The 42,547-nt window shown below is 64.1% G+C and carries 42 protein-coding genes and 2 tRNA genes; 12 read left to right on the plus strand and 32 right to left on the minus strand.

Going from position 1 to position 42,547, the window contains the following annotated elements; genetic code table 11:
* Both EBS11_RS21500 and EBS11_RS21505 read right to left on the minus strand, forming a co-directional pair.
* The coding region (locus EBS11_RS21500; protein ID WP_365955925.1) for an SHOCT domain-containing protein at nucleotides 1–151 on the minus strand (151 nt) is incomplete at its 3' end.
* Between the two features lie 21 nt (nucleotides 152–172).
* Nucleotides 173–2,488, minus strand: a complete 2,316-nt coding sequence (locus tag EBS11_RS21505; RefSeq protein ID WP_290606233.1) for a hypothetical protein — start codon at nucleotides 2,486–2,488, stop codon at nucleotides 173–175.
* 334 nt (nucleotides 2,489–2,822) lie between these two features.
* Here EBS11_RS21505 and EBS11_RS21510 point away from each other — a divergent pair, with 334 nt between their 5' ends.
* The 3 genes from EBS11_RS21510 to EBS11_RS21520 all read left to right on the plus strand — a co-directional run bounded on the left by EBS11_RS21510 (nucleotide 2,823) and on the right by EBS11_RS21520 (nucleotide 5,082).
* Complete coding sequence (locus EBS11_RS21510) at nucleotides 2,823–3,059, plus strand: hypothetical protein (protein WP_290606235.1); 237 nt, start codon at nucleotides 2,823–2,825, stop codon at nucleotides 3,057–3,059.
* A 189-nt stretch (nucleotides 3,060–3,248) separates the two neighbouring features.
* The gene (locus EBS11_RS21515) at nucleotides 3,249–3,944 is read left to right on the plus strand and encodes a YXWGXW repeat-containing protein (RefSeq protein ID WP_290606237.1); all 696 of its coding nucleotides are present in this window, start codon (nucleotides 3,249–3,251) and stop codon (nucleotides 3,942–3,944) included.
* A gap of 109 nt (nucleotides 3,945–4,053) precedes the next feature.
* Entirely contained in the window at nucleotides 4,054–5,082 is a 1,029-nt protein-coding gene (locus EBS11_RS21520) for a transporter (protein WP_290606239.1), read from the plus strand.
* A gap of 54 nt (nucleotides 5,083–5,136) precedes the next feature.
* Here EBS11_RS21520 and rnk read toward each other — a convergent pair whose 3' ends face one another.
* Nucleotides 5,137–5,544 carry a nucleoside diphosphate kinase regulator gene (gene rnk / locus EBS11_RS21525; protein WP_162835757.1) on the minus strand — a complete coding sequence of 136 codons (408 nt, stop codon included), beginning with the start codon at nucleotides 5,542–5,544 and terminating at the stop codon, nucleotides 5,137–5,139.
* 155 nt (nucleotides 5,545–5,699) lie between these two features.
* The gene (locus EBS11_RS21530) at nucleotides 5,700–6,071 is read right to left on the minus strand and encodes a hypothetical protein (RefSeq protein WP_290606244.1); all 372 of its coding nucleotides are present in this window, start codon (nucleotides 6,069–6,071) and stop codon (nucleotides 5,700–5,702) included.
* An 80-nt stretch (nucleotides 6,072–6,151) separates the two neighbouring features.
* Between EBS11_RS21530 and EBS11_RS21535 the strand changes: the two genes are divergently transcribed.
* The gene (locus EBS11_RS21535; RefSeq protein ID WP_290606245.1) at nucleotides 6,152–8,044 is read left to right on the plus strand and encodes an EAL domain-containing protein; all 1,893 of its coding nucleotides are present in this window, start codon (nucleotides 6,152–6,154) and stop codon (nucleotides 8,042–8,044) included.
* Nucleotides 8,045–8,097: 53 nt separating this feature from the next.
* On the opposite strand, the gene EBS11_RS21540 is transcribed toward EBS11_RS21535, so the two are convergent.
* Complete coding sequence (locus EBS11_RS21540) at nucleotides 8,098–9,774, minus strand: peptide chain release factor 3 (protein WP_290606302.1); 1,677 nt, start codon at nucleotides 9,772–9,774, stop codon at nucleotides 8,098–8,100.
* Between the two features lie 185 nt (nucleotides 9,775–9,959).
* Here EBS11_RS21540 and EBS11_RS21545 point away from each other — a divergent pair, with 185 nt between their 5' ends.
* Together EBS11_RS21545 and EBS11_RS21550 are read left to right on the plus strand one after the other, a co-directional pair.
* Entirely contained in the window at nucleotides 9,960–12,014 is a 2,055-nt protein-coding gene (locus EBS11_RS21545; protein ID WP_290606247.1) for a methyl-accepting chemotaxis protein, read from the plus strand.
* Between the two features lie 238 nt (nucleotides 12,015–12,252).
* A complete protein-coding gene (locus EBS11_RS21550; protein WP_290606249.1) occupies nucleotides 12,253–13,062 on the plus strand; it encodes a Crp/Fnr family transcriptional regulator in 810 nt (269 codons plus the stop codon).
* Between the two features lie 81 nt (nucleotides 13,063–13,143).
* On the opposite strand, the gene EBS11_RS21555 is transcribed toward EBS11_RS21550, so the two are convergent.
* The 12 genes from EBS11_RS21555 to EBS11_RS21610 form a co-directional block, all read right to left on the minus strand.
* A complete protein-coding gene (locus EBS11_RS21555) occupies nucleotides 13,144–14,559 on the minus strand; it encodes a CHASE3 domain-containing protein (protein WP_290606251.1) in 1,416 nt (471 codons plus the stop codon).
* A gap of 151 nt (nucleotides 14,560–14,710) precedes the next feature.
* Complete coding sequence (locus EBS11_RS21560; protein WP_176384676.1) at nucleotides 14,711–15,343, minus strand: response regulator transcription factor; 633 nt, start codon at nucleotides 15,341–15,343, stop codon at nucleotides 14,711–14,713.
* Between the two features lie 190 nt (nucleotides 15,344–15,533).
* Nucleotides 15,534–15,938, minus strand: coding sequence for a MerR family transcriptional regulator (locus EBS11_RS21565; RefSeq protein ID WP_290606256.1), 405 nt, complete (start codon nucleotides 15,936–15,938; stop codon nucleotides 15,534–15,536).
* Between the two features lie 10 nt (nucleotides 15,939–15,948).
* On the minus strand, nucleotides 15,949–16,296 hold the full coding sequence (locus tag EBS11_RS21570; protein ID WP_010399205.1) for an integration host factor subunit alpha: 348 nt from the start codon (nucleotides 16,294–16,296) through the stop codon (nucleotides 15,949–15,951).
* A gap of 170 nt (nucleotides 16,297–16,466) precedes the next feature.
* Complete coding sequence (gene pheT / locus EBS11_RS21575) at nucleotides 16,467–18,893, minus strand: phenylalanine--tRNA ligase subunit beta (RefSeq protein ID WP_290606263.1); 2,427 nt, start codon at nucleotides 18,891–18,893, stop codon at nucleotides 16,467–16,469.
* A gap of 78 nt (nucleotides 18,894–18,971) precedes the next feature.
* Nucleotides 18,972–19,988, minus strand: coding sequence for a phenylalanine--tRNA ligase subunit alpha (gene pheS, locus EBS11_RS21580; protein ID WP_092794222.1), 1,017 nt, complete (start codon nucleotides 19,986–19,988; stop codon nucleotides 18,972–18,974).
* 145 nt (nucleotides 19,989–20,133) lie between these two features.
* Nucleotides 20,134–20,493, minus strand: coding sequence for a 50S ribosomal protein L20 (gene rplT / locus EBS11_RS21585; RefSeq protein ID WP_010399214.1), 360 nt, complete (start codon nucleotides 20,491–20,493; stop codon nucleotides 20,134–20,136).
* A gap of 26 nt (nucleotides 20,494–20,519) precedes the next feature.
* A complete protein-coding gene (rpmI, locus tag EBS11_RS21590; RefSeq protein ID WP_038493025.1) occupies nucleotides 20,520–20,717 on the minus strand; it encodes a 50S ribosomal protein L35 in 198 nt (65 codons plus the stop codon).
* A 227-nt stretch (nucleotides 20,718–20,944) separates the two neighbouring features.
* The gene (infC, locus tag EBS11_RS21595; protein ID WP_071650129.1) at nucleotides 20,945–21,466 is read right to left on the minus strand and encodes a translation initiation factor IF-3; all 522 of its coding nucleotides are present in this window, start codon (nucleotides 21,464–21,466) and stop codon (nucleotides 20,945–20,947) included.
* A 51-nt stretch (nucleotides 21,467–21,517) separates the two neighbouring features.
* A complete protein-coding gene (gene thrS, locus EBS11_RS21600; RefSeq protein ID WP_131373107.1) occupies nucleotides 21,518–23,425 on the minus strand; it encodes a threonine--tRNA ligase in 1,908 nt (635 codons plus the stop codon).
* Between the two features lie 215 nt (nucleotides 23,426–23,640).
* Nucleotides 23,641–23,717, minus strand: a tRNA-Val gene (locus EBS11_RS21605).
* Between the two features lie 81 nt (nucleotides 23,718–23,798).
* A tRNA-Val gene (locus EBS11_RS21610) sits at nucleotides 23,799–23,875 on the minus strand.
* Nucleotides 23,876–24,012: 137 nt separating this feature from the next.
* Between EBS11_RS21610 and EBS11_RS21615 the strand changes: the two genes are divergently transcribed.
* A complete protein-coding gene (locus tag EBS11_RS21615; RefSeq protein ID WP_290606274.1) occupies nucleotides 24,013–24,477 on the plus strand; it encodes a hypothetical protein in 465 nt (154 codons plus the stop codon).
* A 3-nt stretch (nucleotides 24,478–24,480) separates the two neighbouring features.
* Here EBS11_RS21615 and EBS11_RS21620 read toward each other — a convergent pair whose 3' ends face one another.
* Nucleotides 24,481–25,593, minus strand: a complete 1,113-nt coding sequence (locus EBS11_RS21620; protein ID WP_290606276.1) for an acyltransferase — start codon at nucleotides 25,591–25,593, stop codon at nucleotides 24,481–24,483.
* Nucleotides 25,594–25,741: 148 nt separating this feature from the next.
* On the opposite strand from EBS11_RS21620, the gene EBS11_RS21625 reads away from it, so the two are divergent.
* Nucleotides 25,742–26,695 carry a succinylglutamate desuccinylase/aspartoacylase family protein gene (locus EBS11_RS21625; RefSeq protein ID WP_290606278.1) on the plus strand — a complete coding sequence of 318 codons (954 nt, stop codon included), beginning with the start codon at nucleotides 25,742–25,744 and terminating at the stop codon, nucleotides 26,693–26,695.
* On the opposite strand, the gene EBS11_RS21630 is transcribed toward EBS11_RS21625, so the two are convergent.
* Entirely contained in the window at nucleotides 26,696–27,025 is a 330-nt protein-coding gene (locus EBS11_RS21630; protein ID WP_290606305.1) for an SMR family transporter, read from the minus strand.
* Nucleotides 27,026–27,134: 109 nt separating this feature from the next.
* Nucleotides 27,135–27,455 (minus strand): quaternary ammonium compound efflux SMR transporter SugE, encoded by a 321-nt coding sequence (sugE, locus tag EBS11_RS21635; RefSeq protein ID WP_046684095.1) that lies wholly within the window; start codon nucleotides 27,453–27,455, stop codon nucleotides 27,135–27,137.
* Nucleotides 27,456–27,667: 212 nt separating this feature from the next.
* Here sugE and EBS11_RS21640 point away from each other — a divergent pair, with 212 nt between their 5' ends.
* The 3 genes from EBS11_RS21640 (at nucleotide 27,668) to EBS11_RS21650 (ending at nucleotide 29,601) form a co-directional block, all read left to right on the plus strand.
* Nucleotides 27,668–28,027, plus strand: a complete 360-nt coding sequence (locus tag EBS11_RS21640; RefSeq protein ID WP_290606279.1) for a DUF1304 domain-containing protein — start codon at nucleotides 27,668–27,670, stop codon at nucleotides 28,025–28,027.
* Nucleotides 28,028–28,186: 159 nt separating this feature from the next.
* Nucleotides 28,187–28,483, plus strand: coding sequence for a helix-turn-helix transcriptional regulator (locus tag EBS11_RS21645; protein WP_290606280.1), 297 nt, complete (start codon nucleotides 28,187–28,189; stop codon nucleotides 28,481–28,483).
* Between the two features lie 56 nt (nucleotides 28,484–28,539).
* On the plus strand, nucleotides 28,540–29,601 hold the full coding sequence (locus EBS11_RS21650) for an alkene reductase (protein ID WP_290606281.1): 1,062 nt from the start codon (nucleotides 28,540–28,542) through the stop codon (nucleotides 29,599–29,601).
* A 197-nt stretch (nucleotides 29,602–29,798) separates the two neighbouring features.
* On the opposite strand, the gene EBS11_RS21655 is transcribed toward EBS11_RS21650, so the two are convergent.
* Nucleotides 29,799–30,044, minus strand: a complete 246-nt coding sequence (locus tag EBS11_RS21655) for a hypothetical protein (protein ID WP_290606282.1) — start codon at nucleotides 30,042–30,044, stop codon at nucleotides 29,799–29,801.
* Nucleotides 30,045–30,302: 258 nt separating this feature from the next.
* On the opposite strand from EBS11_RS21655, the gene EBS11_RS21660 reads away from it, so the two are divergent.
* The gene (locus tag EBS11_RS21660; protein WP_290606283.1) at nucleotides 30,303–30,911 is read left to right on the plus strand and encodes a 1-acyl-sn-glycerol-3-phosphate acyltransferase; all 609 of its coding nucleotides are present in this window, start codon (nucleotides 30,303–30,305) and stop codon (nucleotides 30,909–30,911) included.
* Here the strand turns inward: EBS11_RS21660 and EBS11_RS21665 are convergent.
* From EBS11_RS21665 to EBS11_RS21715, 11 genes are all read right to left on the minus strand, one after another.
* Nucleotides 30,908–31,453 carry a HupE/UreJ family protein gene (locus EBS11_RS21665; RefSeq protein WP_290606284.1) on the minus strand — a complete coding sequence of 182 codons (546 nt, stop codon included), beginning with the start codon at nucleotides 31,451–31,453 and terminating at the stop codon, nucleotides 30,908–30,910. The genes EBS11_RS21660 and EBS11_RS21665 overlap by 4 nt on opposite strands.
* Before the next feature lie 11 nt (nucleotides 31,454–31,464).
* The gene (gene ureG / locus EBS11_RS21670; protein ID WP_290606285.1) at nucleotides 31,465–32,103 is read right to left on the minus strand and encodes an urease accessory protein UreG; all 639 of its coding nucleotides are present in this window, start codon (nucleotides 32,101–32,103) and stop codon (nucleotides 31,465–31,467) included.
* 22 nt (nucleotides 32,104–32,125) lie between these two features.
* The gene (locus EBS11_RS21675) at nucleotides 32,126–32,806 is read right to left on the minus strand and encodes an urease accessory protein UreF (protein ID WP_290606307.1); all 681 of its coding nucleotides are present in this window, start codon (nucleotides 32,804–32,806) and stop codon (nucleotides 32,126–32,128) included.
* A complete protein-coding gene (gene ureE, locus EBS11_RS21680; protein WP_290606286.1) occupies nucleotides 32,806–33,330 on the minus strand; it encodes an urease accessory protein UreE in 525 nt (174 codons plus the stop codon). The genes EBS11_RS21675 and ureE overlap by 1 nt, the downstream gene beginning before the upstream one ends.
* A 12-nt stretch (nucleotides 33,331–33,342) precedes the next feature.
* Complete coding sequence (gene ureC, locus EBS11_RS21685) at nucleotides 33,343–35,043, minus strand: urease subunit alpha (RefSeq protein ID WP_290606287.1); 1,701 nt, start codon at nucleotides 35,041–35,043, stop codon at nucleotides 33,343–33,345.
* A gap of 1 nt (nucleotide 35,044) precedes the next feature.
* Nucleotides 35,045–35,374: an urease subunit beta gene (locus EBS11_RS21690; RefSeq protein WP_290606288.1), complete on the minus strand. Its 330-nt coding sequence runs from the start codon at nucleotides 35,372–35,374 to the stop codon at nucleotides 35,045–35,047.
* 94 nt (nucleotides 35,375–35,468) lie between these two features.
* A complete protein-coding gene (locus tag EBS11_RS21695; protein WP_290606290.1) occupies nucleotides 35,469–35,771 on the minus strand; it encodes an urease subunit gamma in 303 nt (100 codons plus the stop codon).
* A 25-nt stretch (nucleotides 35,772–35,796) separates the two neighbouring features.
* Nucleotides 35,797–36,663 (minus strand): urease accessory protein UreD, encoded by an 867-nt coding sequence (locus tag EBS11_RS21700; protein ID WP_290606292.1) that lies wholly within the window; start codon nucleotides 36,661–36,663, stop codon nucleotides 35,797–35,799.
* A gap of 203 nt (nucleotides 36,664–36,866) precedes the next feature.
* A complete protein-coding gene (locus tag EBS11_RS21705) occupies nucleotides 36,867–38,612 on the minus strand; it encodes a DUF885 family protein (RefSeq protein ID WP_290606294.1) in 1,746 nt (581 codons plus the stop codon).
* A gap of 39 nt (nucleotides 38,613–38,651) precedes the next feature.
* Nucleotides 38,652–40,856, minus strand: a complete 2,205-nt coding sequence (locus EBS11_RS21710; protein WP_290606296.1) for an EAL domain-containing protein — start codon at nucleotides 40,854–40,856, stop codon at nucleotides 38,652–38,654.
* A gap of 174 nt (nucleotides 40,857–41,030) precedes the next feature.
* Nucleotides 41,031–42,547: ATP-binding protein (locus EBS11_RS21715; protein ID WP_290606298.1), on the minus strand; the 1,517-nt coding region annotated here is incomplete at its 5' end.

The following is a 42,547-nucleotide window of genomic DNA, read 5'->3' on the forward strand; positions in this document are numbered from 1 at the left end:
GCACGGGCAGCGGCGCGGGCGCGGCGCCGGGCGGCGCATACTCGGCGTCGAGGATGGCGTTCTTGCGGCGTTCGAATTCCTGCTCGCTGAGCAGCCCGTCGTCATGCAGGGCGCGCAGTTCACGCAGCTTGTCTCGTGCTTTTTGCATCATCTAAGGCGAAACGCTTCCCAATCAAGGCTGCAGGGGGACGCCGCAAGCAGCGCAGAATTTGTCTTCCGGATGGCCGGCGCGCAGCGCATGGCCGTTCTTGCAGCGCGCCGGCGCGGCGCTGGCCAATGCCGGCTGCAGCGCCTGCGCCACGGCCACGCCCACCTGCGCCTGCGCCGACAGGCCATGCGCATGCGCCGCGTTCTGCAGGTTGATCAGGTCCAGCTGCTGGCGCCGTTCGCGCTCCACCTGGCCTTCCAGGTAGCTGCGCTCCTGCGCCACGCTGTCCTGCGCCATGCGCATGGCCTCCAGCGGCGCGACGCTGTTCTCGGCCGCCGCCAGGGCGGCCAGGGCGTGGATCTGTTCGGCGCTCATGCCCGCCTGCAGCTGCACCTTGAGCACCTGCGCCAGCGCGGCCGCATTCGGTCCCTGCGCCATGGCCACCTTGCCGGTGTCGCTCAGGGTGCCGATCTTCTCGATGCGGTCGATGTCGATGCGCGCCAGTTCGGCCGCATGCGCCTGCTGCGCCAGCAAAGCTTCGTACTCGCCTTTCCAGCGCGCGTAATCGCTTTCGCGCTGCTGCGCCATGGCCAGCAGGTCGCGCTGCCACTGCGCTTCCTGTTCCAGCTGACGCAGCTGCTGGCGCTGTTCCTCGATGGCCAGCGCGTCGAGCTGCGCCAGGTGCGCCTGCTGCTGCAGCTGACGCGCATGCACGCCGTCGGCCTCGATGGTGCGCAGCAGCTTTTCCTGCTGCGCGACGGCGTCTTCGCGCACGCCGCCGCGGCGCAGCGCCGCGACCTTTTCGGCGATTTCCGCCGCCTGCACCTGCGCCGCTTCATCCTTGTGCGCCTCGGCGCGCAGCAGTTCGCGCTGGCGCGCCAGCTGCATCTGGTCTTCCCACTCCTGCACCCGCTCCGCCTCGCGCTTGCGCGCCGCATTCGCCAGCATCAGGCCCTGCCAGGCGGCCTTGTGCTGCTCCGCTTCCAGCTGCGCCTCGCGCTGCGCCGCCTCCATCTCGGCCTGGCGCAGGCGCGCCAGCTGGGCGCGGCGGCCCGCCTCGTCGTCGATCAGCAGCGCGCTCTCGATCTGCTGCGCGATGGACTGCAAATGTACCTGGTGCGTGAAGCGCTGCTGCGCCATCTGGATCTGTTCGCGCCCGTTCAGCTGCGACAGTTCCAGCTCGCTGCGCATCTTGATGGCGGCCAGCGCGCGCACGTGCTCCCAGTTCGCAGCCTCGTCGGCCCGCTGCGCGCCCTTCTGCGCCAGTTCCTGTTCCAGCTCGCCCAGCGCCAGCGCGGCGCCGTGGTCCAGCGCCTGGCGCCGCGACTTCGCTTCCAGGATGCGGCCATACAGGTCGATCTGGCGCCCGCGCAGCGCCTGCAGGCGCTCCGCTTCCTGGTGGCCCAGCTCGGCCTTCCCGACCGTGGCGTCCTGCTGCAGCTCGGCGCGCCGCTGCGCGTGGCGCGCCGCCATTTCCTCGCGGCGGATGCGCTGCCACTCTTCCTCGTCATACAGCTGGTCGAGCTGCTGCATGCGCTCCAGGCTGTGCCGTTCCAGTTCCTGCGTCGGCACGCCGCCCAGCCACAGGGTGCCGATGCTCTCTGCCGCACCGCTTGCGCGCTTGTCGTGGCGCAGGCTGAGGGTCTCCACGCGCGCCACGGCCAGGCCGGACGGCGCCAGGCGCTGCGTCAGCGCCGACTGCAGGCGTTCGTTCAATTCGGGACGCAGGTCGGCATGCGCCTCCATCTCGCGCAGCGCGCGGCTGCCGATGAATTCCAGCGCGATCTGGCGCACGGAGGGCAGCAGCAAGGCGTGCAAATGGGCGCGCGTGACGGCGCCCGGCGCGCGCATGAACTGGCGCGCAAACGCATCGGGCTGGCCCAGGGCGACGTCGACGCGCAGGGCAGCGGCGACGCCGAGCAGTTCCGTGCTGGCCAGGTCGGGCAAGTCGAATTCGAGGCCCAGCGCATCGGCGCGGGCGATCAGCACTTCGGCCGGACGCGCCGGCAGCAGGCCAGGCAGGCGGGCAAAGAAGGCGGCGCTGTCGTAGTCGCCCGGGGGTATCAAGGTGAAAGCGTCCGTCTGCACGATCCAGGCGCGCGATTCGGCGGGCACCTGCAGGCGGCGCGCGGCGCTGCCGAACAGGGAAGACAGTTCGCGCACGCCAAAGAACAGGGCCAGCTGCTCGTCGGCCAGGCGCCATTGGTTGGCATGCAGCACCGCATCGCTGTCGGGCGCGCCCAGCGACAGGCCGCACTGCGCGCAGTAGCCGGCGGCGGCGCCATTCCTGTGCTCGCAACGGGGACAGCGGGCGCCGCCAAAACCAAACAATTGGAACATGTGTGACTCCTGATGAGAATGATTGTGCACGCGACGGTGCCGCCATGCCGATTCTAGCAGGACAGCTGACGCAGCACTGGCCGCGCACAGCATGGGCACTGCATGGTGCAGCGTCAAATAATGCCATGCGGCAATTACATTCATATGCCCGGATACAGGGCTATTTAGGCCTCAATTCAAGCGGTCGGCTCGCCGGATCGGGCCAACGGCATTTCAGTGCCGTTTTTTTGCAGGCCGTCCCGCCAAAACCACGGCTGGTCGCATCCGCATGGCGCGCCGGCATGCGCATGGCTACAGTACACACATCCCCACCCGCCACCCGAAAGGAACGATCATGAAAGCCTTGAAAAACATGGAAGCCATCTTCACCGTCGCCGTCGCCATCGCCTGCGGTGCCAGCTACGCCAGCTTCATGCAGCCATCGACCGCCAAGGCCGCCGATGTGGCGCAGGCGAACGCCATCCCCGTCGTGGTGGTCAGCGCCAAGCGCATGACGGAACAGGAAAAGAAAATCTCGCTGATCCAGGAGCGGCAAGCCTTGCTGGGCAATGCCGGCACCAGCACCCTGTGAGCCATCCATGCCGACAGCACGCCGCCTGGCGCCCGCTTGAAGACTGCCGCGCCAGGCCGCCATTTGTATCGGCCACGGATACACGGACACACAGCATTGTGTCAATTGTAATAAGTTGAATCAAAGGCGAAAACGCCGCCAGCAAGCCGCTATAGTCCATTTCACGCAATTACCGAAATGGAGACGGAAATGAAACCCATCACACTCTACGCAGCAGCCATGCTTGCCATCAGCACCGCGGCCTTCCTGCCCGCGCAAGCCATGGCACAAGGCCAGGTCGGCGTCAGCATTGTCGTCGGCAACGCCCCGCCCCCGCCACGGTTCGAAAGCGTGCCCGCACCGCGCGCCGGCTATGTCTGGGCACCGGGCTACTGGAACTGGGACGGCCAGCGCCACGTCTGGACAGGCGGCGAATGGCTGCGCGAACGGAACGGCAACCAGTACCGCCGCGCCGCCTGGATACAGGAAAACAACCGCTGGCGCCTGGACCGCGGCGGCTGGGTCGCGGCGCAGGTACAGCCCGTGCGCTATGACGACATCCGCATCGCCCCGCCGCCGCCGCGCCGCGAAGCCATCCCCCGCGCCCGCCACGGCTACGTCTGGGCACCGGGCCACTGGGAATGGCGCAGCCAGCGCTACGCCTGGACTCCCGGCGTGTGGATCGCCGAACGCCCCGGCTACGTGTATGCACCGCCCGCCTGGAACCAGCGCGATGGCCGCTGGCAGATGGAACAGGGCCGCTGGTCGCGCGGACCGAACGGCGACCGCGACCACGACGGCATCCCCAACCGCTATGACCGCGACAATGGCAACCGCCATGACCGCGACGGCGACGGCATCCCGAACCGCGACGACCGCCGCCCCGACAATCCGCGCCGCAGCTGATCCGCATGAACACCAGGGCCACCGCGCGCGGTGGCCTTGTCATTTTCCCGACACATCCGTGTATTAGAATCGCGCGACGATCAATCACACTGCGCGAGAAAGATTCACGATGGCGATGGACAATGCCGGCTTTACCTACGGTTCGGACACCTCGGGCCTCGTCTGGGGCTTCCTGTTTGGCCGCGAAGCCCAGCCGCTGGCGCTGGATTCCTCTGCCGCCCTGGCCTGGCTGGCCGCCGGCGCGGCCCACCCGGCGCACGAATTCGCCTGGCTGCATTTCAACCTGTCGCATGCGGCCAGCGAAAAATGGCTGCAGGCGCATACGCAGCTGGCCGGCGAATTCTATGAAACCCTGCACCAGGGCTCCCGCTCCACGCGCATCGAACAGGCGGAAAACACCCTGATCGCCGTGGTCAACGATGTGGTGCACAATTTTTCGTTCGAAGCGTCCGACATTTCCACCATGTGGGCCAGCGTGGCGCAAAACCTCGTCATCACGGCGCGGCGCGCGCCGCTGCAGTCGATCGAGCGCCTGCGCCAGGCCGTCCTCAAGAACCATGAGCCGATCCGCTCGTCGGTGGAACTGCTGATCCATCTGCTGCGCGACCAGGCCGACGTGCTGGTCAACATCGTGCGCGACGCCGTGGCGCGGGTCGACGATATCGAGGATCATTTGCTGGCCGGGCGCCTGGTGCCGAAGCGCGAGGACCTGGGCGCCATGCGCCGCGTGCTGGTACGGCTGCAGCGCCTGCTGGCACCGGAACCGGCGGCCCTGTTCCGCCTGCTGCAGCGCCCGCCTTCCTGGGTATCGGAGCTCGACAGCCTGGAACTGCGCCAGTCGACGGAGGAATTTTCGGTGGTGCTCAGCGACATGTCGTCCCTGCAGGAACGCATCAAGCTGCTGCAGGAAGAGATCGCCGCCAGGGTCAACGAGGAAAACAGCCGCAGCCTGTTCGTGCTGACTATCGTCACCGTGCTGGCCTTGCCGATCAATATCATCGCCGGCATGCTGGGCATGAACGTGGGGGGGATTCCGCTGGCCCAGCATCCGCAGGGCTTCTGGATCATCGTCGCCATCATCGTCACGTTTACGGTCGTGGCCGGATGGCTGGTGGTGCGCGTGCAACGCAATAGTTGAGTATTGGCAACACGGCCTGGCGGGCGAACGGCAGGCGCCGTCCGCCATCACTGCTTAGCGGTGGTATTCACCGGCCCGTTCAGGCTGATAGACGATTTCCTCGATCTTCACTTTCACCACGCCGCCTGGCATGGGCCAGGCGATGCTGTCGCCCACGGACAGGCCCAGCAGCGCGCTGCCCACGGGGGCCAGCACGGAAATGCGGTCGGCCTGGCCTTCCACGTCCTTCGGATACACGAGCGTCAGGCAAAACTCTTCCTTGTTTTCCACCGTGAAGCGCACGGTGGAATTCATCGTCACGACGGTCGGGGGAATCTCCTGCGGTTCCAGCACCTCGGCACGGCCCAGCTCATCGAGCAAGGCGGCCTTGTCCGGCGACAGATTATTTCCCAAGGCATACAACAACGCTTCCAGTCGTTCCAGGTCTTGTGACGACAAAATAATTTTTGGTTTTTTTTCCAAGATATCCTCACTATTTATCATTAGGGCGGCGTCCGGTTTTGCTGGCGGCAGCGGACTTGGCCGCAACAGACAAAACAAACAGCATCAGGACGTCCATCATCAGCGGATTATGGACGAACTCGCGGAGCAAGGCCATAGCGTTTGTACATTCCCCATTAAAATTTATAAAAATCAATGACTTGCAATGTAATATTTATCTTCGTCAAAAAAATGCGGCAGTGCCCGCACATTCCCGCAGGGCTAGGCGAGATATTCCATACGGCATTGTATTTACGGTGGAGCATATTTTTGAGGGGGAAAAACATGCTGCCGAAAAAAGGATTAAAATCAGGATAAATTATTATTAGAAAGACACGTCCGTACCGCAGGCTGGCGCCGCCGTTTTTCCCGGCAACCGCGGTTGCGTTGCCGGCCGTCCGGACGCCGTGGCACGTGCATGGCTGCATCCCCTGTACTTTCACGCTGCAAAATGACAATATGTCGGCCTTAACAACACGTTGAGAGTTCCGGCTCACATCGGTTTTCATCAGACTGGAACGTAAAGTATGGCAGGGCAAGGCGGGATGACACGGGGCGGCGGCAGGCGGGGCCGGCAAGGAAGGGCGCCATGATGGCTCCGTTGATGCTGCCCTCGGCGCAGTTGCGCGGGGACAAGGTAGCCAGGCTGAACCTGCTGGCCGCGGCGGCCATGCTGGCGGCCGCCAGCCTGCTGCTGGTGCTGTTCCAATGGTTTTTCTTGCAAGCATCGCTGCAGCGCAACCTGCAGATACAGGCCGGCATGCTGGCCCCGGCCGCCACCTTGGCCTTGCGCCAGGACAATCGCCTTGCCGCAGAGCAAACGCTGGCCGCCCTTGCCGCCGCCCCCCACATTGAGCAGGCCCTGCTGTACCAGCCGGGAGGCCAGCCATTTGCCCGCTATGCGCGCAGCGCTGCCGGTGCCGCGCCCGCCGCAGCGCGCGCGGGCATGCAGGTAGATTTTCTGACCGGCAACGCTACTTTCGTCCAGTCCCTGCCTGGCGGGGGCGCGCTGCTCCTGCGCACCAGCCTGGCGCAGCAATACCGCAGCCTGGCGCACTTCGCCGCCTTCACCCTGCTCGTCAGCCTGTGCGCCTTCGGCCTGACGGCCCTGCTGGTGCGCCGCACGCGCCTCGCCGCCCAGCAGGCGGAAAACCACCTGCACTACCTGGCCCACGTCGATCCCGTCACGCAGTTGCCAAACCGGCATGAGTTCAACGATGCGCTGGCCTACGCGCTGGCGCGCGCCGACCGCCAGGACAGCAGCGTGGGCCTGCTGCTGCTGGACCTGGACAATTTCAAGGTGGTCAACGACACGCTGGGCCACCACTGCGGCGACCAGCTGCTGAAACTGGTGTCCGAACGCCTGGTGGCCATCCTGCGCACCACCGACATCATCTGCCGCATCGGCGGCGACGAATTCGTCGTCATCGTCGAACCGGCCGACGACGCCTCGGAAATGGCCAGCGTGGCGCGCAAGATCCTCGCCGTGCTGGCCGAGCCGTTCGCCCTTGAAGGCCACCAGCTGTACGTCAGCGCCAGCATCGGCGTGAGCCTGTACCCGTTCGACGCGCACGACGTGGCCACCCTCACGCGCAATGCCGATACGGCCATGTACCACGCCAAGCACCAGGGCAAGAACCGCTACGCCGTGTTCCAGTCCGAGATGGAGCTGCGCGCCCAGCGCCGCCTGCGCATGGAGGCCAATTTGCGCCGCGCGCTGCAGAACGAAGAGCTGTATCTGCACTACCAGCCGCAGATCGACCTGCGCAGCGGCCGCATCGTCGGCGTGGAAGCGCTGGTGCGCTGGACCTGCCGCGAGATGGGGCAGCTGAGCCCCGCCGAATTCATCCCCGTGGCCGAGGAAAGCGGCATCATCGTCGACCTGGGGCGCTGGGTGCTGCAAAGCGCCTGCCGCCAGGCGGCCAGCTGGTGCAAGGCGGGCCTGCTCGACTCGCTGGAGCACGTGGCCGTCAACCTGTCGGCCTGCCAGGCGCGCGACCCGGGCCTGATGGACGACATCCACGCCATCCTGCACGAAACGCAGCTGCCGCATGGCTTGCTGGAGCTGGAAATCACGGAAGGGGTCCTGATGGATAATGTCCACGCCAACGTGGAACTGATGCGGCGCCTGCAGGACACGGGCATCCACCTGTCCATCGACGATTTCGGCACCGGCTATTCCTCGATGTCCTACCTGAAGCGCCTGCCCATCGACCAGCTGAAGATCGACCGCAGCTTCGTGCACGACCTGCCCGGCGAGGGCGAAGCCATCGTCACGGCCATCATCGCCATGGCGCACAGCCTGCACCTGAAAGTGGTGGCCGAAGGCGTGGAAACGCTGCAGCAGGTGGAATTCTTGCGCAAGGCGGGCTGCGACAACGTGCAGGGCTTCTTCTTCGCCCGCCCCATGACGGCGGCGCAGCTGACGGCGCTGCTGCTGGAGCGGCGCGACTGGAGCACGCGCACGATCTTGCCGGTGTAAAAAAAAGGGCAGAACCGCCGGTTCTGCCCTTTCTGACACCTACTGCAGGTTCATCAGGCCAGTTTCGCCGAATGTTCGCGCGTGGCGTGGAACTTCAGCTTCGGCCAGCGCTCTTCCGTCAGGCGCAGGTTGACGCCGGACGTGGCCAGGTAGGCCATGTTGCCGGCCGCATCGTAGGCCACGTTGTGGCCCAGCGCGTTCTCGAAGTCCTGCAGGACGCGCTTGTCGTCGCAGCTGACCCAGCGCGCGCTGCTGATGCTGGTGCCTTCGAAGACGGCATCGACGCCGTATTCGTTGAGCAGGCGGCTGGCGACCACCTCGAACTGCAGCACGCCGACGGCGCCCAGTACCAGTTCGCCGCCCTGCACCGGCTTGAAGACCTGTACCGCGCCCTCTTCGCCCAGCTGCTGCAAGCCCTTGTGCAACTGCTTGATTTTCAAGGGATTACGGATGCGCACCGAGCGGAAGAAGTCCGGCGCGAAGTACGGGATGCCCGTAAACGTCAGCATCTCGCCTTCGGAAAAACTGTCGCCGATCTGCATGTTGCCATGGTTCGGCAAGCCGATGATGTCGCCGGCGTACGCCTCTTCCACCTGTTCGCGCGACGACGCCATGAACGTCACCACGTTCGACACCTTGATCTCGCGCCCCAGGCGCAGGTGCTTGACCTTCATGCCGCGCTCGAAACGTCCCGAGCACACGCGCAGGAAGGCGATGCGGTCGCGGTGCGCCGGGTCCATGTTCGCCTGGATCTTGAAGACGAAGCCCGTGAATGGCTGCTCGGTCGGATCGACGGAACGCACGGTGGCATCGCGCTCGCGCGGCGCCGGCGCCCAGTCGACCAGCGCGGAGAGGATCTCGCGCACGCCGAAGTTGTTGATGGCCGAACCGAAGAACACGGGCGTCTGCACGCCGGAGAGGAATTCCTCCAGGTTGAACGGATGCGAGGCGCCGTGCACCAGTTCCACTTCCATGCGCAATTGATCCATCTCAAGCGGGAACATCTCCTGCAGGCGCGGATTGTCGATGCCCTTGATGATTTCGAAGGCGCCGTCGGCCTTTTCCTCGCCGGCCTTGAACAGCATGATCTCGTCGTTCAGCAGGTGATACACGCCGCGGAAGTTCTTGCCCATGCCGATCGGCCAGGTGACGGGCGCGCACTGGATCTTCAGCACCGATTCCAGTTCGTCGAGCAGTTCCAGCGGATCGCGCGTCTCGCGGTCCATCTTGTTCATGAAGGTGACGATGGGCGTATTGCGCATGCGGCAGACGGCCAGCAGCTTGATCGTCTGCGCTTCCACGCCCTTGGCCGCATCGATCACCATCAGCGCCGAGTCGACGGCCGTCAGCACGCGGTAGGTATCTTCCGAGAAGTCCTGGTGGCCCGGGGTGTCGAGCAGGTTGACGACGTGGTCGCGGAATTCGAACTGCATCACCGAGGAGGCGACGGAAATGCCGCGCTGCTTCTCGATCTCCATCCAGTCCGACGTCGCGTGGCGGCCCGATTTGCGGGCCTTGACGGTACCGGCCATCTGGATCGCGCCCGAGAACAGCAGCAGTTTTTCCGTCAAGGTGGTTTTACCCGCATCCGGGTGGGAAATGATGCCGAAGGTGCGGCGGCGCTGCACTTCGCGCGCGATCACGGCCGGCGCCTTGCTGCTGACGGATGCCGCGGCGCTGTCCGCGCTGTCGGTGGAATCGGGGGTGTTGCTGTCGTTCTCGTTGGCCATATTGGTGACCATAATATGGCCCTCGCAAAAAACCCTCGATTTTACAGAAGGATCGGCCTTCCGTGTGAACTGCTTCACTCTGGCGGACGGCAAAATCGCCTTCTCTGGGCGCACTTCATCAAGGGGTCACAATCCGCAGGCAACATTGCGCTGCAGAAATGTTGCCACCCTACCCTGGAAATCCGATGAAAATCCTCCTCACCCCCGCCATCCGCCTCATGCAGCGCCTGCGCCTGCTGCCCAAGTTCATGCTCGTCTGCCTCGTCTTCCTGCTGCCGCTGGCGCTGGCGACCACCCTGCTGATCTCGGAACTGGGCAAGTCGCTGGCCCAGGCGCAGGATGCACAGCGGGGCGTGGCCTATGTGCGCCAGTTGCAGGAGGCCACGCGGCTGCTGCAGCAGCGACGCGGCCTGGAACACTTGCGCCTGAGCGGCAAGGCCGGCATGGACAACGCGGCCCTGGCGCCGCGCATCACGGCCGCGCTGGCGGCCCTGGCGCGCCTGCCGGCCGGCGCGGGCCTGCCGCAGGCGGCCGAACTGAACAAGCAGTGGCAAGCCTTGCTGGGCCGCCAGGCGGGCCTCGCGGCGCGCGACAGCTACGCGGCGCACACGGCGCTGCTGCGCCAGGCGGGCAAGCTGGGCCAGCTGGTGGCCGACCGCTCGCACCTGAGCCTGGACCCGGACGCGGGCGCCAACCACCTGAGCGCCGTCTTCACGGCCACCCTGCCCGACCTGGCCGAGAGCCTGGCCGACATCGGCGGGCGCGGCGCCGCCTATATCGACACGGGCCTGTTCGAGGCCAATGAAGACCAGCTGGTCAACGCCACGGCGCTGATCGCGCGCCACGAACTGGAACGCCTGCCGGCCCGCTATGCGGAAATCATCGCCGCCAAGCCGGCGCTGGCCGCCAGCCTGCAGCCGGCCCTGAAAGCCGTGCCGGCCGCGCTGGCCTTCCTAGAACGCACGAAGAATGAAGTGACGAACTCCTACGACCAGACGTCGGGCGCGCAATTCCACGCGGCCGGCATGCAGGCCATCGATGCCCTGCACGCCCTCGCCGGCGCCTCGGCCAACGCCCTGGACGGCTTGCTGCTGGAGCGCATCGCGCGCGACGAGGCGCGCCGCGCCCTGATCCTGGCCGCCATGCTGCTGGTGCTGCTGGCCGCCGCCTACCTGTGCGCCGGCTTCTATGCCGCCTTTGCGCGCGATGTAGGACAGCTGCGCACGGCCGTGGCTGCCGCGGCGGCGGGCGACCTGTCGCAGCGCATCACCTCGCAGGCGCACGACGAGATCGGCGACCTGGTGCGCGACTTTGGCGCCATGACGCATGGCCTGGCCACTCTGGTGCAGGAAATCCGCGGCGGCGCGGCCGTCATCGCGGCGGCCGGCGCCGATATCGCGCAGGGCAACGCGGCCCTGTCCGGCCATACGGCCACGCAGTCGGAGGCCCTGGGCGCCACCGTGGACTCCATGCGCGAGCTGACGGCCACCGTGGGCCGCAACGAAGCGCACGTAGGACAGGGACGCACCCTGGTGGCGTCGGCCGCCGAAGTGGCCCTGCGCGGCGGCGAAACCGTCAGCGCCGTGGTCGAGACCATGGCCTCGATCAAGGCCAGCTCGCACAAGATCGTCGACATCATCGGCGTCATCAACGGCATCGCCTTCCAGACGAATATCCTGGCCTTGAACGCGGCCGTGGAAGCGGCGCGCGCGGGCGAACAGGGGCGCGGCTTTGCCGTCGTGGCGGCCGAAGTGCGCAGCCTGGCGCAGCGCTCCAGCGAGGCGGCGCAGCAGATCAAGCGCCTGATCGGCGATTCCGTGGCCACCGTGGACGCCGGCGGCGACCTGGTCAATGCAGCGGGCAGCACCATGCGGCAAGTCGTCGACGCGGTGCAGCAGGTGGCCGTAGTCATCGGGCGCATCAGCAGCGCCGGCGCCGAGCAGAATGGCGAGATTGCGCAGATCAACGTGGCGCTGGCGCAGATCGACGACATGACACGCCAGAACGCGGGTCTCGTCGACGAAGCCCGCGCCGGCTCGCTGCGCCTGCACGAGGAAGGCGAGGCGCTGACGCAGGCCGTCAGCCGCTTCCGCCTGGGCGACAATGGGGCCGCCGCCATGCGCCAGGCAGCGGCGCCGGCGGCGCGCGACAGCCTGCCCAGCGTGCGTCCGGCAGGCCTGTGGAGCGCCAATAAACCGCGCGTAATATCACAAAATCGCGGGGAACGGCGCAAGGCTTGACAGGCAAACGTGCGCATGTAGGACAAGGACTACAATTTCACCTCAAAAGAGACTACAAAGTGGCGACTGCTAATCTTATGTTCGCCACTTACATAAGCTTTTAAAGTAGCTACATCGCGATCTGTACTGCGCGGCCGGAAAAAACGCTGTTGCCTCCCTTCACCGATGGAGAGGGCGGCACCTCCGGCCAGCAACGCAGCAGTCGCACTCCGATGTAAAAAAGCCTGCGAGGAATACTATGAACCATACTCAACTTAGCACCCCGGTCCAGAAGAACCAGTTGCTGCCACGCGCCATGCCGGCGGCGGGCCGGGAGATCAAGCTTGCGTCCCGGGTCAGCCTCAGTAGTGCTCAACAGAATGAATTGCTGGGCGCCTTGCCGCGCGCCGCGCTCGAATCGCTGTTCCAGGACCTGGAACTGGTGGAACTGCCCTTCGGCAAGGAACTGTATGCCTACGGTAACAACCTGGAATACAGCTACTTCCCCACCACCGCCATCATTTCACTGCTGTACGTCATGGAAGACGGCGCCACGACGGAAATCGCCGTCGTCGGCCATGAAGGCGTGGCCGGTGCCTCGCTGCTGGCAGGCGAACGGGCCATGTGCACGGCCGTCGTGCAAAGCGCCGGCTACGGCTACCGCCTGAAGACGCAAAGCCTGCGCGATGCCTTCAATCAAGGCGGCGCCCTGCCCCAGCTGCTGATGCGCTACACGAATGCCCTGTTCGCGCAGATGGCGCAGAACGCCGTCGGCGGCCGCCACAGCTCGATCGAGCAAAAACTGTGCCGCTGGCTGCTGGACCGCCTGGACCGTTCGCCTTCGAACGAATTGAAAGTGACGCAGGAGCTGATCTCCATCATGCTGGGCGTGCGCCGCGAAAGCATCACGGCCGCCGCCGGCAAGCTGCAGGAAGAAGGCTTGATCCATTATCGCCGCGGCAACATCACGGTGCTGGACCGCGCCGGGCTCGAGTGCTACGCGGGCGAGTGCTACAAGGTCGCCAAGACGGAATACGACCGCTTGCTGCGCGACGTGTCGCGCTGCTGATGCGGGACCGCCCCTGACCGGGCGGCGTGGATAAAAAAATGGCCGGGCTGCATGCCCGGCCATTTTTTTGCCCGTCACGACTCAAACGCTGGCGTCTTCGTCGAGTTCTTCCGGCTCCGGCGTCAGCGGCAAGGGAATCACGGCTTCCACGCACGTACCCTTGCCTTCCGGTCCCTGGCGCACGGTCAGCGTGCCGCCCAGCAGCAGGGCCCGCTCGCGCATGCCCAGCAAGCCGTGCGACATGGGCTTTTGCAGCGCCTCTTCCGTGATGCCGATGCCGTCGTCGATGACGCGCAGCACGAGGCCGTGCTCGTTGCGCTTCAGGGTCACGCTGACCATGCCGGCGCGCGCATATTTCAGGATATTGGTCAGCGACTCCTGCACGATGCGGAACAGGGCGATCGTCAGGGTCGCTTCGCGGTTGTCGATATTGATGGCCACGTCCGTATCGCAGCGCACCGAACTCATGCGCGCAAAATCCTCGCAATAGCTTTCGATGGCGGCGCACAGGCCCAGGTTGTCCAGCAGGCTGGGGCGCAGGTCCTCGACGATGCGGCGCTTCAGCTCCACCGTTTCCAGCAGGGTCGCCTTGGCGCGGCGCAATTGCGCGGCCAGTTCCGGCTGCGCGTGTGCCAGCTGCTGCGTGACGGCGCCCAAGTCCATGCTGATGGACGTCAGGTTGGCGCCCAGCTCGTCGTGCAACTCGCGCGCCAGGCGCGCCTTCTCCACTTCATTGACGCTGATCAAATGCCGCGACAGCACGGAGAGCTGCTCCGTGCGCTTGGTTACCGTCGATTCCAGGGTATCGTTGGCATTTTGCAAAGCATACTCGACGGCGGCCCGGTTCTGGAAGCTGCGCCGCACGAGCTGGTAAAACATGATCAGCACGAGGATGGCCAGCGCATTGATGCCTATGCCCAGCAGCACGGCCTTCTGGTACTCGTGGTAAAAGGCGGCGCTGCCGGACGACAGCGCTTCATTCTGTTCGCGCGTCATGATCACCACCTGCAAGCGGATCTCGTCCATGGTGGCGCGGTCATCGGTGACGCGCGAGATATTGACGATCTCGGCCAGCCCGCCCTGCTTGTAGACCTCGATCGACTGTTGCAGCATCGACATCTTGCGGCGAATCAAGGTTTTCAGCTGGGTCAGGTTCTTCAGCTGCGTGGGGCTGCCTGCCAGCAAGGTCTGCAGCTCATTGAATTCATTTTCGATTTCCGTGGTCGCCGTTTTCGACGGTCCCAGGTAGGTTTCCGAGCCGGAAATGAAATAGCCGCGCAAGCTGCTTTCCGCATCGAGCACGAGCACGTTCAGATATTGCAGGCGGTCGGCCACGCGGGCGCTCTGGCTGAGCAAGGCATTCGTGCCCTTCAGCGACTGCAGATTATGGAAGAGACTGAAACCATTGAGTACAAGCAGCAAGGCGCAAACAACGCACAGTATCGTCTTGTACAGGGGCAGGCGGTGATTCGGGGCCGGTTCAACGGTGAAATACATCCTGATGTGCATCCTTAGCAAGGTTCGGCGCGGGAGAGAGGGCCGGCGCCGGCCAATTATAATCCTCGCCACAAACTGCTGCACTGCACAACATCAAGTTGTGCCTGGCTGGCATGCCGGGCGATCATGAGTCCATGATCGCACCGCCGCGCTAGTCAAGCAAATTGTTTTTCATTGCGTAATAGGTCAAGTCGCTGTTGGATTGCAAGCCCATTTTTTCCATGATGCGCGTACGGTAGGTACTCACCGTCTTGATGCTCAGCGACAAGGCGACGCCGATATCGGACACGGTGGCGCCACGCGCCAGGCGCAGGAAGACCTGGAACTCGCGGTCCGACAATTCCGTATGCAGCGCGGCATTCGTATCGCGGTCGAAGGACTGGGCCAGCAACTCGCCCACGGTGGAGCTGACATAGCGGCGGCCCTGGAACACGGTGCGCACGGCCGTCATCAGCTCGTCCGCCTCACATTCCTTGTTCAGGTAGCCATTGGCGCCCATCTTGAACAGGTTCAGCGCATATTGCTGCGCAGGATAGCCGCTGAGGATCAGCACGGGCAATTCCGGCTGGCCCTGGCGGATCGTGCGCAAGGTATCGATGCCGCTCTGGTCGGGCATGGCGATATCGAGCAACAGCACGTCGCATATCTCGCGGCGGGCGATATCGAGCGCCTCGCGCCCCGTGCCGGCTTCCGCCACGACACTGAAATCGCCTGACGACGAAAAAATCTGTTTGAATCCAGCTCGTACTATTTGGTGATCATCACAAATGGCAACGCGTATCATTGTTTCCCCTTAAATTTTCCTGGCCTGGGAAAGACTACCGGAACCTGAACGCTGCTCCGGTTCAGCGTTACTAACAAAAACGCAACATTAACATTATATTCAAAATGCGGCGCGCCGTACGTGAGCGGCGCTGCAAGCACCCAGTATAATCTGCCGGTATCGCACAACCCGGCCTATATTGGTACAAATCTTATTTTAGCAAGTTCAAAATCGCAATTAATTCATTGCGTATCCACCCGCGGTCCAGCGGCGCCTCCTGTGGCGGCACTGGCACGGCAGGCAACAGCGGCAAATCGTCGATGACGGCATGCCCCGCCCCACGGCTGTCGAGCTTGTTGCGCGCGCCGCTGATGGTGAAGCCCTGTTCATACAGCAGTTCGCGGATGCGCCGTATCAGCAGCACTTCGTGGTGCTGGTAGTAACGGCGGTTGCCGCGCCGCTTGACCGGCTTGAGCTGGGAAAACTCCTGCTCCCAGTAACGCAGCACATGAGGCTTGACGCCGCACAGCTCGCTCACCTCGCCGATCGTGAAATAGCGTTTCGCCGGAATGGGCGGCAAGGCGATCAACTCCGTTTTACTGATGCGCTCGTTCATCGCCACTCACTCAGGCAGCACGGGCCAGCGGACTGGTCTCTTCGACCATGCTCTTCAGCTTCTGGCTGGCATGAAAGGTCACGACACGGCGTGCCGTGATGGGAATCTCTTCGCCCGTCTTCGGGTTGCGGCCCGGCCGCTGCGGCTTGTCGCGCAGCTGGAAATTGCCGAATCCGGACAATTTCACGGCTTCGCCCCGCTCGAGCGCATTGCGGATCTCGTCGAAAAAGGTCTCGACCATATCTTTTGCTTCGCGCTTGTTCAGGCCCACCTGTTCGAACAACAGTTCGGCCAGTTCCGCCTTGGTCAAGGTGGGTAGATCTTTTTCCGCTTCCTGGCGCACTTTGGCAACCAGCATGGCCCGATGCAGATCGGCGGCCAGTGCGGATTGCAGTACGGCGGAATCAACGTCGCTATTATTAATTTTCCTGCCCTGCCTTTTCTGTGCGCCCGAACCCGCCAAATGGCAGGCCCGTCTACGGTTGACGACGGAAAGGCCGTCACCCAAGGCGACGGCCAGTCCGGTAATTACGAACGCAGTTTCGCGTCGTGGCCCTGCTTGGCCGCATCGATCAGGACAGCCATCAGGCCATCGACGACATCGTCTTGCAGGGTGTTTTGAGTATCTTGCAAGCTAATCCGGAAAGCAAGGCTTTTTTCATCCGCTTCCAGCCCTTTTCCACGATATTCATCAAATAAAACAATGGCTTGCACGATACGTGCTGCCGCGCTGGCCTTGGCGGCCGCGTGGAAGCTGTCGAGCACATCCTGCACGGCCACGGATTGCTTGACGACCACGGCCAGGTCGCGGCTGGCTCCAGGGAATTTCGAGATTTCCTGGTACACGGGCACCTTGCGCTGCGTCAGGGCCGCGGCATCGACTTCGAACAGCACGGGCGCCAGCGGCAGGTCATACTTCTGCATCCAGCGCGGGTGCAATTCGCCGATGAAACCGATGACCTTGCCATCGAGTTCCACGTTGGCCGAACGGCCCGGGTGCAGGGCCGGATGCTCCGCCTTGGTGAAACGCAGGACCAGCGGCGCGAACAGCGCTTCCAGGTCCGCCTTCACGTCGAAGAAGTCGACCGTGCGCGAGGCCTGGCCCCACTGCTCGTCCGCCACGGCACCGTAGGCCATGGCCGCCACGCGTTTCGGCTGGGCATAGCCGGCCACCGACAGGGGGCCGTTTTCCACGCTGTCGTCGCGCTGGTAGATGGCGCCCACTTCGAAGATGCGCACGCGGTTCGTCTTGCGGTTCAGGTTGTAGCGCACGTTGGCGATCAGGCTGCCAATCAGCGAGGAGCGCATCACGCTCATCTGGCTGGCGATCGGATTCTGCAATTTGATCGGCTGCGTGTTGCCCGAGAAATCGCGCTCCCATGCCGTATCGACAAAGCTCATGTTAACCACTTCCTGGAATCCCAGGTCGGCCAGCACATGACGTACCGCAAACAAGGAGCGGGTATTTTCTGGTGCAATCTGCATCACGTTCGCTGCCACGGGCGGCAGGGTCGGGATGTTTTCAAAGCCGTACACGCGCGCCACTTCCTCGATCAGGTCTTCCTCGATCTCGATGTCGAAACGGTAGCTGGGCGACGTCACGGAAAACACGCCGTCCGCCAAGGTGAACGGCAGCGCCAGGCGCGTGAAGATGTCGGCGATCAGCTCATCGCTGAGGGGCACGCCGATGACTTTTTGCGCGCGTGCCGTGCGCATCGTCACAGGCTGGCGCTGCGGCAGGTTCACCACGTGGTCGTCGACGGGGCCGACGGTGGTGGCCGGCGTGCCGCAGATTTCCACGATCAGGGCCGTGATGCGCTCGATATGCTCGACGGTGGTGGCGAAGTCGACGCCGCGCTCGAAGCGGTGCGCCGCATCGGTCGAGAAATTCAAACGGCGCGCGCGGCCCTGGATCGCATTTGGCCACCAGAAAGCCGCTTCCAGGTAGATGCTGTCCGTATCGTCCGACACGGAACTGGCGTCGCCGCCCATGATGCCGGCCAGGGATTCGATTTCCTGCTCATCGGCGATGACGCCGATCCACTCGTCGACGGCGACGGTATTGCCGTTCAACAGCTTGACGGATTCGCCCGCCTTGCCCCAACGCACGTCGAGGCTGCCGTGGATCTTCGCCAGGTCGAACACGTGGCTGGGACGGCCCAGTTCCAGCATGACATAGTTGGAAATGTCGACCAGGGCCGACAGCGGACGCTGGCCGCTGCGCTCGAGGCGCTGCTTCATCCAGTCCGGCGTGGCGGCACGGGCGTTCAGGCCGCGGATGACGCGGCCCGTGAAACGGCCGCACAGGTCAGGCGCGCTCACTTTGACGGGCAGGATCTCATCGCTGGTGACGGGCACGGTGCCAAATTGCGGCGCATTCAGGGGCACGCCCGTCAAGGCCGACACTTCGCGCGCCACGCCCAGCACGGACAGGCAGTCCGCCTTGTTCGGCGTCAGCTTGATGGTGAATTTCAAGTCGTTCAAGGCAAAGTAATCGCGGAAATTCTGGCCGATGGGCGCATCGTCCGGCAATTCCAGCAAGCCGGCGTTTTCTTCCGACAATTTCAGTTCGCGCGCGGAGCACAGCATGCCTTGCGACTCGACGCCGCGCAGCTGGCCCACCTTGATTTCAAACGGCTTGCCATCGGCGCCCGGCGGCAGCACGGCGCCGGCCATGGCGCACACGACTTTCAGGCCCGGGCGCACGTTCGGCGCGCCGCACACGATGTTGAGCATGGTGCCCGTGCCGACGTCGACCTGGCACACGTTCAGGCGGTCCGCGTTCGGATGTTTCTCCATCTCCAGGACCAGGCCCACCACCACGTTCGAGAACGGGGGCGCGACAGGATCGACGTCCTCGACTTCGAGACCGGACATGGTCAGCAGATGGGCCAGTTCGTCCGAAGTCATCTTCGGATCGACCATGGTACGGAGCCAGTTTTCGGAAAATTGCATAATCAAGCCTTCAAAGGGTCAAAGCTCACAGCGCGAGCGCACAGGCGCTCCAGCGCCATGAATCAAACGGAACAATGCTTAGTTGAACTGCTTCAGGAAACGCAAGTCGCCTTCATAGAACAGGCGCAGGTCGTTGATGCCATAACGCAGCATCGTCAAGCGTTCCAGGCCGGAGCCGAAAGCAAAACCGATGAATTTCTCGGGATCGAGGCCGAAGTTCTTCACCACGGTCGGATGCACCTGGCCGGCGCCCGACACTTCCAGCCAGCGGCCCTTCAAGGGACCGGAGCCGAAGGCGATGTCGATCTCGGCGGACGGTTCCGTGAACGGGAAGTACGACGGACGGAAGCGCACCTGCAGGTCGTCCGTCTCGAAGAAGGCCTTGACGAAGTTCAGGTAGATGCCCTTCAGGTCGGCAAAGCTGATGTCTTCGGCGATCCACAGGCCTTCGACCTGGTGGAACATGGGCGAATGGGTGGCATCGCTGTCGACGCGGTAGGTGCGGCCCGGCGCGATGACCTTGATCGGCGGCGTATGCGTGCGCGCATAGCGCACCTGCATGGGGCTCGTGTGCGTGCGCAGCAGCAAAGGCTTGCCATCGGTGTCGTTGCCATCGATGTAGAACGTGTCCTGCATGGAACGGGCCGGGTGGTTTTCCGGGCTGTTGAGCGCCGTGAAGTTGGTCCAGTCGTTCTCGATTTCGGGGCCGTCGGCCACGTCGAAACCGATGGAGCGGAAGATTTCCTCGACGCGCTCCCACGTGCGCATCACGGGATGGATGCCGCCGGGCATGCGGCCACGGCCGGGCAGGGTCACGTCGATCGCTTCGGCGTTCAGACGGCCTTGCATCTGGGCATCGGCCAGTGCGTCACGGCGCGCCGTCAGCGCGTCCTCGATCTGCACTTTGACGGCGTTGATCAGGGCGCCCTGCGCCTTGCGCGCGTCCGGGTCCAGCTTGCCCAGGCCCTTCATCATTTCAGTAATCTGGCCAGTCTTGCCCAGGTAGCGGGCTTTGGCGTTTTCAAGTGCGGCAGCGTCTGCGGCGGCGATAAAGTCAGCCTGGGCCGAGACGACGAGTTCTTCTAGGGAGTTCATGCGGCATTTCCTGTTTTGGACATCAATTCTGGACTTGCTTATCAAAAGTCCAACAATCAAAAACGGAAACGGGGCATAAGGTTCACACCCCTGCCCCGCTCTTTATGACGTCACCCTGAGGATGACGATGTGCAATGACCGATGCTTACGCAGCGATTTTTGCTTTAACTGCGTTGACAATCGCAGCGAATGCTGGCTTGTCCATCACAGCCATATCGGCCAGGACTTTACGGTCCAGTTCGATATTTGCTTTTTTCAAGCCGTTCATGAATACGCTGTACGTTACGCCATGCTCACGGGAAGCAGCGTTGATACGGGCGATCCACAGGCGGCGGAAAACGCGCTTCTTGTTGCGGCGATCGCGGTAAGCGTATTGGCCAGCGCGCATAACTGCTTGCTTGGCAACACGGTATACACGGCTGCGGCGACCACGGTAGCCTTTAGCTTGAACAAGAATCTTCTTATGACGGGCACGAGCTGTAACCCCACGTTTTACTCTAGGCATAGTAACTCCTTAAATTGAGTGTGAGATTAAGCAGTCGGCATCATGCGCATGACGGATGTGACATCCGATGCGTTGATGTTACGGGTACCGCGCAACTGACGTTTGTTTTTGGTGGTTTTCTTGGTCAGGATGTGGCGTTTGAACGCGTGACCCGACTTGACTGTTCCACCTGGACGCACGCGAAAACGTTTTTTCGCGGAGCTTTTGGTCTTCATTTTAGGCATAGCAATCTGTCCTCTTACGGACAGCTCCATTTATAACAGGATTGCAGGTGGCAACACGACGCTGCGCTTAGATGCCTGCTTTCACATGTTGTGCAGCGGATGCGAGTCCACTACAGTTCACGCGGCCCGGGCATTGCTGACCGGGCCGCGCAAATTCTGCCTGGAATCTGGTGTCGCGCCAATGCTGGCACAAACCACGTCGATCCACAGTAAAACGCTATTGTAGCTTACTTCTTCTTCTTAGGCGAAAGAACCATGATCATTTGGCGGCCTTCCATCTTCGGGAACTGCTCGACCTGGCCATACGGCTCCAGATCGGCCTTCAGACGTTCCAGCATGCGGAAGCCAATATCCTGATGCGCCATCTCACGGCCGCGGAAACGCAGCGTGATTTTGGTTTTATCGCCATCCTCGAGGAACTTGATGAGATTACGCAACTTGATATTGTAGTCACCATCATCAGTCCCCGGACGGAATTTGACTTCCTTCACGAGGATGATCTTTTGCTTCAATTTGGCTTCGTGAGCTTTCTTTTGCTCCGAATACTTAAATTTGCCGTAGTCCATCAAACGGCACACCGGTGGCTGCGCGGTAGGCGCAATTTCCACCAGGTCGACGTTTGCCTCTTCCGCCAGGCGGAAGGCTTCGGCCAAACTTACGATACCGAGTGGCTCGTTATCGACCCCGCTTAAACGCATTTCAGGGGCAGTGATTTCGCCATTGATGCGATGTGACTTGTCAGTAGCTATTGTAATTTCCTTTAAAAATCTTGTAGAACGGTCGTGCAGCGAGTTTCCTCGTCAGGCCTTGGTGTCGACTTCATGTTTGAGTCGCTCTATCAGGGCATCGACGGACATCACGCCCAGATCGACATTGCCCCGCGCCCGCACGGCCACCGTATTGGCATCCCGTTCTTTGTCGCCAATTACTAAGATGTAAGGCAATTTTTGTACGGAATGTTCACGTATTTTATAGGTAATCTTCTCGTTACGCAAATCAGCCTGTACGCGCAGCCCCGCTTTGCGCAGTTTTGTTGTTACTTCTTGTACATAATCAGCTTGAGCGTCGGAAATATTCAACACCGACACTTGTACTGGCGACAACCACAACGGCATGGCGCCCGCGTAGTGTTCGATCAGGATGCCGATGAAACGTTCCAGCGAACCGACGATCGCGCGGTGCAGCATGATGGGCACCTGGCGCGTGTTGTCCACGGCCACGTATTCCGCACCCAGACGGCCCGGCATCGATGGATCGATCTGCACGGTGCCCACTTGCCATGCGCGGCCCAGGCTGTCCTTCAAGTGATATTCGATCTTCGGACCGTAGAACGCACCCTCGCCCGGCAATTCCGTCCACTCCACGCCACAGGCGCGCAGGGCCGAACGCAGCGATTCTTCCGCCTTGTCCCACGATTCTTCCGTACCGATGCGGCTATCCGGACGCAAGGCCAGCTTCACGTCGATATTGGTAAAACCGAAGGCCGTGTAGACGTCCATCGCCTGCTGGTGGAAAGCCGTCACTTCGGCGGCGATCTGCTCTTCCGTACAGAAGATGTGGCCGTCATCCTGCGTGAAGCCGCGCACGCGCATCATGCCGTGCAAGGCGCCCGACGGCTCGTTGCGGTGGCATTGGCCGAACTCGCCGTAGCGCAATGGCAAGTCGCGGTAGCTGCGCATGCCGTTGTTAAAAATCTGCACGTGACCAGGGCAATTCATCGGCTTCAGGGCGTAGGCGCGGTTTTCCGATTCCGTGATGAACATGTTTTCACGGTAATTGTCCCAGTGACCCGTTTTTTCCCACAGGCCACGGTCGAGGATTTGCGGCGCCTTGACTTCCTGATAACCATTGACCTGGTAGACATTGCGCATGTATTGCTCGACCTGTTGCCAGATCGACCAGCCTTTCGGATGCCAGAAGATCAGGCCCGGCGCTTCTTCCTGGAAATGGAAGAAGTCCAGCTGCTTGCCCAGCTTGCGGTGATCGCGTTTTTCCGCCTCTTCCAGGTTGTGCAGGTACAGTTCCTGGTCTTCCTTCTTGGCCCAGGCCGTGCCGTAGATACGCTGCAGCATCTCGTTCTTCGAGTCGCCGCGCCAGTAGGCGCCGGCCAGCTTCATCAGCTTGAACACTTTCAGCTTGCCCGTCGATGGCACGTGGGGGCCGCGGCACAAGTCCGTGAACTTGCCTTCGGAATACAGCGACACTTCCTGGTCGGCCGGGATCGAGCCGATCAATTCCGCCTTGTACGCTTCGCCGATGCCCTTGAAGTATTCGATGGCTTCATCGCGCGCGACGACCTTGCGCGTGACTTGCTCATCCTTCTTGGCCAGCTCCGCCATTTTCTTTTCGATCGCCACCAGGTCTTCCGGCGTGAACGGGCGCTTGTAGGCGAAGTCATAGTAGAAGCCGTTGTCGATCACGGGACCGATGGTCACTTGCGCTTCCGGGAACAATTCCTTGACGGCGTACGCCAGCAAGTGGGCCGTGGAGTGACGGATCACTTCCAGGCCGTCGGCATCCTTGTCCGTGACAATCGCCAGCTCGGCGTCTTGCTCGATCAGATAGGAAGTATCGACCAGCTTGCCATCGACCTTGCCCGCCAGGGCAGCCTTGGCCAGGCCGGTACCAATATTGGCCGCAACCTGGGCCACGGTGACCGGGCCGTCAAATTGACGGGCGGAACCATCGGGAAGTCGGATTGTAAGCATATTGATCTCCATATCGGCGCTGGCGCCAGGTAAAACTGCAATGAATGGTGTGGACTGAAAAACTGAAAGGAAAACGCAGACGCAAAAAAACGCGGACTAGCCGCGTTTTTCACTTTTTTGAGACAAAGGAAACCCGTTCGACTAGCGTCACTCCCAAAGCTTGGTAGTAGTTCGCGGTGTCATAACCGGTTTTACCTTTCTCTCTAACTGCATTCTGGTGGGCGGTGAGGAATTCGAATCCCCGACCCCTTGGATGTCGACCAAGTATTCTAACCAGCTGAACTAACCGCCCGTAAAACTTTTGTTGATCATTGTATTTCAAATGACCGCTTGCGGCTTGCGCCAGCTTAAAAAACCATCTACTGCAAAATTCTGGTGGGCGGTGAGGAATTCGAATCCCCGACCCCTTGGATGTCGACCAAGTATTCTAACCAGCTGAACTAACCGCCCCGAAGACCAGCATTATAGAGAGGCTTTCCCAGAATGACAAGGGCTCTTTTACAGGAAACTTTAATCATTTTCCCGGGCGTCAGCCTCCTTTATATAGAGTAGGCCCGGGGCACCTGGAATGCCGCTAGAATCGGGGCATGAACTCCACCTTATTAACCTGGCTGAAAACCCTGAGCCGCATCTGCGGTTTTGAAACGGCCGACTCCTTCCCGCCCGGCCACCCGTATGCGCGCACGCGCTGGGAAGCCGCGTATTTCGATATCGCTTCCGACGTGAAGCCGGACGAGATGGAGCGGCGCATCTGCACGGCCATCGCCAACACGCCGAGCGTCTTCGCCTACATCACCAATCCCACGCCGCGCATGCAGCGCGCGCTGCTGGGCGTGATCCACGACCGCCTGCGGCGCCAGCCCGGCGCCGGCGCCACGGACCTGGTCTTGTTATTGATCAATGCCTACGCCAGCGAGCACATCGCAGAAGCCGTGCCCGGCCTGCGCACCCTGATCTACAACACGCAGCAGGAAGATACGAACCTGCGCGTGCATGCCATCCTGGAATTGCTGGTGGGTACGCCACGCGGACTCGATGTGATCGACATATAGCCGTCAGGCATGATTGGCGGGCACGTAGCGCGCCCGCAGGCGCATGAACGGCGTTTCCACCACTCTATATAGGAGCCAGCCCGTGGCGATGCTGACAGCAATGCTGACCAGTATCGCCGGCGCACCATCCGGCCCATGGCCCAGGTCCTGCAACATCGGCCGCAGCACGATGCACACCTGCTTGTGCAGCAAATAGATCGCATACGACCACAGGGCCAGGCTGGCCGCGCCCGGCACGCGCACCTGGTACAGCACGCTGCCCGGACTCAGCGCCGCGATCAGCAGCATGCTGAAACTGACGGCCAGCCCCGGATAGCCGAACACCGTCACCCAGTAGCCGTAGTGATCGCTCAGAAATACGTAGAACAGCAGGGCCGTGCCGGCGATTCCGGCCAGCAAGGTACGGTTGCCGAATGCCGTCAGGCGCGCCCAGGCGGCCGGATGCCAGTTCTTCAGCAAGGCCAGCGCCACGCCCGCCACCAGCTCGTCGAAGCGGCACCACGAGGCATAGTAGATGTACTTGTAATAGCCGAGGCCGCTGCGCGGCACGTGCACATATTCCTCCCACAGATAAGCGCGCACCAGCATGCCCGCGATCAAGCTGGCGCCCACGGCCACCCACGCCCACAGCAGGGACTTGCGGCAGGCGGCGATCGCCAGCGCCACGGCCGGCAGCAGCACGTAGAACTGCTCTTCCACGCACAAGGACCAGGCATGCGAAAACGCCGTGCCCGGCGTCAGGTTGATGTTTTGCGTGAAGGTCAGGAATTTCCACAGCGGCAGCAGCGCGCTGTCGCCGCGAAACGCGGGCCACAAGTAATACAGGGCCAGCACGACATAGAAATTGGGCAAGGTGCGCAGGAAGCGGCGCGCATAGAAGCGGGACAAGGAAAAACCGTGTTCGCTGCGCAGGGCCGCGAAAATCTGGTTGCCGATCAGATAGCCGCTGAGGGCAAAGAACAGGTCCACGCCCGCCCAGCCGATCTCTCCCCAGAAACCAAAGGCGCCACCGTCGCTGACGAACAGCAAATAATGGTTCATGAACACGAGCACGATGGCCAGCGCGCGCAGGGTATCGAGGCCGTACAGGCGGGAAGAATGGGACGAACTGGACATGGAATCGGCAAGGAAAAACAACGGTGGCGCCGATCATGCCATGGCGCACCCTGCCATGGCCACATTTTTACGGGTGCGCCCCGGGAATCCCGCTAAAATATGCCGACCCCGCTTTCCCTTCCCTGATACAGCATAGGATATGTCCAGCATGAGCAGCGCACTTCACTTCAAGTCCATCAACTACACGGGCCAGGGCAGCGGCCCGCGCCTGATCGTCACGGGCGCCGTGCACGGCAATGAAACCTGCGGCACCAAGGGCATCCACCGCGTGATGGCTGAACTCGACAGCGGCGCCCTCGCCATCGTGGCCGGCAGCGTCACCTTCGTGCCCATCACCAACCCGCTGGCCTATGCCAAGGGCGTGCGCAGCGGCGACCGCAACCTGAACCGCAACCTGTTCCCGAACGACAATCCGCAGGATTTCGAAGACCGCATCGCCAACTGGCTGTGTCCGCTGCTGGGCCAGCACGACGTGCTGCTGGATTTGCACTCGTTCAATGCCGACAGCCAGCCTTTCGTCATGGTCGGACCGCGCAACAACGACGGCCCGCTGCAACCTTTTCAACATGAAGAGAAGGAACGCGCGCTGGCGCGCCGCCTGGGCGTGCGCCGCTTCGTCGACGGCTGGCTGCATGCCTACGGCCAGGGCGTGCAGCGCCGCCTGGGCAATAGCGACCAGGTGGGCCTCGTCCTGCGCTATGGCGTGGGCACGACGGAATACATGCGTTCGACGGGCGGCTATGCGCTGACCCTGGAATGCGGCCAGCATGCGGACCCGGCCGCACCGGACGTCGCTTACCGCGCCATCATGAACACCCTCGCCTTCCTGGGTTTCATTGACGCGCCGCAACCGGAGCCCATCGCGGACGCCGACATGGAAGCGCTGAACATGGTCGTCGTGCACGACAAGCTGCACGCGGACGACCGCTTCATCAAGACCTGGTCCAGCTTTGACAAGGTCAAACAGGGCGAGCAGATCGGCGTGCGCGCGGACGGCACGCCCGTGACGGCCGAGTTCGATGCCTACATCCTCTTCCCGGACGTCAACGCGCAAGCCAATGCGGAGTGGTACTACCTGGCGCGCGTGGCCAGCAGCTTCTGATCAATGCCCGACGGACTTGGAGAACAGGTTAATCACCAGCACGCCGGCAATGATCAGCCCCAGGCCGATCAAGGCCGGCGCGTCCAGGCTCTGCTTGAACCAGAACCAGCCGACGGCGGAAATGAGGACGATGCCCACGCCGGACCAGATCGCATACACGATGCCGGTGGGAATGACCTTCAGGGTCAGCGACAGGCACCAGAAAGCGATGGCATAGCCGATCACGGTGATGACGCTGGGCCACAAGCGGCTGAAGCCCTCGGACGCCTTCAGGGCGCTGGTGGCGATGACTTCGGCGATGATGGCGATAGCCAGGTAGCAATACGTCATGGCAAGGCTCATGCGGCCATCCTTTCAAGGCAGGAAAACAAGCAGGCCCTGCCCGTCCGCCGCCAGATCATGCTGGCGACACGGCGGCGCAGGGCGCGTCAAAAAAGCGTTACTGAGGGCTGAGCAGTTTCAAGCCCAGGATACCGGACACGATCAGGGCGATGCAGGCGATGCGCGCGGCGCTGGCCGGCTCGCCCAGCACCATGATGCCGAAGATGGCCGTACCCACGGTGCCGATGCCCGTCCAGATGGCGTACGCCGTGCCCAGCGGTAAGGTGCGCAGGGCCAGGCCCAGCATCACCACGCTGCCCACCATGGAAACAGCCGTCAGCACGGAAGGCACGAGGCGGGTAAAGCCGGCGCTGTACTTGAGGCCGATGGCCCAGCCGATTTCCAGCAAGCCCGCCAATACCAGAATGATCCACGCCATCACTTTTCTCCCGAGGCGGCAGGGTCGTCCCCGCCATGCAGCCCCGTCATCGAGCGGGGTCGTCCCCGCTGGAGCAAAGGCAAAAGTATACCATCGGGTGAAAAGTCTTGCCGCAAGCACACTATCGCTAGTGCGGCCGCTCTAATCAAAAGTTGCCGGCAAACATGCTCGTGGCAGCATAATTGCTATACCACTCACTTTCAGGAACGACGATGCTGCTACTGGCCCAGATCCTCACCGCCCTCATCCTGCTGCTGCACGTGTACATCGTGCTGCTGGAAACCGTCCTGTTCGAGTCGCGCGGCCGCAAGGTCTTCGGCCTGAGCAAGGAAAAAGCGGACATCGTGCGCCCCGCCATGTCCAACCAGGGCTGCTACAACGGCTTTCTCGTCGCCGCGCTGGCACTGGGCTTTTTCCATCCCGACGCCGCCATCGCCCATGCCTTCACCGTGTTCGGCCTGGCGTGCATCGCCGTGGCGGGCCTGTGGGGCGCGGCCACCGTCATGACGCGCATCCTCTATTTGCAGACCGTGCCTGCCGTCCTCGCCCTGCTGTTGTTCCACTTTTCTTGATCCTGCCGGGGCGGCCCTGGCGGCCGCCCGGCGCCCGCCTTCCCTGAAAAATCCACGCGCCGGCACGTTTTCCACTTATATCGTAATATACCGATATTGAAATTCAAAAAAGACGATACATATATCGCCTACAGACGAACATCGATCAGGAGAAACACCATGGATATCGACGCCATCCACAAGGCGCTGGCCAATCCCGTGCGGCGGCAGATCCTGCAATGGCTGAAGGAACCGGAGCAGCATTTCGCCCAGCAAGACCATCCGCTCGACTTTGGCGTCTGTGCGGGATTGATCGACCGCAAGCTGGACCTGTCGCAATCGACGGTCTCGGCCCACCTGGCCACCTTGCAGAAGGCCGGCTTGATTTCCGCCAGAAAAGTTGGCCAATGGAGTTTCTTCAAGCGCAATGAAGACACCATTCAGGCGTTTCTGGAGCACATGCAGCAAGGTTTGTAACAGCAGCCCCATCCATATCGCCGTTCGCGGCACTCTCGACAGGAAAGATAACAATCATGACAACCTTATTCGACCCCATCACCATTGGCAGCCTGCAACTGAAAAACCGCATCATCATGGCGCCGCTGACCCGTTCGCGTGCCGGCAATCCGGGCCGCGTGCCCAACGCCCTGATGGCCGAGTACTACGCGCAGCGCACCTCGGCCGGCATGATCATTTCGGAAGCGACGGCCGTCACGCCGCAGGGCGTGGGCTATGCCGACACGCCGGGCATCTGGTCCGACGAGCAGGTGGAAGGCTGGAAACATATCACCAAGGCCGTGCATGACGCGGGCGGCCTGATCGTGCTGCAACTGTGGCACGTGGGCCGCATTTCCGCGCCCGTGTTCCTCGACGGCGACTTGCCCGTGGCACCGAGCGCCGTCAAGCCGGCCGGCCACGTGAGCCTGGTGCGTCCGAAACAGGAATTCGTCACGCCGCGCGCGCTGGACACGGAAGAGATTCCCGGCATCGTGGCGGCGTACCGCCTGGGCGCCGAAAATGCGAAAAAAGCGGGCTTCGACGGCGTGGAAATCCACGGCGCCAACGGCTACCTGCTCGACCAGTTCCTGCAAGACAGCACGAACTTGCGCACCGACAACTACGGCGGCTCCATTGAAAACCGTGCCCGCCTGATGCTGGAAGTGACGGACGCATGCATCGAAGTCTGGGGCGCGGACAAGGTGGGCATGCACCTGGCGCCGCGCCGCGATGCGCACGACATGGGCGATTCCAATCCGCGCGCCACCTTCGGCTACGTGGCCCGCGAACTGGGCAAGCGCGGCATCGCCTTCATCTGCGCGCGCGAAGCGCTGGGCGAAGACCGCCTGGGGCCTTACCTGAAACAGGAATTCGGCGGCGTCTACATCGCCAACGAGAAAATGGACAAGGCGGCGGCCGAAGCCCTGCTGGCCAAGGGCGAAGCCGATGCCGTGGCCTTTGGCCTATGGTTCATCGCCAACCCGGACCTGCCGGTGCGCCTGCGCAGCGACGCGCCCTTGAACCCGCTGAACCCGGATACCCTGTACGCGCCCGATGCAAGCGGCTACACGGACTATCCCGCCCTCGCGCAGGCTTGAGCGTTGCCTGAGCTGGGCCTGAGCTGGGCCTGAGCTGGGCCTGAGCGGGAACTGAGCGGGAACTGAGCGGCACCCGGGCAGCACCGGGCCGGGCCGCTCCTGCCTCCCTGACGGCGGGCGCAACGATGCAATCGCAGCTGGCTGCGTGACCATCGCGGCGCCCGCCGTTTTTGCTTGCCGACGGCTGGCCGCCAGGCTTAACGCCAGCGCCGCCGCGCCGGACGGGCCGGCCGGCGCGCCTGCGCGCTGCTGAAGACGCGGTGTATCACCTCGGCCGGCACGGCGTGTTCGCGCAGGTAGGCCGTCGCGACTGTCCTGCCCAGGGCGTGATGGAAAGCAACGCCGCGCTCGACGAGCTCGGCCATCACCTTGTCCATCCTGACATTGTCCCCACTATCATCCCCGTCCTTGTCCCCACTTGCTGCATCGATGCGGTTTTTCATGCTATGGCTCCATATCCAGCGGGTTAGCACTGCATCCCATTTTGACCACACGGCGCGCATTTAGTGCCCCGCATTGTGAGCAAGCATGGTTAAAATGGCAGCATCACTAGCCCCGGCACCGCATAAATAGCGGCCTCGGCTGCTTGTCGCCACCGTCAGCCCCGTATAGAATGCCTGCGCAGAATTTTTGCCGCAAAGAAAATGGCCACCAGCGCCATCATATAAAAACAGAGACACGCACATCACTAAAGGGTATCCATGGACGATTTATTTGTACAAGCGGGCGATTTGCCGACCTGGCACCAGCGCTGCGCGCTGCGGGTGCTGCACCTGTTCGGCTGGCGCATGCGCTTTCGCCCCCTGCCCGGTCCGCGCGGCATCGCCGTCGTCTACCCGCACACGTCGAACTGGGATTTCATGGTGGGCCTGTTCGGCAAATGGGCGCTGGCCCTGCCATTCCGCTGGCTGGCCAAGGATTCGCTGTTCCGCGGTCCGCTGGGCAAGGTGCTGCGCTACCTGGGCGGCGAGCCCGTCGACCGCAGCACCACCAGCGGCACCATCCAGCGCCAGGCCGAACGCATGCAGGCGGCCGACTGGTACTGGCTGGCCATCACGCCCGAGGCGACGCGCAGCTACCGCCCCAACTGGAAGAGCGGCTTTTACCACCTGGCGCTGGCCGCCAAGGTCCCGCTGCTGCTCGTCTACATCGACTACCCGAACAAGGTGCTGGGCGTCGTCGACCATTTGTACCTGACGGGCGACAAGGAGGCCGACATGGCCGCCATTGCCGCCGTGTATGCGGGCCACCAGGGCTTGCACCCGGAAAACGCGGCGCCCATCGTGCTGTCCGAACGCAAGCCCGGTTAATTCATTCCCATCAGCACGACCCCGGCGGCGGCCAGGGCCACGCCGGCCAGGCGCAGCACGCGCTCTGCCAGCACCTGACCGATGAAGCGGCCCGCAAACAGCAGGATGGCCGAGGCCAGCATGAAGCCCAAGGCGGCAGCGGCAGCCGGCAATTCCTGACCATGCGCATTCCCATGCGCCAGCGCAAAGATCCCCACCAGGCCCACGGCCAGCCAGTTCGGCACGGCCAGCGCCAGCGCGATGGCCAGTCCCACCAGCACCACCGTGGCGGCGATGCCTGTTTCCAGCCCCGGCACCGTCAAGCCCGCCATGCCGGCCAGCGCACCAAACAGCATCATGCCGAGAAAGGTGGCGGGCTGGGCCAGGCCGCGGCGCTGCTGGCCGCCCCAGATGCCCACGCCCAGCATGGCCAGCAAATGGTCGATGCCCGTGAACGGGTGGGCCAGGCCGGCCAGGAAGCCGGCGCCGTCGCCATGGCCGGGATGGGCCATGGCCGGCAAGGCCAGCAGGCACAGCGCCGCCACGGCGGCTGTCTGTTGCATCAGTCTTGCGCTCATTGCAGCTCCTTGCCGGGTTGGTCGAGCAAACCTTGCTCGCGGATAAAATCGATCACCACCTGCACGCCATCGCCGCTGCGCAGGTTGGTAAACACGAAGGGGCGCTCGCCACGCATGCGTTTGGCGTCCTGCCCCATCACATCCAGGTTGGCGCCCACATACGGTGCCAGGTCCGTCTTGTTGATAATAAGCAAATCGGAACGCGTAATGCCGGGGCCGCCCTTGCGCGGGATTTTTTCGCCGCCGGCCACGTCGATCACGTAAATCGTCAGGTCCGACAGTTCCGGGCTGAAGGTGGCAGCCAGATTGTCCCCGCCCGATTCGACCAGGATCAAATCGAGGTCGGGAAAGTCCGCCTGCATGCGGGCGATGGCTTCCAGGTTGATGGACGCGTCTTCGCGGATGGCCGTGTGCGGGCAGCCGCCCGTCTCCACGCCCATCAGGCGCTCGGCCGGCAAGGCATCGGCGCGCAGCAGGATTTCCATGTCTTCCTTGGTGTAGATGTCGTTCGTGATGACGGCCATGTCGTAGCGTTCGCGCATGCCCTTGCACAGCATTTCGCACAGGGCCGTCTTGCCCGAGCCGACGGGGCCGCCGATGCCCACGCGCAGGGGATTGGAGGTAATTGAAGTCATATATGGTCTCTCATTGTCAGGTTCAGGAACGGTACAGGCGGCTGTACTGCACTTCGTGCCGCATCGACAGCAAGGACAGGCCGGGCGCCCAGTTGCCCATTTCGTCGTCGTGCAAGGTTTGCGCCGTCAGCGCCGCCGCTTCCAGATCAGGGCGCAGCGACAGCAGCAGGCGCTGGCCCGCCACCTGCCCCAGCGGCACGGATTTCACGCACACGAGCACCTGGTTTTCCGCCCAGGCGAACAGCATGGCCAGCAGCGCCTCTTCGCGCGGGATGGCCAGCGCCGCCACGGCGCAGGCATACGCGGTGGGCAAGGCCACCTCCGGCTGGCCCTGCAGCATGTCAATCAGGACACCGTCGGCCACGCCCAGTTCGGCCAGCAATTTGGTCAGCGAATAGCCCATCTGGATGGTCTCGGCGCGAAATTCCGCCGTGTCGCGCGAAGCGATCAAGCGCTCGCTCCAGCGCTGCACGGCGCACAGGTCCTGGTCTTCGAACGCCTGCATCAAACGCCAGCACAGGGGCGCCTCCCAGCGCGCCACCACCTGCGCCAGATGCCCGGCGATCCACGCGCGCGCCGTGGCCGCGTCATGTACCAGGCCGGATTCGAGCGCCGCCTCCAGTCCCTGCGAATAGCTGTAGGCGCCGATCGGCAAGGCCGGGCTGGCGAACTGCAGCAGATGCAGCAGGGCCGACGCCTGCATCATGCGGCGCCCGGCGTATCACCGGGGCGGTGGATTTTCTGCCGCAGCGGCACGGGCGCCAGCAAGTGCTGGCCATGGCCGTCGTGGTGGCCGTGGCCGCCGCCATAGGCGCCCGCCTCGGGCTCGAACGGCGCGCTTTCTTCCGTCACCAATGCCTGCAAGCCTTCCAGCATCTCCTTCAATACCGGGTCCTTGCGGATGCGCAGAAAGCCGTCGCCCACCTGCGCCTGCGTATGGCGGTTCCCCAAATGAAAAGCGCAGCGCAGCAGGGTGTGGGCGTCCGCGCAGCGCACCAGGTAGGTGGGTTCGCGCGCGGCGACGATCTGCACCACCGCGCCTTCCGGGCCCGTCATGCGCTCGCCGTCGCGCAGCACCGTGCCGCGCACGGTAAACACGGCCACCTCCTCGCCATTCGACAGCACGGCGCGCAGCCGGCATTTTTCGCGCTGGTCATAGGGCAGCACGAGTTGTGCGACGGGCGGGCGGCCATCGTCCGCCGCCAGTTTGGTATGTAAGGTGAGCATGATGTCTCCTGCCTAAAATAGAAAATAGCGCTGCGCCATGGGCAGCACGGATGCCGCCTCGCATACGAGCAGCTGGCCGTCGGCGCGCACGGCGTAGGTTTCGGGGTCCACTTCCATGTGCGGCGTGGCGCTGTTGTGGATCATGTCGTGCTTGCGCAGGCCACGCATGTTTTTCACGGCGATGACGGATTTGTTCAGTTTCAGCTGGTGGCCGATATCGAGCTCGTAGGCCGCCTGCGAGACGAAGGTAAACGACTTTTTCAGGCCGCCGCCGAAGGCGCCGAACATCATGCGGTAGTGCACGGGCTGCGGCGTGGGAATCGAGGCGTTCGGGTCGCCCATCTGCGCCGCGGCGATCATGCCGCCCTTGAGTATCATCGACGGCTTGACGCCGAAGAAGGCGGGCTTCCACAGCACGATGTCGGCGATCTTGCCCGCTTCGATGGAGCCGACCACGTGCGATATCCCGTGCGTGATGGCCGGGTTGATCGTGTACTTGGCGATATAGCGTTTGGCGCGGAAATTGTCGCTGCGCGCCGTGTCCGGCGCCAGGGCGCCCCGCTGCACCTTCATCTTGTGCGCCGTCTGCCAGGTGCGCATGATCACTTCGCCAACCCGCCCCATGGCTTGCGAATCGGACGACATCATGGAAATGGCGCCGATGTCGTGCAGGATGTCTTCCGCGGCGATGGTTTCGCGGCGGATGCGCGATTCGGCAAAGGCCACGTCTTCCGCGATGGCCGGGTCCAGGTGGTGGCACACCATCAGCATGTCCAGGTGCTCGTCGAGCGTGTTGACGGTGAACGGGCGCGTGGGATTGGTCGACGAGGGCAGCACGTTGGCTTGCCCCACGGCGGCGATGATGTCCGGCGCATGGCCGCCACCCGCCCCTTCCGTGTGAAACGTGTGGATGGTGCGGTCCTTGAACGCGGCCAGGGTATGCTCCAGAAAGCCGCCCTCGTTGAGGGTATCGCTGTGCAGCGCCACCTGGATATCCATGCGGTCGGCCACCGACAGGCAATTGTCGATGGCGGCCGGGGTGCTGCCCCAGTCCTCGTGCAGCTTCAGGCCGATGGCGCCCGCGCGCACCTGCTCTTCCAGCGGCAGCGGCAGGCTCACGTTACCTTTGCCCATGAAGCCCAGGTTCATGGGAAAGGCGTCGGCCGCCGCCAGCATGGCGTGCAGATGCCACGGCCCCGGCGTGCAGGTGGTGGCGGCCGTGCCGACGGCCGGCCCCGTGCCGCCGCCCAGCATGGTCGTCACGCCGCTCATCAGGGCTTCCTCGATCTGCTGCGGGCAGATGAAGTGGATGTGCGTGTCGACGCCGCCGGCCGTGACGATCATGCCTTCGCCGGCAATGATCTCGGTGGCGCCGCCGATGGCGAGCGTGACGCCGGGCTGGATATCCGGGTTGCCCGCCTTGCCGATGCCGAAGATCAGGCCGTTTTTCAGGCCGATGTCCGCCTTCACGATGCCCCAGTGGTCGAGGATCACGGCATTCGTGATGACGGTATCCATCACCTCGGCCGCGCAGCGCTGCGACTGGCCCATGCCGTCGCGGATCACCTTGCCGCCGCCGAACTTCACTTCCTCGCCGTAGATGGCGTAGTCATGCTCGATCTCGATGAACAGTTCCGTGTCGGCCAGGCGGATGCGGTCGCCCTTGGTGGGGCCGAACATCTCGGCGTACGCGCTGCGGGGAATGCTGGCCATCTCAATCCTTTCCCGGTGGAGTATCCTGCAATTCGCCCATCACTTCGCCATTGAAGCCGAAGACCTTGCGCTCGCCCGCCAGCGCCACCAGTTCCACCGTGCGCTGCTGGCCCGGCTCGAAGCGCACGGCCGTGCCGGCCGTGATATTGAGGCGCATGCCGTAGGCGCGCCAGCGCTCGAAGGCCAGCGCCGGATTGACTTCGAAAAAGTGGAAGTGCGAGCCCACCTGGATGGGCCGGTCGCCCCGGTTGGCCACCACCACGGTGGCCGTGGCGCGGCCCGCATTGAGGCTGATTTCGCCCTCTTCCAATCTGTATTCGCCTGGTGTCATGATGGTTTCCTTCTTCTATGCGCTGGTCGCTGGCCGGCGGATCGCCGGCGCAAAAACAGCCAAGGCGCGGGTGGCGCCCTGGCCGCTCGAAAAACTACGGTATCGGGTGGTGCACGGTCACCAGCTTGCTGCCGTCCGGGAACGTCGCCTCCACCTGGATGTCGGGGATCATCTCGGCGATGCCGTCCATGACGTCGGCGCGCGACAGGATCTGCGTGCCCTCCGACATCAGCTGCGCCACGGACTTGCCGTCGCGCGCGCCTTCCATGATGGCGGCGCTGATCAGGGCCACCGCTTCCGGGTAATTGAGCTTCAGGCCGCGCGCCAGGCGCCGTTCGGCCAGCAGCGCGGCGGTAAAAATGAGCAGCTTGTCTTTTTCGCGGGGTGTCAGGTCCATGGTTTTCCTTGCGCTTCTTTCCTGATTAAGTGTTCCAGATGCGGGGCACGACGGCGGCGCGTCCCAGCATGGCGGGGCGCAGCAGCTGCCAGGCGGCCAGCATGATGCGGCGCGCGGCCTCGCTGTCGCCGCACAGCAGGCGTACCACCACCAGCGATTTCATCTGCGTGGCGCCAAACAGGGCGCCGGCCGGCACCTTGATCTCGCGCAAGGCGGCCACCACGGCGGGGGCCGCGGACGCGCCGACGGCGATCAGGGTGGCGCACACCGTATGCCCCCCTAGGCCCAGGGGGCTGGCCATCAGCGCCCCGCCGGCCGCCAGCACGCCCTGTTCCCACCACAGCAGCCTGCCGCCGCGGCGGATCTGCACGTGCTGGCTGATGCTGCCCGTGTTAAACGTCTCGCCCGAGGCGCTGCGGCCCAGGCAGACGATGTCGCAGCCGATGTAGCTGGCGTCGGCCGCCAGCTCCACCTCGTGGCGCAGGCGCACGCAGGCCTGGTCGAAGAAGATGCTCTCCTGCGGCAGCCACTCGATGGCGGCGCCGCTGCCCGCGCGCAGCACGACGTGCTGGCCCGAGACGTGGCCGTTGGCGCGGTACCACTTGGCGGCGCCGGGGGAGGTGAGCAAGGCATGCGCACCCTCGCCCGCCGTCGCATGCACGGCCAGCTGGTCGCCGCCCACCACGCCGCCGGGCGGGTGGATGATGATGGCGTGGCAGACGCCATCGCCTTCCGGATACAGGGGCTTTTGCACGCGCAGGGGACCGCTGTGGGTGCGCTCGACGAGGCGGCTGACGCCATCGTGCAGCGCAAAGCCCAGGCGCAGCTCCGCCTGCCAGGCGCTGTGCGCGCCGGCATCGGGAAGCCTTGCGAGGGGGAGACTGTCTGGCATGCGCTGCGATCGTGTAAATAACGATCAACAAAGCAGAAAATGTGCCAGTCACGAAGGAAGCCCGTATTGGACGGCGCGGCGCACCGTCAAGGGATGGGAAAGTGAGAATCGTGCACTTCAAAGTCACAAGTGCCTGAGCAGCGCGCGGCCAGCGCACCACCTTGGTGCACTGGCCGTGTGGCGTGCGCTACACCGCTACACCGTCACGGCGCCGCCAGGTAGGGACTCTTGCCGCCATCGGCGATGAAGCCGTCGATGCGCCGCTCCAGCACGGGCAGCGGCACGGACCCCATTTCCAGCACCATGTCGTGGAAGGCGCGGATGTCGAAGCGCTCGCCCAGCGCCGTTTCCGCCTTGCGGCGGCCGTCGAGGATGGCCATCTCGCCCAGGTAATACGACAGCGCCTGGCCCGGCCAGGAAATGTAGCGGTCCACCTCCGTCTCGATTTCATGCGCGGACAGGGCCGTGTTCGCGTGCAGGTAGGCCTGCGCCTGCGCGCGCGTCCAGTCCTGCGCATGGATGCCCGTGTCGACCACCAGGCGCGCGGCGCGCCAGGCCTGGTAGCTGAGCATGCCGAAGGTTTCATAGGCATTCTCGTAGATGCCCATCTCGGCGCCGAGGCGCTCGCAGTACAGGGCCCAGCCTTCGCCATACGCGGAGATGTAGGCGCGGCGGAAGGCCGGCCGCCCCTTCTGCTCCAGCGCCACCGGCATCTGGAAGGCATGGCCGGGCGCCGATTCGTGCAGGGTCAGCGCCGGCATGCTGTACAGGGGGCGCGACGGCAAGTCATAGGTGTTGACCAGGTAGACGCCCGGCCCGCCGCGGCCCGACGTGTAATGGGGCGCCTGCTCGTCCGGCACGGGGATGATGGCAAAGCGCTGGCGCGGCAGGTAGCCGAAATACTGCGCCGCCTTGGCATCGAACTTCTTCGCCACCCAGGCCGAACGCATCAGCAGCTCCTGCGGCGTGCGCGCATAGAACTGCGGATCGCTGCGCAAGAATTGCAGGAAGGCGGCAAAGTCGCCCTGGAAGCCCGTCTTGGCGATGGTGGCATCCATCTCGGCGCGGATCTGCGCCATCTCCCGCAGGCCGATGGCATGGATCTGCGCCGCGCTCAGGGCCGTGGTGGTGAATTCCGTGATCTTCGACTGGTAGTAGGCCTTGCCATCGGGCAGGCGTTCCGCCGCCAGGGTCGTGCCCGCGCCGGGAATGTACTCGTCGCGCATGAAGGCCAGCAGCTCGCCGAAGGCCGGCATGACGGCGTCGCGGATGGCTTGCACGGCCCCCGCGCGCAGGGCCGACTGCTCCTGCTCGGTCATGCTGGCCGGCAGCTGCAGGAAGGGCTGGTAGTACAGGGTGGCGCGCGCATCGGCCGCGTGGGCCACTTCGGCCAGCGCCTGCTCCCGCCCGGCCAGGGTCACGCGGGGCGGAGTGAAACCGCGCCGCAGGCCGGCGCGCATATTCTCCATCTGCTCGCCGAAATAGCGCGGCACGTCATTGAGCTGCGCGAGGTAGGCGCGGTAGTCGGCGCCGGTGCGGCGCGGCTTGCGGGCCGCGTATGCCAGCTCGTTCCAGAAAGCCGTGTCGGCATTGAGGGGCCGCTCGTATTCGCGGAACTGCTGCGCCGCCAGCAAGGCTGCCACCTGCGCGCGGTAGACGGCAAAATTGACGCCATCCTCGCCCTGCAGGCTGGCCGCGTCGAGCGCGTCGAGCTGCGCCAGCACGCGCTCCCAGTAGGCGCGCCGCGCCTCCTGCGTGGCGGCGTCCACGCGCGGCAGGCCGGCGTCGCGCTTCTGCTCCTGGCGCCATTGCCATTCGGCGCTGTAAATCTGCTGAAACTGGCCGGCGGCGCCCGCAGGCAACGCGGTGGCGGGTGCGGCGGCGGCAGCCAGGACGGGGCCGCTGAACAGCATGCATGCGCCGAGGAGCGCGGGAATCAGTCTTTTCACGGAATACTTGCCCAAAAGAAAAAGAGCCAGCATACCCGCTCACGCCAGCGCCAGCATCCTTTTTTCGCGCAGCAGCGCCGTGAAGGCGTCCGCCGGCAGGGGACGGCTGAAGTAATAGCCCTGCATCTCGTCGCAGCCGTGCTCCGTCAGGAAATCCACCTGCGCGCGCGTCTCCACGCCTTCGGCGATGACGCGCATGTCCAGGTTGTGCGCCAGCGAGATGACGGAGCGGGCGATGGCCGCGTCGCTGCTGCTGGTGGTAACGTCGTCGACGAAGGATTTGTCGATCTTCAGCACGTCGATGGGAAAGCGCTTCAGGTAGCCCAGGCTGGAATAGCCCGTGCCGAAGTCGTCGAGCGAAATACCCACGCCGATGTCCTTCAGGCGCGTCAGGGCCGCCACCGCCTTGTCCGGGTCGCCCATCACCGTGCTTTCCGTGATCTCGATGCCCAGGCAGGCGGGCGCGATGCCATACTTGCGCAGGGCCGCCTCGACGAAGGGCACCGTGCGGTCCTGCGCGAACTGCTTGCCCGACAGGTTGACGGCCACCTTGATGCTGCCCAGGCCCGCATCGTGCCAGGCGCGGATCTGCGCGCACACGCTTTCCAGCACCCACTCGCCGATGGCCGTGATGGAGCCGTACTCCTCGGCCAGGGCGATGAACAGGCCTGGCGGCACCTTGCCCAGCACGGGATTATCCCAGCGCAGCAGGGCTTCGGCGCCCAGCATGGCGCCCGTGCGCAAGCATATCTGCGGCTGGTAATGCACCTCGAATTCATCGCGGCCGATGGCGCCGCGCAGCTGCTGCTGCATGGCCAGGCGGGCGCGGATGTCGCTGCCCATGCGCTCCGTGAAAAAGGCGTAATGGTCGCGCCCCATTTCCTTGGCGCGCACGAGGGCCGTGTCGGCGTGGCGCAGCACGTCGTCGAGGCTGTCGCCGTCGGCCGGGCACATGGCGATGCCGATGCTGGTGGTCAGCGCCAGCCGTTCGCCATCGACGCTGAGTTCCTCGCGCAGGCCGGCCAGGATGGTTTGCGCCAGCGCCAGCGTGCGCCCCAGCAGGGCATCGTCCTGCAGCAGGATCTGGAATTCGTCGCCGCCCTGGCGCGCCACCGTGTCGCCCTCGCGCACGCAGCCGGAGAGGAAGCGCGCCACCACCTGCAGCGCCTTGTCGCCCACGGCCTGGCCGTGCGAATCGTTGATGTTCTTGAAGCGGTCCAGGTCCAGGCACATCAGCACCACCTGCTGGCCGTCGCGCGCGGCGTGCGCGCGCGCCTGCTCGAAGCGTTCGCGCATCAGCACGCGATTCGGCAAGCCCGTCAGGGCGTCGTGGTAGGAGAGGAAATCGATCAGGTGCTGCTCCGCCTTGCGCTCGCTGATATCGAGGAAGACGCCCACGTAGTTGACGACGGCGCCGTCCGGGCCGTGCACGGTGGAGACGCTGAGCAGGCAGGGATAGGTGTCGCCGCTCTTGCGCCGCGTCTGCACTTCGCCCGACCAGCAGCCGCTGCTGCGCAAGCCCTGGCGCATAGCCTGCAGCACCGCTTCGCCCGTGTATTCGGCATGCAGGCGCATGATGTCCGTGCCCACCACTTCCTGCGCGGCGTAGCCGGTGATGCGCGTAAATGCGGGATTGGCGGTGACGATGACGCCGGCCGGATCGGTGATCAGGATGGCGTCCTGCGTCGCCTCGAAGACCTGGCCGGACAGGAGCAGCAATTCCTCGTTGGCGCGGCGCATCTGCACTTCGCGCGCCAGGGTGCTGGCCACCTGCTCCAGTTCCGCCGTGCGTTCGGCCACGCGGCATTCCAGGTTGGCGCGCTCCTGCGCCAGCTGCAGCTGCGCGCGCGCCAGGCGCACGTGGGCGTCCGTGCGGGCGAGGATTTCCTCGGCCTGGAAGGGCTTGGCGATGAAATCGACGGCGCCCAGCGCAAAGCCGCGCACCTTGTCGTCCGTATCGTACTGCGCCGACAGGAAAATCACGGGCACCTGGCGCAGGGCGGGAATCTCCTTCAGGCGCCGGCACACTTCAAAGCCGTCCAGCCCCGGCATGCGCACGTCGAGCAGGATCAGTTCCGGCGGACGCGCCTGCGCCGTCCATAGGGCCAGTTCGCCGTTCGGCGCCTGGCGCACCGCATAGCCGGCGCCGCCGAGCAAATCGCTCAGCAGCTTCAGCGAGGCCGGCGTATCTTCAACGATCAGTACTTCGCCCTTCGAGTTCACTTCCGAAAAATCGCGGTGCATGTAGCAGTTCTCTCAGCTTTGGATGAGGCGCGGCGCTCGGTTGCCGCGCTGGACAAGACATTTCTTTGCAGTGAACTACGTACCATCATCATAATCTTTATTGCAATTTAGCACCATCCATCGCCGGCCGTTTGGCGGCCTTTTTATCCAAAGCGATGTTGGCCGTCCACACTTTCACACCGCCGCCAGGGCGCCGTCCGCTTCCAGCAGGGCGCACAGCTGGCGGTACTGGTGCTGCTCCAGCATGGCCTGCAAGCCCGGCACCAGCGGCGCCGCCGCCGGCGGCAGCGCCGACAGCAGCAAGGCCACGCGGGCCAGGTTCAATTCGCGCAGGGCCACCAGCAGGGCCGCGCGCGCGTCGTGGTCCAGCAGCGCCAGGTCGCCCGCCTGCAGCATGGGCCGCGCCCCGGCCGGCGCCGGCACGGCCGGCGGCACCGAGGCCGGCGACGGCGCCTGGGCCGCCTGCGCGGGTATGCTGAAACGGAACGTGGCGCCCTGCCCCGGCACGGACTCCAGCGTCAGCTCGCCCCCCATCAGCTGCACGAATTCGCGCGAAATGGCCAGGCCCAGGCCCGTGCCGTCCTTCGGCCCCGCGCTGTCGGCCTGCACGAACGGCTCGAAGATGCGCTGCTGGTCGGCGGCGGCGATGCCGATGCCCGTGTCGCTGACGGCGAAGGACAGGCGCCATTGCGCGTCGTGCAGCCGCTCGCCGCGCACGCGCAGGGTGATGCGGCCGCCGCCGGCGAACTTGACGGCGTTCGACATCAGGTTCAGCAGCACCTGGCGCAGGCGCGTGGCGTCGAGCAGCGCCGCCGCCGGCACGGCCACGCAGTCGAGCTGCAGCGCCAGGCCCTGCTGCTCGGCGCGCATGCCCAGCATGTCCATCACTTCCTGCAGCAGCGGCGCCAGCGCCACCACTTCCGCCTGCGGCTGCAGCCGCCCCGCCTCGCCCTTCGACAGGTCGAGGATTTCATTGATCAAGGTCAGCAGATGATTGCCAGAGCGGTGGATGATGGCCAGGTTGCGTTTTTCATCGTCCTGCATGTTCGGCGAGGCGGCCATCAGGCGCGAAAAGCCGATCACGGAATTCAAGGGCGTGCGCAGTTCGTGGCTCATGTTCGCCAGGAAGGTGCTCTTGGCGCGGTTCGCCGCCTGCGCCTGGCTGACGGCCACGGACAGCGCGCCCGTGCGCTCGGCCACCAGTTCTTCCAGGTGGTGGCGGTGGCGCAGCAGTTCCAGTTCCGCCTCGCGGTGCGCCGTGATGTCGTAGTTCGAGCCCACCAGGCGCATGGGCCGGCCCTGCCCGTCGCGGAAGATCACGGCGTCGGCCTTGATGTAGCGGATGGCGCCATCGGGCCACAGGATGCGGTACTCGTGCGTGAAGGCGTGGCCGGCGCCCAGCGCGGCGCGCAGGGCTTCCTTGGCCGCCGGCACGTCGTCCGATACCAGCGCCGCGCGCCAGATGGCCGCCGCCGGCGTGGCGCCGCGCGCATCGGCCTTGAACTGCGCGTACATCTGCGCGTCCCATTCCAGCGCGTCGCTGGTGACGTCCCAGTCCCAGATGCCGATGCTGGCGGCGCCCGTGGCCATCTGCACGCGCTCCTCGCTGCGCTGCAGGGCGCGGTAGCGGCTGTCGAGCAGGGCCACCATGTCGCGGATGGTGCGGTACAGGGTGCGCAGCTCGCCCAGGA

Source organism: Janthinobacterium sp. (assembly GCF_009923995.1).
GTDB lineage: Bacteria > Pseudomonadota > Gammaproteobacteria > Burkholderiales > Burkholderiaceae_D > Janthinobacterium.

What these genes read in the sequence shown, in the direction of transcription:
- EBS11_RS21505 (WP_290606233.1), bottom strand. Translation starts at nt 2,488, where the DNA reads ATGTTCCAATTGTTTGGTTTTGGCGGCGCCCGCTGTCCCCGTTGCGAG.
- EBS11_RS21510 (WP_290606235.1), top strand. Translation starts at nt 2,823, where the DNA reads ATGAAAGCCTTGAAAAACATGGAAGCCATCTTCACCGTCGCCGTCGCC.
- EBS11_RS21515 (WP_290606237.1), top strand. Translation starts at nt 3,249, where the DNA reads ATGAAACCCATCACACTCTACGCAGCAGCCATGCTTGCCATCAGCACC.
- EBS11_RS21520 (WP_290606239.1), top strand. Translation starts at nt 4,054, where the DNA reads ATGGCGATGGACAATGCCGGCTTTACCTACGGTTCGGACACCTCGGGC.
- EBS11_RS21530 (WP_290606244.1), bottom strand. Translation starts at nt 6,071, where the DNA reads ATGAAAACCGATGTGAGCCGGAACTCTCAACGTGTTGTTAAGGCCGAC.
- EBS11_RS21535 (WP_290606245.1), top strand. Translation starts at nt 6,152, where the DNA reads ATGATGGCTCCGTTGATGCTGCCCTCGGCGCAGTTGCGCGGGGACAAG.
- EBS11_RS21540 (WP_290606302.1), bottom strand. Translation starts at nt 9,774, where the DNA reads ATGGCCAACGAGAACGACAGCAACACCCCCGATTCCACCGACAGCGCG.
- EBS11_RS21545 (WP_290606247.1), top strand. Translation starts at nt 9,960, where the DNA reads ATGAAAATCCTCCTCACCCCCGCCATCCGCCTCATGCAGCGCCTGCGC.
- EBS11_RS21550 (WP_290606249.1), top strand. Translation starts at nt 12,253, where the DNA reads ATGAACCATACTCAACTTAGCACCCCGGTCCAGAAGAACCAGTTGCTG.
- EBS11_RS21555 (WP_290606251.1), bottom strand. Translation starts at nt 14,559, where the DNA reads ATGTATTTCACCGTTGAACCGGCCCCGAATCACCGCCTGCCCCTGTAC.
- EBS11_RS21560 (WP_176384676.1), bottom strand. Translation starts at nt 15,343, where the DNA reads ATGATACGCGTTGCCATTTGTGATGATCACCAAATAGTACGAGCTGGA.
- EBS11_RS21565 (WP_290606256.1), bottom strand. Translation starts at nt 15,938, where the DNA reads ATGAACGAGCGCATCAGTAAAACGGAGTTGATCGCCTTGCCGCCCATT.
- EBS11_RS21570 (WP_010399205.1), bottom strand. Translation starts at nt 16,296, where the DNA reads ATGCTGGTTGCCAAAGTGCGCCAGGAAGCGGAAAAAGATCTACCCACC.
- pheT (WP_290606263.1), bottom strand. Translation starts at nt 18,893, where the DNA reads ATGCAATTTTCCGAAAACTGGCTCCGTACCATGGTCGATCCGAAGATG.
- pheS (WP_092794222.1), bottom strand. Translation starts at nt 19,988, where the DNA reads ATGAACTCCCTAGAAGAACTCGTCGTCTCGGCCCAGGCTGACTTTATC.
- rplT (WP_010399214.1), bottom strand. Translation starts at nt 20,493, where the DNA reads ATGCCTAGAGTAAAACGTGGGGTTACAGCTCGTGCCCGTCATAAGAAG.
- rpmI (WP_038493025.1), bottom strand. Translation starts at nt 20,717, where the DNA reads ATGCCTAAAATGAAGACCAAAAGCTCCGCGAAAAAACGTTTTCGCGTG.
- thrS (WP_131373107.1), bottom strand. Translation starts at nt 23,425, where the DNA reads ATGCTTACAATCCGACTTCCCGATGGTTCCGCCCGTCAATTTGACGGC.
- EBS11_RS21615 (WP_290606274.1), top strand. Translation starts at nt 24,013, where the DNA reads ATGAACTCCACCTTATTAACCTGGCTGAAAACCCTGAGCCGCATCTGC.
- EBS11_RS21620 (WP_290606276.1), bottom strand. Translation starts at nt 25,593, where the DNA reads ATGTCCAGTTCGTCCCATTCTTCCCGCCTGTACGGCCTCGATACCCTG.
- EBS11_RS21625 (WP_290606278.1), top strand. Translation starts at nt 25,742, where the DNA reads ATGAGCAGCGCACTTCACTTCAAGTCCATCAACTACACGGGCCAGGGC.
- EBS11_RS21630 (WP_290606305.1), bottom strand. Translation starts at nt 27,025, where the DNA reads ATGACGTATTGCTACCTGGCTATCGCCATCATCGCCGAAGTCATCGCC.
- sugE (WP_046684095.1), bottom strand. Translation starts at nt 27,455, where the DNA reads ATGGCGTGGATCATTCTGGTATTGGCGGGCTTGCTGGAAATCGGCTGG.
- EBS11_RS21640 (WP_290606279.1), top strand. Translation starts at nt 27,668, where the DNA reads ATGCTGCTACTGGCCCAGATCCTCACCGCCCTCATCCTGCTGCTGCAC.
- EBS11_RS21645 (WP_290606280.1), top strand. Translation starts at nt 28,187, where the DNA reads ATGGATATCGACGCCATCCACAAGGCGCTGGCCAATCCCGTGCGGCGG.
- EBS11_RS21650 (WP_290606281.1), top strand. Translation starts at nt 28,540, where the DNA reads ATGACAACCTTATTCGACCCCATCACCATTGGCAGCCTGCAACTGAAA.
- EBS11_RS21655 (WP_290606282.1), bottom strand. Translation starts at nt 30,044, where the DNA reads ATGAAAAACCGCATCGATGCAGCAAGTGGGGACAAGGACGGGGATGAT.
- EBS11_RS21660 (WP_290606283.1), top strand. Translation starts at nt 30,303, where the DNA reads ATGGACGATTTATTTGTACAAGCGGGCGATTTGCCGACCTGGCACCAG.
- EBS11_RS21665 (WP_290606284.1), bottom strand. Translation starts at nt 31,453, where the DNA reads ATGCAACAGACAGCCGCCGTGGCGGCGCTGTGCCTGCTGGCCTTGCCG.
- ureG (WP_290606285.1), bottom strand. Translation starts at nt 32,103, where the DNA reads ATGACTTCAATTACCTCCAATCCCCTGCGCGTGGGCATCGGCGGCCCC.
- EBS11_RS21675 (WP_290606307.1), bottom strand. Translation starts at nt 32,806, where the DNA reads ATGCAGGCGTCGGCCCTGCTGCATCTGCTGCAGTTCGCCAGCCCGGCC.
- ureE (WP_290606286.1), bottom strand. Translation starts at nt 33,330, where the DNA reads ATGCTCACCTTACATACCAAACTGGCGGCGGACGATGGCCGCCCGCCC.
- ureC (WP_290606287.1), bottom strand. Translation starts at nt 35,043, where the DNA reads ATGGCCAGCATTCCCCGCAGCGCGTACGCCGAGATGTTCGGCCCCACC.
- EBS11_RS21690 (WP_290606288.1), bottom strand. Translation starts at nt 35,374, where the DNA reads ATGACACCAGGCGAATACAGATTGGAAGAGGGCGAAATCAGCCTCAAT.
- EBS11_RS21695 (WP_290606290.1), bottom strand. Translation starts at nt 35,771, where the DNA reads ATGGACCTGACACCCCGCGAAAAAGACAAGCTGCTCATTTTTACCGCC.
- EBS11_RS21700 (WP_290606292.1), bottom strand. Translation starts at nt 36,663, where the DNA reads ATGCCAGACAGTCTCCCCCTCGCAAGGCTTCCCGATGCCGGCGCGCAC.
- EBS11_RS21710 (WP_290606296.1), bottom strand. Translation starts at nt 40,856, where the DNA reads ATGCACCGCGATTTTTCGGAAGTGAACTCGAAGGGCGAAGTACTGATC.